General features: G+C 74.2%; 51 protein-coding genes. 15 read left to right on the forward strand and 36 right to left on the reverse strand.

Going from position 1 to position 56290, the window contains the following annotated elements:
- Positions 1-518: 518 nt before the first annotated feature.
- The 5 genes from ACIG47_RS11925 (at position 519) to ACIG47_RS11945 (ending at position 5196) form a co-directional block, all read left to right on the forward strand.
- On the forward strand, positions 519-1073 hold the full coding sequence (locus ACIG47_RS11925; RefSeq protein ID WP_397430983.1) for a hypothetical protein: 555 nt from the start codon (positions 519-521) through the stop codon (positions 1071-1073).
- 69 nt (positions 1074-1142) lie between these two features.
- Complete coding sequence (locus ACIG47_RS11930; RefSeq protein WP_397411058.1) at positions 1143-2189, forward strand: FecCD family ABC transporter permease; 1047 nt, start codon at positions 1143-1145, stop codon at positions 2187-2189.
- Entirely contained in the window at positions 2189-3226 is a 1038-nt protein-coding gene (locus ACIG47_RS11935) for a FecCD family ABC transporter permease (protein ID WP_397430984.1), read from the forward strand. Before ACIG47_RS11930 ends, ACIG47_RS11935 begins: the two co-directional genes overlap by 1 nt.
- Positions 3223-4017, forward strand: coding sequence for an ABC transporter ATP-binding protein (locus tag ACIG47_RS11940; RefSeq protein WP_397430985.1), 795 nt, complete (start codon positions 3223-3225; stop codon positions 4015-4017). The genes ACIG47_RS11935 and ACIG47_RS11940 overlap by 4 nt, the downstream gene beginning before the upstream one ends.
- 129 nt (positions 4018-4146) lie before the next feature.
- The gene (locus ACIG47_RS11945; protein ID WP_397430986.1) at positions 4147-5196 is read left to right on the forward strand and encodes an ABC transporter substrate-binding protein; all 1050 of its coding nucleotides are present in this window, start codon (positions 4147-4149) and stop codon (positions 5194-5196) included.
- Between the two features lie 30 nt (positions 5197-5226).
- On the opposite strand, the gene ACIG47_RS11950 is transcribed toward ACIG47_RS11945, so the two are convergent.
- The 18 genes from ACIG47_RS11950 to ACIG47_RS12035 all read right to left on the reverse strand — a co-directional run bounded on the left by ACIG47_RS11950 (position 5227) and on the right by ACIG47_RS12035 (position 22822).
- Positions 5227-6012 (reverse strand): isoprenyl transferase, encoded by a 786-nt coding sequence (locus ACIG47_RS11950; RefSeq protein WP_397411066.1) that lies wholly within the window; start codon positions 6010-6012, stop codon positions 5227-5229.
- Positions 6012-6758 (reverse strand): DNA repair protein RecO, encoded by a 747-nt coding sequence (gene recO / locus ACIG47_RS11955; protein WP_397411068.1) that lies wholly within the window; start codon positions 6756-6758, stop codon positions 6012-6014. Before recO ends, ACIG47_RS11950 begins: the two co-directional genes overlap by 1 nt.
- Before the next feature lie 54 nt (positions 6759-6812).
- Positions 6813-7442 (reverse strand): hypothetical protein, encoded by a 630-nt coding sequence (locus ACIG47_RS11960; protein WP_397430987.1) that lies wholly within the window; start codon positions 7440-7442, stop codon positions 6813-6815.
- Between the two features lie 86 nt (positions 7443-7528).
- Positions 7529-8155 (reverse strand): cytochrome d ubiquinol oxidase subunit II, encoded by a 627-nt coding sequence (locus tag ACIG47_RS11965; RefSeq protein ID WP_397430988.1) that lies wholly within the window; start codon positions 8153-8155, stop codon positions 7529-7531.
- A gap of 89 nt (positions 8156-8244) precedes the next feature.
- Positions 8245-8760 (reverse strand): nucleoside deaminase, encoded by a 516-nt coding sequence (locus ACIG47_RS11970; RefSeq protein ID WP_397411074.1) that lies wholly within the window; start codon positions 8758-8760, stop codon positions 8245-8247.
- 68 nt (positions 8761-8828) lie between these two features.
- Entirely contained in the window at positions 8829-11570 is a 2742-nt protein-coding gene (locus ACIG47_RS11975) for a molybdopterin-dependent oxidoreductase (RefSeq protein ID WP_397430989.1), read from the reverse strand.
- 223 nt (positions 11571-11793) lie between these two features.
- On the reverse strand, positions 11794-12717 hold the full coding sequence (locus tag ACIG47_RS11980) for an FAD binding domain-containing protein (RefSeq protein WP_397430990.1): 924 nt from the start codon (positions 12715-12717) through the stop codon (positions 11794-11796).
- A gap of 4 nt (positions 12718-12721) precedes the next feature.
- Positions 12722-13555 (reverse strand): MurR/RpiR family transcriptional regulator, encoded by an 834-nt coding sequence (locus ACIG47_RS11985; RefSeq protein WP_397411081.1) that lies wholly within the window; start codon positions 13553-13555, stop codon positions 12722-12724.
- Positions 13552-14850: a Zn-dependent hydrolase gene (locus ACIG47_RS11990; protein ID WP_397430991.1), complete on the reverse strand. Its 1299-nt coding sequence runs from the start codon at positions 14848-14850 to the stop codon at positions 13552-13554. Before ACIG47_RS11990 ends, ACIG47_RS11985 begins: the two co-directional genes overlap by 4 nt.
- Positions 14847-16067: a pyridoxal-phosphate-dependent aminotransferase family protein gene (locus tag ACIG47_RS11995; RefSeq protein WP_397430992.1), complete on the reverse strand. Its 1221-nt coding sequence runs from the start codon at positions 16065-16067 to the stop codon at positions 14847-14849. The genes ACIG47_RS11990 and ACIG47_RS11995 overlap by 4 nt, the downstream gene beginning before the upstream one ends.
- Entirely contained in the window at positions 16064-17467 is a 1404-nt protein-coding gene (gene allB / locus ACIG47_RS12000) for an allantoinase AllB (protein ID WP_397430993.1), read from the reverse strand. Before allB ends, ACIG47_RS11995 begins: the two co-directional genes overlap by 4 nt.
- Positions 17464-18369: a factor-independent urate hydroxylase gene (gene pucL / locus ACIG47_RS12005; RefSeq protein ID WP_397430994.1), complete on the reverse strand. Its 906-nt coding sequence runs from the start codon at positions 18367-18369 to the stop codon at positions 17464-17466. The genes allB and pucL overlap by 4 nt, the downstream gene beginning before the upstream one ends.
- Entirely contained in the window at positions 18370-18711 is a 342-nt protein-coding gene (locus tag ACIG47_RS12010) for a hydroxyisourate hydrolase (RefSeq protein WP_397430995.1), read from the reverse strand.
- Positions 18708-19238, reverse strand: a complete 531-nt coding sequence (gene uraD, locus ACIG47_RS12015) for a 2-oxo-4-hydroxy-4-carboxy-5-ureidoimidazoline decarboxylase (RefSeq protein WP_397430997.1) — start codon at positions 19236-19238, stop codon at positions 18708-18710. Before uraD ends, ACIG47_RS12010 begins: the two co-directional genes overlap by 4 nt.
- Before the next feature lie 91 nt (positions 19239-19329).
- On the reverse strand, positions 19330-19794 hold the full coding sequence (locus ACIG47_RS12020) for a DUF4383 domain-containing protein (protein WP_397430999.1): 465 nt from the start codon (positions 19792-19794) through the stop codon (positions 19330-19332).
- A gap of 84 nt (positions 19795-19878) precedes the next feature.
- Complete coding sequence (locus ACIG47_RS12025) at positions 19879-21021, reverse strand: amidase family protein (protein ID WP_397431000.1); 1143 nt, start codon at positions 21019-21021, stop codon at positions 19879-19881.
- A 41-nt stretch (positions 21022-21062) separates the two neighbouring features.
- Complete coding sequence (locus ACIG47_RS12030; RefSeq protein ID WP_397431001.1) at positions 21063-22184, reverse strand: acetamidase/formamidase family protein; 1122 nt, start codon at positions 22182-22184, stop codon at positions 21063-21065.
- A 47-nt stretch (positions 22185-22231) separates the two neighbouring features.
- Positions 22232-22822 carry a TetR/AcrR family transcriptional regulator gene (locus tag ACIG47_RS12035; protein WP_397431003.1) on the reverse strand — a complete coding sequence of 197 codons (591 nt, stop codon included), beginning with the start codon at positions 22820-22822 and terminating at the stop codon, positions 22232-22234.
- A gap of 79 nt (positions 22823-22901) precedes the next feature.
- On the opposite strand from ACIG47_RS12035, the gene ACIG47_RS12040 reads away from it, so the two are divergent.
- Positions 22902-23888, forward strand: a complete 987-nt coding sequence (locus ACIG47_RS12040; RefSeq protein WP_397431004.1) for a DMT family transporter — start codon at positions 22902-22904, stop codon at positions 23886-23888.
- Here ACIG47_RS12040 and ACIG47_RS12045 read toward each other — a convergent pair.
- Both ACIG47_RS12045 and ACIG47_RS12050 read right to left on the reverse strand, forming a co-directional pair.
- Positions 23845-24630 (reverse strand): DUF3626 domain-containing protein, encoded by a 786-nt coding sequence (locus tag ACIG47_RS12045; protein ID WP_397431005.1) that lies wholly within the window; start codon positions 24628-24630, stop codon positions 23845-23847. The two genes, ACIG47_RS12040 and ACIG47_RS12045, sit on opposite strands and share 44 nt — an antisense overlap.
- Positions 24631-24724: 94 nt before the next feature.
- Positions 24725-25696 carry a hypothetical protein gene (locus ACIG47_RS12050; RefSeq protein WP_397431006.1) on the reverse strand — a complete coding sequence of 324 codons (972 nt, stop codon included), beginning with the start codon at positions 25694-25696 and terminating at the stop codon, positions 24725-24727.
- 112 nt (positions 25697-25808) lie between these two features.
- Here ACIG47_RS12050 and ACIG47_RS12055 point away from each other — a divergent pair, with 112 nt between their 5' ends.
- The gene (locus tag ACIG47_RS12055) at positions 25809-27383 is read left to right on the forward strand and encodes a serine/threonine-protein kinase (protein WP_397431007.1); all 1575 of its coding nucleotides are present in this window, start codon (positions 25809-25811) and stop codon (positions 27381-27383) included.
- 80 nt (positions 27384-27463) lie between these two features.
- Here the strand turns inward: ACIG47_RS12055 and leuA are convergent, their stop codons facing one another.
- Both leuA and ACIG47_RS12065 read right to left on the reverse strand, forming a co-directional pair.
- Complete coding sequence (leuA, locus tag ACIG47_RS12060) at positions 27464-29293, reverse strand: 2-isopropylmalate synthase (RefSeq protein ID WP_397431008.1); 1830 nt, start codon at positions 29291-29293, stop codon at positions 27464-27466.
- Positions 29294-29563: 270 nt separating this feature from the next.
- The gene (locus ACIG47_RS12065; protein ID WP_397431009.1) at positions 29564-31747 is read right to left on the reverse strand and encodes a hypothetical protein; all 2184 of its coding nucleotides are present in this window, start codon (positions 31745-31747) and stop codon (positions 29564-29566) included.
- A gap of 217 nt (positions 31748-31964) precedes the next feature.
- Here ACIG47_RS12065 and ACIG47_RS12070 point away from each other — a divergent pair, with 217 nt between their 5' ends.
- The gene (locus ACIG47_RS12070; RefSeq protein ID WP_397431010.1) at positions 31965-32732 is read left to right on the forward strand and encodes a 4'-phosphopantetheinyl transferase family protein; all 768 of its coding nucleotides are present in this window, start codon (positions 31965-31967) and stop codon (positions 32730-32732) included.
- Positions 32733-32816: 84 nt separating this feature from the next.
- On the opposite strand, the gene ACIG47_RS12075 is transcribed toward ACIG47_RS12070, so the two are convergent.
- Entirely contained in the window at positions 32817-34382 is a 1566-nt protein-coding gene (locus ACIG47_RS12075) for an alpha/beta hydrolase family protein (protein WP_397431011.1), read from the reverse strand.
- Between the two features lie 53 nt (positions 34383-34435).
- Positions 34436-35041, reverse strand: a complete 606-nt coding sequence (locus ACIG47_RS12080; protein ID WP_397431013.1) for a PadR family transcriptional regulator — start codon at positions 35039-35041, stop codon at positions 34436-34438.
- A gap of 72 nt (positions 35042-35113) precedes the next feature.
- On the opposite strand from ACIG47_RS12080, the gene ACIG47_RS12085 reads away from it, so the two are divergent.
- Positions 35114-36316 carry an FAD-dependent monooxygenase gene (locus tag ACIG47_RS12085; protein ID WP_397431014.1) on the forward strand — a complete coding sequence of 401 codons (1203 nt, stop codon included), beginning with the start codon at positions 35114-35116 and terminating at the stop codon, positions 36314-36316.
- Positions 36317-36368: 52 nt separating this feature from the next.
- Here ACIG47_RS12085 and ACIG47_RS12090 read toward each other — a convergent pair whose 3' ends face one another.
- From ACIG47_RS12090 to ACIG47_RS12125, 8 genes are all read right to left on the reverse strand, one after another.
- Positions 36369-37130 carry a crotonase/enoyl-CoA hydratase family protein gene (locus tag ACIG47_RS12090; RefSeq protein ID WP_397431015.1) on the reverse strand — a complete coding sequence of 254 codons (762 nt, stop codon included), beginning with the start codon at positions 37128-37130 and terminating at the stop codon, positions 36369-36371.
- The gene (locus ACIG47_RS12095; RefSeq protein ID WP_397431017.1) at positions 37127-38653 is read right to left on the reverse strand and encodes an AMP-binding protein; all 1527 of its coding nucleotides are present in this window, start codon (positions 38651-38653) and stop codon (positions 37127-37129) included. The genes ACIG47_RS12090 and ACIG47_RS12095 overlap by 4 nt, the downstream gene beginning before the upstream one ends.
- A gap of 102 nt (positions 38654-38755) precedes the next feature.
- Positions 38756-40030, reverse strand: a complete 1275-nt coding sequence (locus tag ACIG47_RS12100) for a cytochrome P450 (protein WP_397431018.1) — start codon at positions 40028-40030, stop codon at positions 38756-38758.
- Positions 40031-40109: 79 nt separating this feature from the next.
- Positions 40110-41078, reverse strand: coding sequence for a GTPase Era (gene era / locus ACIG47_RS12105; protein WP_397411128.1), 969 nt, complete (start codon positions 41076-41078; stop codon positions 40110-40112).
- Positions 41075-42460, reverse strand: coding sequence for a hemolysin family protein (locus tag ACIG47_RS12110; RefSeq protein ID WP_397431020.1), 1386 nt, complete (start codon positions 42458-42460; stop codon positions 41075-41077). Before ACIG47_RS12110 ends, era begins: the two co-directional genes overlap by 4 nt.
- 5 nt (positions 42461-42465) lie before the next feature.
- Entirely contained in the window at positions 42466-42918 is a 453-nt protein-coding gene (ybeY, locus tag ACIG47_RS12115) for an rRNA maturation RNase YbeY (protein WP_397411132.1), read from the reverse strand.
- Positions 42915-43970 (reverse strand): PhoH family protein, encoded by a 1056-nt coding sequence (locus ACIG47_RS12120; RefSeq protein ID WP_397411134.1) that lies wholly within the window; start codon positions 43968-43970, stop codon positions 42915-42917. Before ACIG47_RS12120 ends, ybeY begins: the two co-directional genes overlap by 4 nt.
- A gap of 118 nt (positions 43971-44088) precedes the next feature.
- Complete coding sequence (locus ACIG47_RS12125; RefSeq protein ID WP_397411136.1) at positions 44089-44439, reverse strand: histidine triad nucleotide-binding protein; 351 nt, start codon at positions 44437-44439, stop codon at positions 44089-44091.
- A gap of 246 nt (positions 44440-44685) precedes the next feature.
- Between ACIG47_RS12125 and ACIG47_RS12130 the strand changes: the two genes are divergently transcribed.
- Positions 44686-46164 carry a helix-hairpin-helix domain-containing protein gene (locus tag ACIG47_RS12130; RefSeq protein ID WP_397431021.1) on the forward strand — a complete coding sequence of 493 codons (1479 nt, stop codon included), beginning with the start codon at positions 44686-44688 and terminating at the stop codon, positions 46162-46164.
- On the forward strand, positions 46161-47036 hold the full coding sequence (locus ACIG47_RS12135; RefSeq protein WP_397431023.1) for an OmpA family protein: 876 nt from the start codon (positions 46161-46163) through the stop codon (positions 47034-47036). The genes ACIG47_RS12130 and ACIG47_RS12135 overlap by 4 nt, the downstream gene beginning before the upstream one ends.
- A 49-nt stretch (positions 47037-47085) precedes the next feature.
- On the opposite strand, the gene ACIG47_RS12140 is transcribed toward ACIG47_RS12135, so the two are convergent.
- Genes ACIG47_RS12140 through hrcA form a run of 3 tightly spaced genes read right to left on the reverse strand, consistent with a single transcriptional unit; the run spans position 47086 to position 50043 of the window.
- On the reverse strand, positions 47086-47853 hold the full coding sequence (locus ACIG47_RS12140) for a 16S rRNA (uracil(1498)-N(3))-methyltransferase (protein WP_397411142.1): 768 nt from the start codon (positions 47851-47853) through the stop codon (positions 47086-47088).
- Between the two features lie 10 nt (positions 47854-47863).
- Positions 47864-48985, reverse strand: a complete 1122-nt coding sequence (gene dnaJ, locus ACIG47_RS12145) for a molecular chaperone DnaJ (RefSeq protein ID WP_397411144.1) — start codon at positions 48983-48985, stop codon at positions 47864-47866.
- Positions 48986-49023: 38 nt separating this feature from the next.
- The gene (hrcA, locus tag ACIG47_RS12150) at positions 49024-50043 is read right to left on the reverse strand and encodes a heat-inducible transcriptional repressor HrcA (protein WP_397411146.1); all 1020 of its coding nucleotides are present in this window, start codon (positions 50041-50043) and stop codon (positions 49024-49026) included.
- A 602-nt stretch (positions 50044-50645) separates the two neighbouring features.
- Between hrcA and ACIG47_RS12155 the strand changes: the two genes are divergently transcribed.
- The 4 genes from ACIG47_RS12155 (at position 50646) to ACIG47_RS12170 (ending at position 55264) form a co-directional block, all read left to right on the forward strand.
- The gene (locus tag ACIG47_RS12155) at positions 50646-50831 is read left to right on the forward strand and encodes a hypothetical protein (protein WP_397411148.1); all 186 of its coding nucleotides are present in this window, start codon (positions 50646-50648) and stop codon (positions 50829-50831) included.
- Positions 50832-50938: 107 nt separating this feature from the next.
- Positions 50939-53803, forward strand: coding sequence for an ATP-binding protein (locus ACIG47_RS12160; protein WP_397431024.1), 2865 nt, complete (start codon positions 50939-50941; stop codon positions 53801-53803).
- A gap of 81 nt (positions 53804-53884) precedes the next feature.
- Positions 53885-54748 (forward strand): DUF3097 domain-containing protein, encoded by an 864-nt coding sequence (locus ACIG47_RS12165; protein WP_397411152.1) that lies wholly within the window; start codon positions 53885-53887, stop codon positions 54746-54748.
- A 24-nt stretch (positions 54749-54772) separates the two neighbouring features.
- Entirely contained in the window at positions 54773-55264 is a 492-nt protein-coding gene (locus ACIG47_RS12170; protein WP_397431025.1) for a DUF4870 domain-containing protein, read from the forward strand.
- A 75-nt stretch (positions 55265-55339) separates the two neighbouring features.
- On the opposite strand, the gene ACIG47_RS12175 is transcribed toward ACIG47_RS12170, so the two are convergent.
- Entirely contained in the window at positions 55340-56254 is a 915-nt protein-coding gene (locus tag ACIG47_RS12175; RefSeq protein ID WP_397431026.1) for a hypothetical protein, read from the reverse strand.
- Between the last annotated feature and the right edge of the window lie 36 nt (positions 56255-56290).

A 56290-nucleotide genomic window follows, 5' to 3' on the forward strand; every position in this document is an offset into this window, starting at 1 on the left:
CGAGACACCCTCGGCCCGGACAGATATACCTGCGCGAGGGTGGGTTGCGCTGAGTAGACATCGTCTACACACAGCAACTCACCTCCGCGGGGCAGGGCAGGGCAGGGCCGGGCGTGGGCGGGGCAGGGCCCGGCGTGGGCAGGCGGAGCGGGCGAGGCGGGGGCGAGGAGACACCCTCGGCCCGGACAGATATACCTGCGCGAGGGTGGGTTGCGCTGAGTAGACATCGTCTACACACAGCAACTCACCTCCGCGGGGCAGGTTCTCCCGAGCGGGTGCCTGCGCGAGGGGGACCCCTGCGCAAGGGAGGATGCCCGCGCAAGGGAGGATGCCCGCGCGAGGGTGCATTGCGCCTGGCAGCAGCCCGTGCCCGCGGGGCAGGTTCTCCACAGCTGTGACCTGCCGGTTCACCCGGGTGAAGGCCGGCCGTTCTGGATCACGTCCGCCGCGTCGCGGGCTCTGGAACTACGAAGGCGCCGCGTCGCGGTGCCCCGAGTCCGAAGAGGTCCGACCACCACATGATCCGCCGAAGCATCCTCGCCCTGGGTAGCGCCCTCGCGCTCGCCCTGACGGCATCCGCACCCGCGTACGCGGGATCCGCGCAGCCCACGGCCGCCTACGACACCAACGTCACCGCCGACGCCAAGCCCGAGCCGATCGCCAAGAACAGGACGCTCACCGTCACGGGCAGCCTGAAGTACAAGCGCAGCGGCACCTGGCGCCCGATGTCCGCTCGGGCGGTGACCATCCACTTCGACCCGTCGGGCACCGCCGGGTCCCGGAAGGTCGCGACCGTCCGGACGAACAGCAACGGCGTCTACACCTACCGGACCACCGCGACGCGCTCCGGGAAGTGGATCGTCCGCTACCAGCCCCAGGTGAGCACCTACCAGCCGGACGTCGCGTCCGACGCCGTCTGCGTCTACTCCGCCGGTCGCTGGCAGTGCCCCGTGTCGCCCACCAACCCCGACCTCGACTGCGCGGACATCGGCCGGACGGTCTGGGTCGGCACCAACGACTACCACGACCTCGACCGGGACAACGACGGTTGGGGCTGCGACTCCTACTCCTGACCGCACCCGGCGTCCTGCCCCCCCGCGAGCGTGTGCCGAGCACCCCTGGCACTGTGGAATGCTTAGGCAATGCTTACCTCACCCGCGCCCGCATCCGCGGGACGCCGTGAGGGTGCGGAAGCCGTCGCTCACCGCGCCCGGCGACGGACGCTCGCGGTACTCACGGCCCTGGTCGCCCTGGCGCTCGTCGTCCTCGCGAGCCTCGCGCTCGGCGTGCGCGACATCGCGCCGGTCGAGGTCTGGCGGGCCCTGACCGCGCCGGTGCCCGGCTTCGTGGACCACGACGTGGTCCTCGACCAGCGGCTGCCGCGCACGATCGTGGGCCTGGCGGCCGGGGTCGCGCTCGGGACGGCGGGCACCCTCATCCAGGGGGTCACCCGGAACCCGATCGCCGACCCCGGTCTGCTTGGCCTCAACTCGGGCGCGTCGCTCGCGGTGGTGTGCGCGGTGTGGATCTTCGGCGTCACGTCGCCGATCGGCTACGTGTGGTTCGCCTTCCTCGGCGCCGCCGCCGCGGCGGCGATCGTGTTCTCGGTGGGACGCGGCCAGCCGGTGCGTCTCGCGCTGGTGGGCGCCGCGGTGACCGCGCTCATCACGCCGCTCATCACCCTCGTCCTGCTGCGCGACCAGCAGGCGTTCAACCTGTACCGGTTCTGGTCGGTCGGCTCCCTCACGGGGCGCGGCCTGGACACCGTGGCCTGGCTGTGGCCGTTCGTCGTGGTCGGCGTGATCCTGGCGGCCGCGCTCGCCCACCGGCTCAACATGCTGGCCTTGGGCGACGACGTCGCCACGGCGCTGGGTCAGCGCGTCGGGACCACCCGCGCGTTCGCCGCGGTCGCGATCGTGCTGCTGGCCGGTACGGCGACGTCGCTCGCCGGGCCGATCGCGCTGGTCGGCCTCGTCGTGCCGCACGCGGCGCGGCGCCTGGTGGGCACCGACTACCGGTGGATCATGGCGATCGGCGCGCTCCTGGGCCCGGTCATGCTGCTCGCGGCCGACGTGCTGGGCCGGCTCGTGCTGCCCCGCTCCGAGCTGGAGGCAGGCGTGGTCGCCGCGCTCCTGGGCGCCCCCGTCCTGATCGCCGTCGCGCGCGGCCGCAACGTGGCGGGTGCCTGATGGCCACGGTCAACGACCTGCGCACCGTCCTCGCCGGGCTGCGCACCGCACGCCGTCGTCGCCAGGTCCTCGTCGTGGCCGGGATGGTCCTCGTGGTGCTCGTCGCCGCGACCGGCGCCCTTCTCATGGGTGCCGCCGGGCTCACGCCGGGCCAGGCCATCGCCGGTGCCGTGGGCCTCGGCGACAGGGGCGACGTCTTCATCGTGCAGATGCTGCGCCTGCCGCGCATCGAGGCGGCGATCGTCGTCGGTGCGGCGTTCGGCCTGGCGGGTGCGCTGTTCCAGGCGACGCTGCGCAACCCGCTCGCCTCCCCCGACATCCTGGGCATCTCCACGGGCGCGAGCCTCGGGGCGGTGACCGGCATGCTGGTGCTGGGCCTGAGCGGCGTGGCGCTGTCCGGCCTCGCCTTCACGGGTGCGGGCGCCATCGCTCTGCTGATCTGGCTGCTCGCGTGGCGCAAGGGCCTGCACTCGATCCGGTTCGTGCTGGTCGGCGTGGGGCTGGCGTACCTGTGCGCCTCCCTCATCGCCTGGGCCATGGCACGCTCGCAGGAGCACGAGGCGGCGGCCGTGCTGACCTGGACCGTCGGCTCCGTGTCCGACATCCGCGGGGAACAGCTCGGGCTCGTGGCGGCCGGCACGCTCGTGCTGTGCGTGGCGGTCGCGGTCGTCGCCCGGACGCAGGGGCCGCTCGCCCTGGGCGACGACAACGCACGAGCGCTCGGCGTGCACGTCGACGCGGCGCGCATCGGCGCGCTGCTGCTCGCCGTCGCGCTCGTCGCGCTCGCGACGAGCGCCGGTGGCCCCATCGCCTTCGTCGCACTCGTCGCCCCCGCCATCGCCCGCCGGCTGGTGAACGACGGCGGCGCCGCCCTGGTCGCGTCCGCCGCGACCGGCGCGGCCCTGACCCTGGTCGCCGACGTCGTCGGGCAGCACGGGCTGCTCGGCGTGGCCGCCCCCGTGGGCATCGTCACGGGGCTGGTGGGCGCCCCCTACCTGCTGTGGCTGCTCGCCACGACCGAGAAGAGGAGCCGATGACCAACCTGCGCGCCGAGGGCGTCAGCCTGGGCTACGACGGCCGACAAGTCATCGAGGGCCTCGACCTCACGCTGCCCGACGGCAAGATCACCGCCGTCGTCGGGCCGAACGCCTGCGGCAAGTCCACGCTGCTGCGCGGCCTGGCGCGCCTGCACCCGCTCGACGGCGGGCGCGTCACGCTCGACGGCGCCGACATCACGGCGATGCCCCGCAAGGAGCTGGCCCGCAAGGTCGGCATGCTGCCGCAGTCGTCCATCGCGCCCGACGGCGTCCGCGTCGCCGAGCTGGTCGCCCGCGGCCGCTACCCGCACCAGGGCTGGTTCGGCCGCCACTCCTCCGACGACGACGCCGTGGTCGGCACCGCGCTGGAGTCGACCGGGGTCGCGGAGCTCGCCGACCGGCCGGTCGCGGAGCTGTCCGGCGGGCAGCGCCAGCGCGTCTGGATCGCGATGGTGCTGGCGCAGCAGACGGACATCGTGCTGCTCGACGAGCCGACGACGTTCCTGGACGTGCGCCACCAGCTCGACCTGCTGGACCTGCTCACGGAGCTGAACCGGGACCGCGGCACCACCGTGGCCATGGTGCTGCACGAGCTCAACCTCGCCGCCCGCTACGCCGACCATCTGGTCGTGATGTCGGCCGGGCGGATCGTCGCGGAGGGCGCGCCGTCCGACGTGCTCACGCAGGAGGTCGTCGACGAGGCGTTCGGGCTGCGCGCCCAGGTGGTGCCCGATCCGGTGGCGGGTTCGCCCCTCGTGGTGCCCGTGGGCCGGTTCCACTCGGGGGTCTGACACCGGCCCGTGGTCTTCCTCACCCGATTCCCGACTAATTTCGCAACATCGTCGTGACCAAATCTGGTTAGGGTTACCTCATCTCGACCGGCGCCCGCCGGTCGTCCCACTGAACATCCGGGAGTTACCGTGCGCCCTCGCCGTTCCCTCGCGGCGGCCGTCGGCCTTGTCGCCGCGTCCGCCCTCGCCCTGTCGGGCTGCGCGTCCGAAGCACCGGCCGCGGACGACGCGACGCCGTCGGCCGACGCCTCCGGTGCGACCGACGAGTTCCCGCTGACCATCGAGCACGCCCTCGGCGAGACGACGATCGAGGAGGCGCCGGTGCGCGTCGCCACGTGGGGCTGGGGCTCCACGGAGGCCGCGATCGCGGCGGGCGTCTACCCGGTCGCCGTCGCCGAGCAGACCTGGACCGTCGGCGAGGGCAACCTGCTGCCGTGGGTCGAGGAGGCCTACGACGAGGCGGGCGTCGAGCACCCCACCGTGCTGACCGACGCCGAGGCCGGCGCCACCGTGCCCTACGAGGAGTTCGCGGCCGCCGAGCCCGACGTCATCATCGCCACCTACTCAGGGCTGACGCAGGAGCAGTACGACCTGCTCAGCGAGATCGCCCCGACGGTCGCCTACCCGGAGACACCCTGGCAGACGCCGTGGGACGAGATCATCACCGCCACCGACGACGCCCTGGGCCGCAGCGCCGCGGGCGAGGCCAAGGTCGAGGAGATCAACACCTACCTGGCCGAGCAGGCCGAGGCGCACCCGGAGTTCGAGGGCAAGACGGTCGCCGCGATCGTCGACTCGGCCGCCGAGGGCCTCGTCTACGTCTACCGCGCCGCCGACCCGCGTGCCGGCTTCCTGGAGGGTCTCGGCTTCGAGACCGCCCCGGCCGTGGAGGAGCTCGCCCCCGACGACGGCGAGTTCTTCTACACGCTCTCGTACGAGGAGCTCGACAAGCTCGAGTCGGACGTCGTGGTCGCCTACACGTACACCGAGGAGGAGGCCGCGGCGCTCCCCGACAAGAAGGAGCTCCAGGCCATGCCCGCCGTCAAGAACGGCATGGTGGTGCAGCAGGTCGGCACCGTCGCGGTCTCGGCGGTCTCGCCCCCGACCGCGCTCTCGGTCCAGTACCCGGAGGGCATGCCCAAGCTGATCGACGCCCTGTCGGAAACCCTGGACAAGTGACCACCGCGCCGAAGTGGAACGGTGACCGTTCTACTTCGGCGCAGGTGCGTCCAGGGCCCCGCCGTAGCGGCGGTCGCGCTTCGCGTACTCCTCGACCGCGTGCCAGAGGTGCCGGCGGTCGACGTCGGGCCACGGCTCGTCCAGGAAGACCATCTCGGCGTACGCCGCCTGCCACAGCATGAAGTTCGACGTGCGCTGCTCCCCCGAGGACCGCAGGAACAGGTCCACGTCGGGCACGTCGGGCAGGTAGAGGTACTTCTGCACCGTCTTCTCGGAGATCCGCCTCGGGTCCAGCTTTCCGGCCGCGGCGTCCCGCGCCATGGCCGCGGCCGCGTCGGCCAGCTCGGCCCGGCTGCCGTAGTTGACGCACATCGTCAGGGTGCAGCGGTCGTTGTCCTTGGTGCGCTCCTCGGCCTCCAGGAGCACGTCGATCACGGACTTCCACAGCTTGGGACGGCGGCCCGCCCAGCGGATCCGCACCCCCCAGGAGGCCATGACGTCGCACTGGCGCCGCATCACGTCCTGCGTGAAGTTCATCAGGAAGCGCACCTCCTCGGGCGAGCGCTTCCAGTTCTCCGTGCTGAACGCGTAGGCCGAGATGTACTCGACGCCCACCTCGACGGCCCCGGCCACGACGTCGAGCAGCGAGTTCTCCCCCGCCTTGTGGCCCTCGATGCGCGGCAGGCCACGGGCGTTGGCCCACCGGCCGTTGCCGTCCATCACGACGGCCACGTGCCGCGGCAGGAACTCCCGGGGGATCCGCGGAGCCTGCTCGCCGGACGGGTGCGGGTACGGCGCCACGAGCTGACGGGCCATCAGCGTTCCACCATCTTCAACGATCGCAACGTTCTCTCCAGGTAGTACTGGCCATAGGCGGCGACGATCCCGCTCGCCTCCTTGCGGTGCCGCGCGTCGGACGCGTCGGCGGTCGCCCAGTCGCCCGCGAGCAGCGAGGACAGCAGGGCAAAGGTCTCGGGCGCCGGGGCCGTCGAGCCCGGCGGGCGGCAGCGCGGGCAGACGGCGCCGCCCTGCGCCACGTTGAACGCGTGGTGCGGGCCGGGCTCGCCGCAGCGCGCGCAGTCCTCGAACGACGGCGCCCAGCCCGCCACCGCGAGCGCGCGCAGCAGGTAGGAGTCGAGCACGAGGCCGGCGTCGTGGTGCCGCTCCGACAGGGCGCGCAGCCCGCCGGCGAGCAGCCAGTACTGCTGCACCGCGGGTTCGTGCTCCTGCGCGACGAGCCGGTCGGCGGCCTCCAGCATCACGGTGCCCGCCGTGTACAGGGCGTAGTCCTCGCAGATGCGGCGGGCGTACGCGCCGATGGTCTCGACCTGGGTCACGGTGTCGAGCCCCATGCCCGGCCGCGGGCTGCGGCCGGTGTGGAGCTGCACGTCGACCCCCATGAACGGCTCCAGCCGGGCCCCGAACTTGGACGACGTGCGCCGCACGCCCTTGCCCACGCCACGCACCTTGCCGTGCTCGCGCGTCAGGAACGTGACGATGCGGTCCGCCTCGCCCAGCTTCTGGGTGCGCAGCACGATCGCGTCGTCTCGGTACAGGGGCACGGAGCCATTCTGCCCCCAGTCACCGACACTCCGGGACGACGGCGCCGCACGGGCTCACCGCTCGACGAACCGGGTGCCGTCCGGGGTCAGCTCCGGCTCCCACACGAACCGGTGGATCACGTGCTTCTCCAGGACCCAGCGCACCACCAGGGCGACGGTGCCCCAGATCACGAAGAGCAGGAGCGTCTGCAGAAAGTTGACGCTGATCTTGTCGAACCCGGTGAGCGCCAGCGTGGGCACGAGGAACATCAGGCCGAGAAACGCGGGCAGGAGCTGGATGCCCACCCACTGGATCACCGACAGCATGTCGATCCGCCGCTCGGCCACCACGCCGTGGAAGTCCATCACGTTGACCACGTGGTCGGCACGCCACTTGGCCACGTGCCGGGCGACCGTCCACTGCGCGTCACGGGCGTCGAGCGCCGAGCTCCCCGTGGGCAGCCAGATGCCGAGGACCTGGTGGATCTCGGCCGGCGTGAGGTAGCCCTTGTCGAGGATGGTCAGGCTGTGGACCGGCGGCTGGCGCGTGTTGGTCGGCAGCACCAGGGCGGCCAGGAACAGCAGGATGCCGCCGGTGCCGAGCAGCCCCACGAGCGCGTCCGGCAGCCACGGCAGCAGGAGGGTCGCGGCGGCGAACGCCAGGGCACCGAGGAGCGCGCAGATGATGCGGTTCTTCATGGTCATGATGCGCAGGATTTTACCGGCAACTCGCCGCACTTCAGGGCGATAAGTCCGGTTCGTAACCGATCCGCGCTCGACCTGCCGGAGGTCTACCCACCGCCGAACCGGGACCAGGCCGCCACCGCCGTGCCGACCACCGGGGCCGCGATCATCACGGCGGTCACGATCACCGGCAGCGGTGTGGTGCGCCGCAGCCGCCACACGACGACGGCGTCCCCGTGCAGCCGCGTCACCACCACCGCCACGACCGCCAGGCCCAGGGCCGCCAGCCCGTTGCCCCACGCCACGCCGAGCAGGGCACCCCAGCTCCCGGCGAGCACGATGCTCGCCACCACCAGGACCGCCTCCCAGACGTCGTGCCAGACCTGCCCGGGCCGGCGGCCGCGCAGCCAGAGGACGGCGTCGCGCACCACGCACGACCCCGCGAGCGCCACCACCAGGGGGTAGGCCACGCGCATCAGGTCCGACGCGGCCTGCGGGAACGCGAGGACCAGCACCAGCGCCGCGGCCACGAGCGACGCCTCGCCGGGCAGCCGGAGCGGCCCGACGGCGGCCAGCACCGCGCTCCGCCGGGCGGGTGCGCGCCGTCGGTCGCTGCCGTCCTTGCCGCGTTCACGCAGCAGGGTGGCGCCGACGCCCTGGACGGCGCCGTCGAGCACGACCCATGCAACCAGCAGGACCGTCAGCAGGACACCCCAGACCGCGGCAGTGCTCATCCGGTGCCCAGCAGGCCGGCAGGTTCCGTGACGTCCACACCGGAAAGCCTACGTAGCAGGACAAGCCGCTGCGACAGGATCGGTCCGCGTCAGTAGGGGGTGCGGGCCGCGTGGGCGCGCCAGATCTCGAAGGGTTCGCCCGCGCGGGCGATCCGGCGGTTCAGGACCGGGTTGGGCCAGGTCGAGCGGTCGCGGGCGAGCAGGTCGTAGAACTCCCGGTCGTCGAAGCCGGCCCGCTCGGCGTCGTGCCGGTCCGCGGCGAACACGACACGGTCCACGCGGGCCCAGAGCGCCGCCGACAGGCACAGCGGGCACGGCTCGCACGAGGCGTAGAGCGTGGTCCCGGCCAGGGAGAACGTGTCCAGGGCCCGGCAGGCGGCGCGGATCGCGACGACCTCGGCGTGGGCCGTCGGGTCCAGGTCGCGCGTCACGCGGTTGCCGCCGGCGGCCACCTCGGCACCGGCGCGCACGACGACGGCCCCGAAGGGGCCACCGCCGTCGGCCACGTTGCGGCCGGCGACCTCGACCGCGCGCAGGAGCCAGGCCTCGTCGTCGTGCACGGGTGCGCCGGACGGGGCGCCGGACGTCTCCAGGGGGCTGCTCACCCTTCGATGCTCGCACCGTCGGATTTCAATTGCGTTCCCAGCAGGTCTCCCCGACGAAACACCTGTTTCTACCCGGGGTCGGTGCGCAGCAGCTCCCACAGCCGGTCCCGCTGCATCGGCAGGTCCCGCGGGCGTACCCCCGTGGCGTCCGCGACGGCGCTCGCGAGCGCCGGGGCCACGGGGTTGTACGGCGCCTCGCTCATCGACTTGGCGCCACGCGGCCCGAGGCGGTCGTAGGTGTCGGCGAACAGGACCTCCGTCTCGGGCACGTCGGCGACCTGGGGCGCCCGGTAGTGCCGCAGGGTGCGCGTCACGACGACGCCGTCACGCACCACCATCCGCTCGGTCAGCGCCGACCCGAGCGCCTGCGCCACACCGCCCTCGATCTGCCCGCGGAGCTGTTGCGGGTTGATCACCGCCCCGGCGTCGGCCGCGTGCACCGACCGCAGGATCCGGACCTCCCCGGTCTCGCGATGCACCGCGACCCGGAACCCGTGCACGTTGAACGCCACGGACCGCGGCGACCCGTCGTGCGTGGCCTCCCCGAACGTCCCGGCGAGCTGAGTGCTGGACGTTCGCCCTGTCGAATCGTCCCCGGAGGGCGAATATCCCGCACTCGACAGGGTGGTGGACAGGTGGGCGGCGGCGCGGTGGACCGCCAGGGCAGCCACCACCGAGCCCGTGGAGCCGAAGGCGCCCGTGTCGTAGCCCGCGGTGGCCGTGTCCGACGGGCGGACCCGCACCCGGGACACCGGCACGCCGAGCTCCGTGGCGGCGACCTGCGCGTGCACGGTGGTGGTGCCGTTGCCGAACTCCGCGGTGCCGACGTCGACCACGAAGGTGCCGTCGGCCTCCAGCGTGACCCGGGCGTGCGTGCGGTGGCCACGCGGCGGGATGGTGGCGATCATCGCGAGGGCGACGCCGCGGCCCTCGACCCACCCGGCGCCGGTCGGCGGCGTGTCGCCGGGCCGGGACAGGGCCTCCTCGACGAGGTCGAGGCACTGGTCGAGCCCGTAGGAGCCGTACTCCAGGTCGCCGTCCACGAGCTGGCCGACGACGAACGCGTCGCCCGGGCGGACCACGTTCCGCCGCCGCATCTCGAACGGGTCGACGCCGAGCCGCGCGGCCAGCTCGTCCATCGCCCCCTCGATGGCGAACTGCACCTGGCCCAGCCCGTACCCCCGGAACGCCCCGGACGGCACGTTGTTCGTGTACACGGACTCGGCGTCCACGCGCTTGGCCGGCGCGCGGTACACGGCCATCGACTCGTGCACGCCGTGGAACAGGACGCCGGGGGCGTGGTTGCCGTAGGCGCCGGTGTCGGCGAGCACGTCGATCGCGAGCGCCGTCAGGGTGCCGTCCGCCGCCGCCCCGGCACGCACGGTGACCCGGAACGGGTGGCGGCACGGTACGACGGTGAACTGCTGCTCGCGCGTGAGCTCCCACTGCACGGGGTGCCCGGTGCGCAGGGCGGCGAGGGCCACGACGTCCTCGACGAGCAGCTCCTGCTTGCCGCCGAACCCGCCGCCGACGCGCCCCGCCACCACGCGGACGCGGTCCGTCGGGAGGTCCAGGAGGCGGGCGAGCTCGTCACGCACGAGGAACGGCACCTGGGTGGAGGTGCGCACGTGCAGCACGTCGCCGTCCGGCCCCGGTTCGGGCCAGGCGCGCGCCCCGTGGGTCTCCAGCGCCACGTGGTTGACCCGTTCGGTGGTCCAGGTCCCGGTCACGGTGGCGGCCGACGCCGCGAGCGCCGCCTCGACGCCGTCGTGCCCGGGTTCGGCGTACTCCTCGTGGATCTGCGCCACGACGTTCCGGCCGGCGTCCGCGACGCGGTGCTCGTGCGGCGTCCGGTCCGGGTGCAGCAGGGGCGCGCCGGGCCGCCGGGCGTCCTCGGGGTCGAAGACGGCGGGCAGCACCTCGTACTCGGCCTCCACCAGGGCGAGCGCCTCGCGCGCCTGCCGCGGCGTCTCGGCGACGGCGACCGCGACGCGCTGCCCGGTGAACCGCAGCACGGGGTCGAGGATGCGTGTGTCGTCGGGGTCGTCGAGACGGTTCTCGTGCCGGGCCGTGGAGTACGGCGTGGCGGGTACGTCGTGGTGAGTGAGCACCAGCTGCACCCCGGGTGCACGCCGGGCAGCGGTCGCGTCGATGCGCGTGATCCGGGCGTGCGGGTGCGGGCTGCCGAGCACGGCCACGTGCAGCAGGCCCGGCGGCTCGGGCTCGTCCAGCGTGTACGGTTCGCGGCCGCTCACGACCCGCGTGGCGGCCGGTGCGACGACGGCGCGGCCGAACGCCTGGCCCGGCTCGGCCACCTCGGTGTTCACGCGGCCGGCGAGGGCGTCCCGGATCGAGCGGTACCCCGTGCACCGGCAGAGGTTGCCCTTGAGGTGCTCGGCGAGCGCGGCGGGGCTCGGGGCGGCGGGCGCGTGTCCGGTGCGTTCCTGGGCCAGCTCCGGCGTCCCCGCGACCGTGCAGACCATGCCGGCCGTGCAGAACCCGCACTGGAACCCGGCCGCCTCGACGAAGGCGCGCTGCACGGGGTGCAGGTGCTCGTCGTCCGCGGCGGGATCACCGCCCGGCCCGAACCGGCCCAGGCCCGCGGCGGTCACCACCTCGGCGTCCGCGGCCCGGTGCGCCGGGACCAGGCAGGACTGCACGGGGGCGCCGTCGAGCAGCACGGTGCAGGCGCCGCAGTCGCCCGCGTCGCACCCCTTCTTCACGGCGGTGGCCCCTTGCTCCCGCAGATAGGTGCGCAGGCACTGGCCGGGGCGGGGTTCGGCCGTGACGTCGGTGCCGTCGAGCCTCATGCGGCGGCCCTCGTGCGAGCCCGGGAGCGCCTCCGGGAGATGCCGTCCCGCGCAGGTGGGTTGCAGGGAGTAGACATTGTCGACGCACAGCAACGCACCTGCGCGGCGTACACGCGCCGGCGGCCGACCGCACCAGCCACGCCGGCCATCCCGGCCACACCAACCACGCCGGCCACGCCGGCCACACAGACCTCCGGGCGTCCGACGCCGTCTCCACGGGTGCTCATGTCGGGTCTCCCAGGTCGTCGAGCACCTCGTGTGCGAGCCGCCGGGTCATCGCCGCGCGCCATGCGCGGCTCCCGTGCGTGTCCTCGTACCAGCCGCCCCCGCCGGCGAGGCCGTCCGGGACGCCCGAGGCGGCTGGGGCGGGCAGGGCGGTCGGGACGGTCGGGACGGTCGGGACGGTCGGGACGGTCGGGACGGTCGGGACGGCCAGGTCGATCGCGTCGATCCAGCGGTCCAGCGCCGCGTGGTCGCGGACGGCGCGGCCGAGCGGCCTGCCCACCGACCCGGTCAGGGTGATCCACGTGCCGTCCGCGCCGGACCGGCCGGTCACCATGGCGGCCGTACGACCGGTCGGTGTCAGGGACGCGCGCCGGACCGCCGTGCGCTGCCGGAGCACGGCCGCGGGGACCAGCACCTCGCGGAGCACCTCACCACGCGACAGCGCGACGACGCCGGCCCCGGTGACCAGGTCGGCGACGGGTACCTCGCGCGCACCGCCGTCCGGCGTCCACACGACCGCCCGGGCGGCGAGCGCCGCGAACAGCCCCGCCATCGACCCCGCGGGCAGGCCGAGCGCCAGGTTGCCGCCCACGGTCGCCGTGCGGGCCACCTTGGCCGAGAGCGTCAGCGCCGCCACGCACGGCGCCACGATCCCGAGCGCACGGTACGGCCCGGGCACCCCGAGCCCGCCGGGCCCCGCCAGCAGCTCCTCCAGTGTGCACGTGCCGGCCACGCGCAGTCCCGCCCCGTCCACCGACCACGGCTCCCAGCCCAGGCCGGTGAGGTCCACGAGCCCCGTCACCCCGGGCGGGACGGGCTCCGAGTAGAGGTAGGTGCCCCCGCCCAGGAACGTCTCGCCGGGCCGCAGCACGCAGTCCGCGCGGCTCCGGGCCACGCGCACGGTGTCCACGTCGAGGTCCATGCGGTCAGCCCTCGTCGATCTCGCGCAGCAGCGCGTACCGGGCGTCGATCGCGTCGACACGGCTGCCGGCGCCGTCGAGCAGCTCGTGCACGCGGTCCGAGAGGGCGGCCACGACACTCACGGGCGCCACCATCGAGTCGAAAGCGCCCCGCGTGGTGATGGGGCACTCGATCCACCAGGTCACGACGCCGGACAGGTGGCGCAGGCTGGAGTCGGCGAGCAGGAGCACGCGGACGCCGTCGGCCAGCAGGGACTCGACCATCTCGGCCACCCGGAAGGCGTGGCGCCGGATCGAGACCACCACGACGACGTCCTGCGGGCCCAGCCCGACGAGGTCGTCGGCCAGGGACTGGCCGGGCGCGGGCGCCAGGTGCACCCGCCCGCGCACCTGGACCAGGTTGCGCCTCAGCTGGGTGGCCGGCCCCAGGGAGCCCCGGCGGCCGACGACCACCACGTCGCCCGCCGTCGCGAGCGCCGCGGCGATGTCGTCGAGCACGCCCTCGTCGAGCAGGGTGTACGCCTTCTGGAGGTTCTTGATCTCCTGCTCCAGCCGCTCGCGCAGGCCGGGCGGCGGTTCGACGGCGATCGGCAGGCCTCGCCCGCGACGGGCGCGCAGGTGGGCCCGCAGCCCCTCGAAGTCGTCGTAGCCGAGCTTGCGGAACAGGCGGCTCATCGTCGCCTTCGACACCCCGGCGAGGGTGGCGAGCTCCGTGGCGCGGTAGGTGCCGAGGTCACCGAGGTGGTCCAGGAGGGCGTCGGCGGCCCGGCGCTCCTGCGGGGACAGCTCGCGGTAGGCGCTGGCCACGCGCTCCTCCAGCGGCGTGGCGACGGACGTCATCGGGCCTCCTGGTGGGCGAGCGCGAGGACGGCCTGCGTGCAGGCGTCGAGCGCCACCTCGACGTCCGCGAGCTCGACGTGCTCGTCGGGGTGGTGGCTGATCCCGTCCCGGCAGCGCACGAACAGCATGCCGACGCCGGTCACGGCGGCCATCGCCATGCCGTCGTGACCCGCGGGGCTCCACAGGCCGGGGACCCTGGCGGACGCCGCACCGTCCGACGGCGTCCCGGGCAGTGCCGGGTCCAGCCCGGGCACGGCGGCCGCGATCCCGCTGGCGACCGCCGCCGACAGGCGGCTGTCGCAGGTGGTCGACGGGGCCCGGTGGGTCTCGGTGTGCTCGAACGTCACGCGCCGCTCTCGCGCGATCTCCTGCCCGGCGGCCACGATCCGCTCCCACAGGGCGTCCCGGTCGGCGTCGGTGCGGCCGCGCAGGTCCAGGGTGAGCTCGGCCCGGCCGGGGATGACGTTGACGGCACCGGGCTGCACGTGCAGGTCGCCCACGGTGGCGAGGCAGCCGGCCGCGACCGCGAGCTCCTCGATCCGGGTGACGAGGTGCGCGGCGGCGACCAGCGCGTCCCGGCGCCGGGCGAACGGGGTACCGCCCGCGTGCCTGGCCTCGCCGGTGACGGTGAGCACGAACCGCCGCGCCCCCGCGATCGTGGTGACGTACGCGAGCGGCAGATCCAGCGACTCCAGCACGGGACCCTGTTCGATGTGCGTCTCCAGGTACCCGACCAGGTCCTGCGGACGGCGGGCGGCGTCGCCCACGCGGCCCGGGTCCAGGCCGAACCGGGTGAAGGCCTCGCGCAGGGTCACGCCGTCGGCGTCGGTCTGGTCCCACCAGGCCGCGTCCCACTGGCCGGAGGCCGCACAGCTGCCCAGCAGCGCCTTGCCGAACCGCGTGCCCTCCTCGTCCGAGAACCCCACGACCTCCAGGGCGAACGGCAGCACCGTGTGGCGCAGCCGGTGCGCGACGGCGATGGCGAGCACCACGCCGAGCATGCCGTCGTACCGCCCGGCGTCGGGCACGGTGTCGAGGTGGGAGCCGAGCACGAGCGCGGGCTCGCCCGGGGTGGCGGGACGCTGGGGCGGACCGGCGGCGGCGCGGCGGCCCCAGAGGTTCCCGGCGGCGTCGGTCTCGGTGTCGAGGCCGGCCTCGCGCATCCAGGCGGCGACCACCGTGTTGGCGGCGGAGTGCTCGGGCGACAGGTAGACGCGTTCCAGGGCGTCCTCCCGTGCGGAGTACCGGGTCAGGTCGTCGCACCGGTCCAGCACCCAGGCCGCGGTGCCGGTCATCGGGCGGCCTCGTACTCGGCCAGGGCCGCCGTCACCCCGCCGCCGGGCGGGGTCGCGACGCCGGCGCGGCGCAGCTCGTGCTCCAGCGCCGCCAGGGTGGTCAGGACGGCGTCGCGCCGGGCGTTGAAACCCATCGTGCCGATGCGCCAGACCACGCCGTGCAGCGGCCCGAACGAGGTGCCGATCTCGATGCCGAAGTCGTCCAGGAGGGCGCCGCGCACGGCGTCGCCGTCCACGCCGTCGGGGATGCGCACGGCCACCACGTTGTGCATCTTGTGCCCGACGTCGCCGAACACCTCCAGGCCGAGCCCCCGCACGCCCGCGAGCATCGCGGCGCCGTGCCGGGCGTGCCGGGCGACGGCGGCCGCCATGCCCTCGTCGGTCAGCACCCGGGCGCACTCGCGCGCCGCGTACAGCATCGACGTGGCCTCGGTGTGGTGGTTGAGCCGGCGCGGGCCCCAGTAGTCCATGATCTGCGCCAGGTCGAGGTAGTTCGACACGATCGGGCTGCCGTGCGGCGCCACGTCGTGGTCGGTGCGGATCCCCGCCTCGACGTGCTTGCGGCGGTCGATGGCGGCCACGGCGGCGGGCGAGAGCGTCACGGGCGCGCTGCCCGACGGCCCGCCCAGGCACTTCTGCAGCCCGGCGGTCGCGGCGTCGACACCCCACTCGTCGGTGTGGAACGGGTTGCCGCCGAGCGTGGCGGTGGCGTCCACGTACAGCAGCGCGTCGTGATCGCGGGCGATGCGGCCCAGCTCCGCCAGCGGCTGGGCCATGGTCGTGGAGGTGTCCCCGTGCACGACGGCGACCACGCGCGGCCGCACGCGGCGCACGGCCTCCTCGATCTGCCCCGGGTCGAAGACCGTGCCCCACTCCGTCTCGATCGTGTGCACCTCGGCCCCGGCGCGGGCACCGATCTCCGCGAGCAGGTGCCCGAACCGGCCGAACACCGGCACGAGCACGCGGTCGCCGGGTTCCAGCAGGGAGACGAGCGCCGCCTCGATCCCGGCCCGCGAGGTGCCGTCCACGAGGAACGTCTGCTCGTTCGCGGTGTCCCAGACGGTGCGCCACAGCGCCATGGCCTCGGTCATCGTGTCGGTCATGAAGGGGTCGAACTGCCCCACGAGCGGCGCGGCCATGGCGCGCAGCACGCGCGGGTCGGCGTCGACGGGCCCGGGCCCCATGAGCAGCCGGGCGGGTGGGTGGATCTGGGTCATGCGGGCCTCCTGACCAGCCGCCCCGGCGTGGGCCGGAGCGCGGTGACGCCGCCCCGGACCGTCCGGGCGTCGTACGGCGTGACCTTGTTCTTGTGGGCCAGGTCGGCCGCGCGGAACGTCGTGGTGGCGTCCGGGTCGTAGACGACCAGGTCGGCCGCGGCGCCCTCGGCGATCACGCCCTTCGGCCGCGGCCCCCGGTCCAGGCCCACCAGCGCGGCGGTGTGCGCGGTGGTCCAGCGGGAGACGTCGGCCAGCGGCACGCCCCGGCGCCGGGCGGCGTCGGCCAGGACGAGGAAGCCGGGCTGGAGCCCCGCCACGCCGCCCCACGCGGCCTGGAGGTCCGCCTCGCCCGGGGCCGCGCCCCGGTACTTCTCCTCGGCCGTCGCCGGCGAGTGGTCGCTGACCACGCAGTCCAGGATCCCCTCGCGCAGCCCGTCCCACAGGGCGTCCTGGTTGCCGCGGTCACGGATCGGCGGGCAGCACTTGTACGCGGAGTCGCCGTCGGGCACGTCCTCCGCGGCGAGCGTCAGGTAGTGGTGGCACGTCTCCGCCGTCACGGGCAGGCCCTCCGCCTTGGCCTCGGCCAGCAGGTCGAGCACCTTCGCCGAGGACACGTGCAGCACGTGCGTGCGCGTGCCGGTCTCCCGGACGGCGTCGAGCAGCGTACGGACCGCGGCGGTCTCGGCCTCGTCCGGACGGGACAGCAGGAAGTCCGCGTAGGCGCGCGACGGCGCGTGCGGCGCCGCGGCGAGCACCGCCGGGTCCTCGGCGTGCACCACCAGCAGGCCGCCGAACCAGGCGATCCGGCCCATCGCGTCGAGCAGCTCCTGCGGCCCGAGCGGCGGGAACTCCGGCACGCCCGAGTCGGCGAGGAAGCACTTGAACCCCAGCACGCCGGCGTCCCACAGCGGCTCCAGGTGGTCGGCGTTGCCGGGTACCGCACCGCCCCAGAACGCGACGTCGCAGTGCAGCTCGCCCCGGGCGCGGACGGCCTCCGCGGCGGCACGCTTGATCTCCAGCGCCTCGACCGTGGTGGTGGCGGGGATCGAGTTGAGCGGCATGTCCACGATGGTGGTGACGCCGCCGAGGCGCGCGGCGCGGGTCGCGGAGGCGAAGCCCTCCCACGCGGTGCGGCCCGGCTCGTTGACGTGCACGTGCGTGTCCACCACGCCGGGCAGCAGCACCCGGTCGCCCAGCACGACCACCTCGGGCGGGGGCTCCGGGGTGCCGCCGAGCACCTCGCCGCCCAGCAGGTCGTCGGCGGGGCGCAGCACGGCGTCCGGGTCGGACGTGCCCCACCACACCTGGTCGATCCGGTCGCCCTCGATCCGCAGCACGGCCGGGCGCAGCTCGCCCTCGACCAGCACCTGCTCCGAGGCGACCACCACGCTCCCGCTCACAGCAGCCCCCCGACGCTCGACCACGCGGGGTGCTCCCCGTCGTCCTGCGACCGCTGCACCGTGGCCTCGATCAGCCCGTACGGCCGGTCCGCGGCGAAGAACACCTCGCCCGGGTTGTCCAGGCCGAACGGCTCCAGGTCCACGAGGAAGTGGTGGTTGTTGGGGCAGGACAGCCGGATCTCGGCGATGTCCGGGTAGGCCTCCAGCACGGCCCGGCCCATGGCGAACACCGTCTGCTGCAGGGCCAGGGAGTGCACCCGGGCGAAGGTCTCCAGCAGGATCGTGCGCACCGCCGCGAACCGCTCGTCGTACTGCGCGGGCGTGGCGGTGCCGGTGAACGAGGGCGCGTAGCGCCACCAGGCCGTGACGTCGGTCGCGAGGATCCGGTCGTCGGTCTCGGGCAGCGTGGTGTAGCGGTCGCGCGGGAAGCCGGAGAACTCCGAGCCCGTGGACTTGAGCACCGTCGCGTCCCGCAGCCCGGCCAGCACGGTCAGGCCGTCGGGGTCGGCGTGCACGAGCGCCGTGCGCCGCTCGGCCCCGCCCCGCACGAACGCGTGGTCGTGCCCGTCGGGGCCGTCCGCGATCCGCTCCCAGCCGTGCTGCTCGGCGAGCCAGCGCCCGCCGGTCACCTGCGGCTCCGCCAGGAAGTGCCGCGCCAGCCGCAGCAGGAACGTCTCGGGCGAGCCCACGCCGTCGCGCGCGAACGCGTACATCGTGTTCTTCTGCGTGTCCGTGGCGATGACGCCGGTGTTGTCGCCGGACTCGTGCGTGGCCCGGAAGTCGCCGCGGAGCTGGGCGGTGAGGGTCAGGTCGGTGAGGCGGTGCCGCGCCGTGTCACGGTCCACCCGGACCAGCCGCACCTCCGCCTTGCCGTACTGGTTGGGCCCCAGGACTATCGACATTCAGCTCCCTCGGTAGGTGGTGTAGGCGAACGGGCTCAGCAGCAGGGCCACGTGGGTGTGGTCGGGCCCGAGCACGACGTCGAGCACCACCTGCCCGAAGAACGTCTCCCGGCCTTGTGCCGCGAACCAGTCGCCGGCGGCGAAGGTCAGGACGTGCCGGCCCGGGGCGACCTCGCCCCAGGCGATGCGGCCGTCGGCGTCGGTGACGGCGTGGCGGGCGGCGGGCGGTGCGCCGTCGTCCGCGGGGGCACCGGGCCCGGACGCCGGGAGGAGCGTCACCGCGAGGCCGGCGGCGGGCAGACCGCGGGCGGCGTCGAGCACGTGGGACGAGGCTGTCGTCATCGGTCCGCCCCGTCGGGCTCGGCCGCAGGGTCCGGCTCGTCCGGCTCGACGAGCGCCTCCAGCCGCAGCAGCGCGATCTGGCGGAGCTGCTCGGCGGTCACGAGCGCCTCGGTGGCGGGGTCGTTGGCCAGGCGCTCGGTCAGGTTGGCGAGGATCTCCTCGGCGGTGCGCCCGGCGGCCCGGACCAGGAAGACCCGGCCGAACCGCTCCTCGTAGGCCACGTTGCCCGCGGTGATCCGCGCGGCCGTGGCCTCGGCCGCGGCGGGCTGCTCGCCCCGGGACAGGCGCGCCTCGACGCTGTCGCCCGTGGCCCGCTCGCCGATCCGCGGGTGGTGCGCGAGGGCGGCGTCCACGTCGTCGCCGGTCCAGTCGGCGGCGGCCCGCATCGCGTGCAGCAGCAGGGAGTCACGGCAGCGGTAGGGCCGGCCGGCCACGACGTCGTCCACCCACGCGCCGATGTCGGCGCACGGGCGGACTGCCGACGCCGCCTCGGCGGTCGGCAGGGCGTTGAAGGTCGCGAGGTCCACGGGACAAACCTAGTTTCAAACTGTCCCCCGCGATGAGACGCGCGTTTCAGCGAGGTAAATCTTCGCCCGCCCGTGGACCCCGCGGCTCACCTCACCTGACGTCGCGCGGCAGCGTCTCCGTGGTGCCCGGCTGCTCGACGGCCCGTGCCCGCGCGGGCCAGACCGCGATGAGCAGGCCGGCCAGCGCGCTCAGGCCGTGCAGCCAGTTGTCGGCGGTGTTGATGTTGAGAAAGTTGATCTCCGGGTTGCCGACGGCGAACAGGCCGTAGACGAAGGCGGCGCCGTACCCGACCAGGAGGAGCCAGCCGAAGGTGCGGGCGCCGCCCGAGGTGCCCCAGAGGCTGATGCCCAGGAGCCCGATGACCAGGTGCACGATGTTGTGCAGCGGGTTGATCGCGAAGCCCAGCAGCGTCTGGCCGTGGTCGTGCTCGGCGAAGCCGCTGAAGCCGGTCACGAGGAATCCCGCGATGCCGACCAGCAGGTAGACCACGCCGATCACGAGGGCGAGCCACTGGTGGGTACCGCGGGCCTGTCGAGAAGCGGTGGAGTGGGTCATGATCCTTCTCCCGTCCGGTGCTGTCCCCTCCACCGTCACGCCGGACGGCGCCACTCGCACGCCGGCGCCCCCGGGTGCGGCGGGCTATCCCGCCAGCCGTGCCGCCAGGTGCAGCAGCGACCGGTCGGAACCCGCCGGGCCCACGAGGCACGCGCCGGCCGGGAGACCGCTCGCCGTCGCCACGGGCACCGACACCGCGGGCAGGCCACCGATCCCCGCGACGCAGGTCAGCAGCATCGTGGCCGCGCGGGCCGCCTCGGCCTCCTGCGGCCGGGGCGCGACCGACGCCGCCGACGGCAGCACCAGCACCCGCTCCCCCAGCCGCTCCCGGATCAGCTCCCGGGCGCGCGCGACGTCGGCCCGGGCCGCGACGGCCTCGTCCGCCCCCACGGACCGTGCCCGCTCGAACCGGGCCCTGACCGCGGGCCCGAGGGTGTCCATCCGGTCGGCGAGCCACGCACCGTGCACGACCCACGCCTCCGCCGCCTGAAGGGTCTGGAACGCGGCGAGCCAGCCGGGCTCGGGCGCCCAGTCGACGGCCACGGCCCCGGCGTCCGCGGCGCGCTGCCCGACGGCGTCGCGCACCTCGGGCGCGGCGAGCCCGAGCAGGGCGTCGCTCGTCACGAGCGCGGCCGGACCGGGCAGCGGGGCCGCGTCGTCGGGCAGCAGCACCTGGCCCACCCGCGTCAGCGTGCCGGCGTCGCGGGCGAGCCAGCCCACCGTGTCGAAGGTGGGCGCGAGCGGCAGCAGGCCGCCGTCGGCCACGGCGCCGTGCGTCGGCCGGACGCCCCACAGCCCCTGGTAGGCGGCCGGCACGCGCACCGAGCCGCCCGTGTCGGTGCCGAGCGCGACGCTCGCCTCGCCGGCCGCGACCGCCGTCGCGGGGCCCGACGTCGAGCCACCGCTGATCCGGCCCGGCGCGCGCGGGTTGGGCGGCGTCCCGTAGTGCGCGTTGGCGCCGGTCAGCGAGTACGCGAACTCCTCGGTCCGGGCGATGCCGGCCAGCGCCGCCCCGGCGTCCAGGAGCCGGCCCACGGCGTCGGCGTGCCGCTCCTGGACCGGGGCGGCCGCGAGCCACGCGGGGTTCCCGGCGCCGATCCGCTGCCCGGCGACGGCGAACAGGTCCTTGACCGCGACGGTCTCGCCGTCGAGCAGGCCGGGGCCGGTGGGGCGGACCAGCGGCCCGGGCTCGGGGCGGACACGCCACACGCGGGGATCGAGGGTCATGCGCACATGCTGCCAGGCCGCCGACGCCGCGGGCGCCGCGCCTACCCCGGGAAGTCCGCCTTGCGGATCCGCGCGTGGACGCCCTTGACCACGTCGACCACCTGCGAGATGTCGAAGTCCGTCGCCGCGGACAGGTACGCGTAGGCGTGCGCCGGCGACATCCCGTACCGCACGCCCAGCAGCGCGATCGCGGCGCGCACGCAGTTCTGCACCGCCACGTCGAGGTCGGCGTCCAGCCCCGTGGGGACCAGGTGGTCGGCGGTCTCGGCGAGCGGCCCGGCCAGCTCCCCGAAGGCGGCGACGGCGTCCGATGCCGGGATCAGGTCGAACGCGAGCCGCACCCGCAGCGAGGCCTCGAACGCCGTCAGGGCCACCTCGCCGTCGCCCTGCGCGAAGTGCGGGTCACCCACGTAGGCGAGCGCGCCCGCGACCTGCACCGGCAGGTACAGCGTGGACCCGGCACCCAGCAGGTTGATGTCGAGGTTGCCGCCGAACGGCCCGGGCGGCACCGAGTGCGGCCGCTCGTCGCCGGCCGCGGCCACGCCCATGATGCCGAGGAACGGGTGCAGGTCGAAGCCGACCCGGGCGTCGGAACCCTCCGCGAGCGGGATCGAGCCGCGCCCCGCGCCGTCCGCCCAGGTGTCCACCTGCGCGAAGACGCTCACGACGTCGGCCCCGCCGGCCGGGAGCTCGTCCGGCAGGGAGCCGCGGCCGTGCCGGTTGGAGATCACGCCGTACGGCACCCGCGGCTCGGTCGACAGCACCCGGATCGCCAGCAGGTCGCCCGGCCGGGCACCGTGCACCTCGACCGGCCCGGTCACCACGTGGCCGCCGTGCGCACCGGGCACCCCGGGCAGGCCCGGGGTGCGGTCGCCGAGCCGGGAGCGGCGGGCCGTGGCCAGCTCGACGGCGTCGGCCAGCACGGCGTCCTCGGGCACGCCGCGCTCCGCGAAGTACGCGAGCGGATCCCCGCCCTGGTCCTCCAGGACACCCTCGTGGGACAGGGTGTCGACCACCACCTCCTGGCCGGGGTCCACCGCGAGCACGGCGGTGTCGGCGGCGCAGGGCAGGCGGCCCCAGTACGCCGTCTCCACGGAGGTGGGCAGGTAGGCGGCCCGGTCGGTGAGGGCGGTGCCGGGCTGGAGGATGGTCTGCTGGTGCACGGGGCGACTGTAGCCGCCTCGCCCGGGCGGGAGGTCGGACCGGCTCGTCAGGCCGGCGGGGCGAGCAGCGCCCGGGCCGCCTCGCGCGCGGTGACGAACGCGTCGGGCTGCGCCCGGGTCGTGTGCGCGACCATCGCCCCCTCGTAGAGCAGGTGCACCTGGGCGCCGAGGCGCTCCGCGCCGGGATGGCCGGCCTGCCGCAGCAGGTCGGTGAACACGCCGAGCATGTACTGCTTGTCGGCGAGGACCACTGCGTTGCCCGGGTGGTCGATGCCGCCGATCTCGGCGTGCGCGTTGACGAACGCGCAACCCCGCGTGTTGTCCTGCGCCCACTCCTCGGAGATCTCCAGCGCGGCGAGCACCTGTTCCGCGCCCGGCCGGGCCCCGGCAGCGACCCGCGCAGCGAGGCGCTCGCCGAACCACGCGTTCCACCGTTCCCGGCGCCGGGTGAGATAGGCCGCCACCAGCTCGTCCTTGGAGCCGAACCGGTCGTAGAGCGTCTTCTTGGTGACCCCGGCCTCGTCCGCGATGAGGTCCACGCCGACGCCGCGGATGCCGCGCTCGTAGAACAGCCGGCTCGCGGTGGCGAGGATCCGCTCGCCCGCCGCGGTGTGCGGGTTGGGGCTGCGTCGTGGCATCGGGGCCTCCCTCGTCATCCTGCCCGGGCGTCGGCCGGTGCACTGCGAGTATACCGACCTGTATGGTTACCTGGATCGTATGAGACAGAGCCTCCTGCACCGCCTCGCCCCTGGCCTGCTCGTCGTGCTGTGGAGCTCCGGGTTCGTGGGCGCCACCTTCGCCGCCCCGACGGCGCCCGCCACCACGACCCTCCTGTGGCGCTACGTCGTCGCGGCACCGCTCATGGTGGCGGTCGTGCTGGTCCTGCGGCGCCGGTACGGGATCCGCTACCTGCGCCGCGAGGCCGCGCTGGGTCTCCTCGGCCAGGCCGGGTACCTGTACGGCGTGTTCCGTGCCGTCGAGGAGGGGCTACCCGCCGGCACCGCCGCCCTGCTCGCGTCCCTGCAGCCCGCGCTGGTCGCCGTCGCCCTGGCCGGGCTGCGGCGTGGCTCGGGGTCCGGGCCCGCCGGCGGGCGCCGCCAGGCGGTGGGCCTCGCCGTCGGGTTCGTGGGCGTCGCGCTGGCCGTCGGGCCGGGCTCCGTGGCCGGGACCGGTGCGGCGGGGGCCCTCTGGGCGCTCGGCGGCATGCTGTCGCTCTCGACCGCGACGCTGCTCGGCAGCCTGTGGCCGGCACCCGGTCCGCCGCAGGAGAGACGGTACGACGTGCTCGACTCGCTGACCGTGCAGAGCACGGCCGCCCTCGCGGCGTTCACCGTGGTGGCCTTCGCCGGCGGGCAGGCCGCACCGCCCGCAGACCCGGTCTTCTGGCTCGCGGTCGCCTGGCTCGTGTGCCTGGCGTTCCTGGGCGGCTACGGCATGTACCTCTACGTGCAGCGCACGCGGGGTCCGGTCGCGGTGAGCACGTGGCTGTACCTCACCCCGGCGGTGTCGGCCGCGTGGGCCTGGGCCATGTTCGGCGAGGAGCTGCCGCTGCTCACGGTGGCGGGGTTCGCCGTCAGCCTGGCCGGCGTGCTGCTGACCCGGCCGGCACGGCAGGCGCCGGAGGAGCCGGCAGACGAGGTGCGCCGCCCGCCGGCCGCCGCTACCGCCCGCCCCAGCGCGCCAGGTGGTGCCACACCTTCTTGAGGTCCTGGGGGTCGTGCTCGTCGGTCCGCACGGCCTCGCCCACCACGCGGGCGTCCAGGCGGCCGTCGGTTGTGTGACCGGCGGCCACCTTGCGCGCCACCTCCACGATCGCCGGGCCCCGGAACTCCGGGCGGCGGGCCAGCTCGTCCACGTGCAGCCGGAACCCGTGGTGCCACTCGACGGCGACGCCCAGCCGGCCGGCTGCCTCCGCGACCGGGGTGTCCCGGTAGCAGGGGTCCAGCACCAGCGCCTCGACGTCGTCGGCCAGCGTGACCGGGCCGTGCACCTGGGCCTCGACGTAGTCGTCGAGCACGTCGTGCGTGCCGAGCGCGGTGTCGGCGTCCGCCAGTGCCACCAGCGGGGCCGGGTCGCTCGCGGCGAAGTGCTCGGGGTCGAAGACGGAGTCCGGGTAGCAGAACGTGGTGCGCTCCAGCACGTGCGGGCGCAGCCGCAGGTGGGCCGACCCGAAGCGAACCGCGCCGCCCGCGGCCCGGTCCCGGTGGTTCAGCGCGCCGTAGCGCGGGCGCTCGTGCGGCGGCACGGCGTCGTACCGGCCGTCGAACATGCGCTGCTCCCAGCGCCACCGGTCGCCGCCCTCGTGGGCCGTGAGACCGCCGTTGCTGGTGCCGGTCTCGAACTGGGAGCGCCAGACGCCGTCGTGCGCGAGCCGCTCGACGAGGGTCTCGCTCCCGTCGGCGACCAGCCGGTCGGGGTGAAAGTTGATCGTGACCAGCCAGTTCATGGCCTGAGAGTAACCCGGGCAGGCACGTGCGGACCGCAGGAAAAAGGTCCGCCCCGACCGGACGGCCGGGGCGGACCTGTCGGCCAGGACGGTGTCAGTCCTGGACCTCGAGCATCCGGCGCCGCGCGCGGATCATCGCCGCGCCCGCGGCCGTGAGGCCGAGCGCCACCGCGGCGGCACCCGCGGCCTGGGCCCCGGTCTCGGCCAGCGCACCCGGCGCCTGGGCCTCGCCGTCGGCGCCGATGGGCGCCAGCGGGTCGATCCCGCTGCCGGATCCGGTGCCGTCGCCGTTGCCGATCGGGACGATGCCGGAACCGTCGTCCGAGCCCGCGCCCGAGCCGCCGTCCGAACCGCCGTCACCGGAACCGTCGTCGCCACCGCCGCCACCGGGGTTCTCGCCCCCCGGGTTGTTCGCGTAGGAGGGGCTCTCCAGCAGGTCGTCGACGACGCCGTCGGGGCCGCCCACGCCGCCGATCACACCCGGCACGTCACCGCTGCCGAGGTTCTCGCCGATCGAGCCCAGGTCGTCGATGATCTCGGCGGGCAGGTTGTCGGTCACGCCCTGCTCGGGGCCGTCGGCACCGAGCACGTCGTCGACGGCGCCGTCCTCCCCCGCCACCGCGGTGAGCGCGCCGGTGACGCCACCCACGACGTCCTCGACCGGACCGCCCGCGTTCGGCGCGGCGTCGCTCGTGACGGCCGGCGTCGTGGCCTCGCCGCTGCCGCCGCCTGTGACGCCCTTGACCACGTCGTCGACCGCGCCGTCCTTGCCGGCCACCGAGTCCACCACGCCGGTCACGCCCTGGACGGTGTCGTCGACGGCGCCGTCCTCCTTGGTGACCTGGCCGACGGTGTCCGTCACCTGGGTCAGCGTGGTGTCCACCACGCCGTCCTCACCGACCACCGCGTCGACGGTGTCCGTGAGGAGCCCGCCGAGGCCGCCCTGTGACTGCTCGACCTTCGGCGACGTCTCGTCGGCCGCGGCCGCGGACATCGTGCCCGCGACCAGCAGGCCGCCCGCGACGATCGCGGACGGCAGCGCCCGGCTCACGAACTTCCTCTTCATGTGTCCCCCTGTATCTGGTAGTTCTGAAATCTGGCGCTCTCCTCGACGCAGATTCCGATCCACAGTGACGGAAATGTCGGGTGAATTCAAGGATATCGGGTATGTTTCCCCCATGATCGTGCCAGGCTCAGGGGCAGCCCCGCAGATCCACCCGCTCGACCCGAACGATCCGCAGGAGCTGGGCGGTTACCAGCTTCTCGGCCGCATCGGCGCGGGCGGAATGGGAGTGGTCTACCTCGCAGAAACCCGTACCGGACGAAAGCTCGCCGTCAAGGCCATCCTCAAGGAGTACGTGCAGGACCCGGAGTTCCGTACCCGGTTCCGCCGGGAGGCCGCCGCGGCGATGAAGGTGCGCGGCCGGTTCCTCGCCACCCTGATCGACGCCGATCCGGACGGCGACCAGCCCTGGCTCGCGGTCGAGTACGTCGAGGGCCCGTCGCTGACCGCCGTCGTCCAGGCGAACGGTCCCCTGCCCGAGGCCGACGTGCGGCGCGTGCTCGCCGGCGTAGCCGAAGCCCTGCGGTCCGTGCACCAGGCCGGCATCGTGCACCGCGACCTCAAGCCGTCGAACATCCTGATCGGCCAGGACGGGCCGTTCGTCATCGACTTCGGCATCGCCCAGGCGTCGGACTCGACGTCGCTCACGCGCACCGGGCTCAAGGTCGGCACGCCGTCGTTCATGGCGCCCGAGCAGGTGCGCGGGAGCGTGTCCTCACCGGCCGCGGACATCTGGGCGCTGGGCGCGGTCGCGCTCTACGCCGCGACCGGGCAGCGCGCCTTCGGCGAGGGCGACACCACCGTCGTCTACTACCGCGTGGTGCACGAGGACCCGGACCTCAGCACCTGCCCCGCCTGGCTCCTGCCGCTGGTCCGGGCCTGCCTCGCGAAGGACCCCGAGGAGCGGCCCGGCGTGCAGGAGGTGCTCGACTTCGTCAACGAGATCCCCGCCGGGTTCCGCGCGGCGACCACCAAGATCACGGCGGGCCCCGACGTCGTACCTCTCGACGACGACGCGACCACCCTGCGCGACGACGACGCGACCGTGCTCAAGGCCGAGGTCGCGGAGCCCGCCCCGGAGCCCACGCCGGAGCCGGGGGCATCCCGCCGCCGGCTGCTGTCCCGGCCCATCACCTGGATCGCCGCGGCGGCCGGTGTGCTGGTGGTCGGGGCGGGAGCCACGGCGCTCGCCCTCGGCTGGCCCTCGGGCGTCCCGGAGGGCGGCCCGACGACGGCGTCCGCGCCGGCGTCGGCCTCCCCCTCGGCGTCGGCCGTGATCGACGAGTGCCTGGTGGGCACCTGGCGGCTGGACGAGCTGACCGCCCAGGTCCGGCTCGGCGAGGACACGGTCGAGGCCACGGGCTTCGAGGGCCGGGTCACGGAGTTCCAGCCGGACGGGACGGAGCTGGTGCACTACGACGACGCCGAGCCGCTGCGCGCCCCGACCTCGGCGGGCGAGTACACGGAGACGTGGACCGGTACGGCCACCTACCCGATCCGGACCGAGGGAGACGTCCTGACGACCACGGGGGTCGACCACAGCGACGTCACGGTGGTCAAGGCGATCGGTGACGAGAGCCGCGAGTACCAGCCGAGCGGCGGCACCCCGCAGCTCGACTACACCTGCGACGACACGACCTACACGGAGACGGCCACGGGCTACGAGGCCACCTACACCCGCCTCGACTGACCCGAGCCCGTTGAGTGCTGGATATTCGCCCTTCTTCGCGTGCCAGAAGGGCGAATATCCAGCATTCAGCGGTTACCGGGTCAGGAGGACGTGCGTTCCGCGCGGTTGACCGCCGACACGATGGCCTTCAGCGACGACAGCGTGATCGACGGGTCGATGCCCACGCCCCACAGGACGTCGTCGCCCACCGCGCACTCGACGTAGGCCGCCGCGCTGGCGTCGCCGCCCTCGGACAGGGCGTGCTCGGTGTAGTCCAGCACCCGTACGTCCACGCCCACCTGCGCGATCGCGTTGACGAAGGCGTCGATGGGGCCGTTGCCCGAACCGGTCAGGGTCAGCTCCTGACCACGGTCGGTCACGTCCACCTCGAGGGTGTCCTGCTCGCCCTCGGCCGACACGGCACGGGTGCCGCGCAGCGTGAGCCGCCCCCAGTGCTCCAGGCCGGACTCCGCGCCGTCCTCGACCGGCAGGTACTCGTCGGTGAAGATGCGCCAGATGTCCTCGCCGGTCACCTCGGTGCCCTGCTCGTCGGTCACCTTCTGCACGGCGTGCGAGAACTCGATCTGCAGCCGACGCGGCAGGTCCAGGTTGTGCTCGCTCTTGAGCAGGTAGGACACGCCGCCCTTGCCGGACTGCGAGTTCACGCGGATCACGGCCTCGTAGGACCGCCCGACGTCGCGCGGGTCGATCGGCAGGTACGGCACGCCCCAGTCCAGGTCGTCGACACCGACGCCGGCGGCCTCGGCGCGCCCCGCCATGTGCTCGAAGCCCTTCTTGATGGCGTCCTGGTGCGAACCCGAGAACGCCGTGAACACCAGGTCGCCCACGTAGGGGTGCCGCTCGTGGACCGGCATCTGGTTGCAGTGCTCGACCGTGCGGCGGATGCCGTCGATGTCGCTGAAGTCGATCTGCGGGTCGATGCCCTGCGAGAACAGGTTCATGCCCAGGGTCACCAGGTCGACGTTGCCCGTGCGCTCACCGTTGCCGAACAGACAGCCCTCGATGCGGTCGGCGCCGGCCAGGTAGCCCAGCTCGGCGGCGGCCACGGCCGTGCCCCGGTCGTTGTGCGGGTGCAGCGACAGGATCACGTTCTCACGATGGGCGAGGTGCCGGCTCATCCACTCGATGGAGTCCGCGTACACGTTGGGCGTGGCCATCTCGACGGTCGCGGGCAGGTTGATGATGACCTTGCGCTCCGGCGTCGGCTCGAAGACCTCGATGACCTCGTTGCAGATGCGGACGGCGAACTCCAGCTCGGTGCCCGTGTAGGACTCCGGGGAGTACTCGTAGTAGATCCGCGTGCCGGGGACGGTCTCCTCCAGCTTGCGGCACAGCTTGGCGCCGTCGAGCGCGATGTCCACGATGCCGTCCTGGTCGGAGCGGAAGACCACCTCCCGCTGCAGCACCGACGTCGAGTTGTACAGGTGCACGATCGCCTGCTTGGCGCCGGCGATGGCCTCGTAGGTGCGCTCGATCAGGTGGGCGCGCGACTGGGTCAGCACCTGGATCACCACGTCGTCGGGGATCCGGTTCTCGTCGATCAGCTTGCGCACGAAGTCGTAGTCGGTCTGGCTGGCCGACGGGAACCCGACCTCGATCTCCTTGTAGCCCATCTGGACCAGGAGCTCGAACATGCGCAGCTTGCGCTCCGCGTCCATCGGCTCGATGAGGGCCTGGTTGCCGTCCCGCAGGTCGACGGCGCACCAGCGCGGCGCCTTCTCGATGCGCTTGGCGGGCCAGGTGCGGTCCGGGAGGTCGACGCGGATCTGCTCATGGAACGGGCGGTACTTCTGGATCGGCATACCCGACGTCTGCTGCGGGTTGTCCTCGATGATCCCGCCTGCGGTGCCGTGCACCGCGGTCTCGTGAACTCCGCCGGGGGTGGTGGCGGTGATGCTGTTCTCCATCATGTGTCCTTCGCTCGGTGAGGTTGGCCGGCACACCAAGCCTCCGCGACGAGGGACCGGCCTGTCTAGGCCTCGTCGCGGCAGCGAAGGAGAAGGATCACCGTGAGACGCACGCCGTCACTCTACCCCTGTCGGCCGCCGTCCCCGCCACCCGGCCCACGATCCGGACCCCCGCCCCACGACGCCGCCGAGACCTGGTGGTGCCGCCGAGACCCGGTGGCGTACGGCCAGGTCTCGGCGGCACCACCAGGTCTCGGCGGGCTCGGGGCGGAGTCAGCGGCGGGTGCGCAGGGCCGCGTCGACCTGCGGGTCGCCCAGGGCGCCCAGCCAGTCCAGCAGTGCCGGGTAGGTCGACGGGTTGGCCGCGACCTGCGGGCGCAGGTGCGGCGCCTCCTGCACGATCTTCGCCAGGTCCGCGAGCGGCGTCGCCGGGTCGAGCGCCACCGCGGCGGTCCACCGGCCACCCACCGGCGGCATGACGGCGGTGTGCCCGGCCCGCGCGCCCTGGTCCGCCTCGGGCCGCTGCGGCTGGCCGACGGACACCGGGCGCGTCACGTGCTCCTGCCCGTCGTCGCCGGCGGTCACGGCCTGCTGGCCCGTCACCGGGCGGATCCGCGCCGTCTGCTGACCGGAGGCCACGCGCTGGACGCGCGCCCCGGGCTGCGCCGCGGCCGGCTGACCGGACACCTCGCCCGGGCGCACCGGCGGCATGGTCGCGGTCTCGCCCACCGAGGCCGCGGGGGTGCCCGCCGCCGGGAGGTCCTCGACGGTGCGCATCGCACTGAGGGGCACCTCGCCCGACGCCGGTGCGGCGTCGGCCTCGGCGGTTCCCGGAGCGGTGGCGGCCTGTGCGCCGGCCGCCTGGGCGGGCGGCGTGGCGCGCTGGGCCGCGGCGGCACCGGCGACGGTGCGCACGGCACCGGTCGAGGTGACCCGGCGCGGCTCGGCCGGACGGCGCAGCTCGGGGGCGGACCGCACGGGCTCCTCCGGCAGCGTGGCCGGCGGCGCCTTGTCGCCCTTGGGCTGCTGCGGCGCCCACACGTACGCCTGGCTGCGGTCGACGTCCGCCGCCCCGCCGATGCCGACCGTCTGGAAGTGCTCGCGCACCGCCTTCGGCACCATCAGGGCCGACGCCGCGACGATCGGCAGGCCGAGCGCCATGAGCAGGTCGCCGAGGTTCACGCCCAGGCTCGCCCCGGACGTCGCGATGACGACCACGAGCCCGAGCACGCCCGCCACGCAGGCCGCGCCGACGGCGGGCACGTGACCCGTGCCGGGGTCGCGGCTCAGGGACCGGCGCGCGAACCACGCGATGGCCGCCACGACCACGCCGAGCACCAGGCGCACCACCAGCGTCACGCCGGCGCCCGACCCGATGAAGCCGGGGTCGATGAGCTGCACCAGCGCCGCGAGGGCGCTGCACGCCGCGAGCAGCACGATGACGTCGAACGCGCGGATCGCCACCCGCACCCAGACGCCGGCGGCGCGCTCGGTGCTGAGGTCCTCCTCGGCCTCGGGGTCGCGGCGCACGGCGGGCGTACCCGCGATGGCGGCGGCGAGCGGCAGGAGCACGAGGCCGAACCGGCTCGGGTCCGTGACGCCGGGGCGCATGGACTCCAGGCCGGTCAGCGCGTCGCCCGAGGTGAACACGAACAGCAGCGCCAGCACGAACCCGGCGGCCACCAGCACCAGCCGGGAGGGACGGTCGTGCCGCACGGTGCCGCCCACCAGGAGCCAGGCGAGGCCCAGCACCAGGACCAGCCAGACGGGTGCCAGCAGGCGGTCACCCAGGGTGGCGCCGTCGGCCAGCTCGGCGAACAGGGTCGACGCGACGGCGCCCGCGGCGATCAGCACGCCGACACCCGCCAGGCCGAACCGCCAGCCACGCAGCACCGCGCCGTCCTGCTCGACCGGGCCGAGCTCGCTGTCGCGCGGTGTGGCCGCGAGCGCCGCACCGGCCAGCGCGAGGCCCAGCCCGGTGCCGACGCCGGTGCCGGAGCTGACGTCGAAGACGAGGTGCAGCAGGCCGATCACGGCCAGCGGGAGCCCGGCGAGCAGGCGGGCCCGGCGGGTCGAGTGCACGGTCCAGGTCACGGGCAGCACGGCGAGGCGGGCCAGGTAGGGCAGGCTCAGCGAGGCGAGGGACAGCGCGACGGCGAGCACCACCTCGACGCGGTCGGCGGACCGGTCCTCGAGGTTCCACGGCAGCGCGAGCGACACGAGCAGGGCGATCGCGGCGATGGCGTCGCGCACGTAGTCGGCCACGGCGATGTTGTCGAAGGCGCCGGCGCCGGCGGGGCTCGCGGAGGTCGCGTCGGGCGATCCCTCGACGCCGGCCTCGGGCGAGAGCACCGCGACGTGCTCGTGGCCGAGGCGTTCGGTCGGTGCCCCGTTCGCGTCGGGTGCGGCGTCCGCCGAAGTTCTCTCGTCACGCTCGGAGGCGTGCTGGTCCATCATCCGTTCACTCCTCGATAACGCCGCTGGTCGAGACTGGGGAGGTGTGGCTGGCGGCGCGGGGTCCCCGATGTTTGTACCCGCTGGGTGCAGGCCCTGTCAGGCCGAACCGCGGCGAGTCCGGTCACACCTGCATTTCTGCGCACGTCCCTCACATTCACCCGTGCGCAGGACGTCACCGTCGGCGGCAGCCGATACGTCGAGGTCACAGGAGAACGCAGTGGACCCTTCTGCCGTACCGGCACCCCGCACCTGCGACGTCTGGCTGGTCCCGGTCCGACGTCGTGAGGCCTGGACGCGCCTGCTGACCGTACCGGATCGGGAGCACCTCGTGGGCCTGGACGAGCAGGCTGTGGACGTGCACCTGACGTCGCGGGCCGCCCAGCGGCTGATCCTGGCGCGGTATCTCCGGGTGCCGCCCGACGAGATCGTCGTGGACCGGGTCTGCGAACGCTGCGGTGACCCGCAGCACGGCCGCCCCTCCGTTCCCGGGGCGAGGCTGGAGTACTCGGTCTCGCACACGCGGTCGTGGGTGCTGGTGGCGGTCGTGGGCGACGGCCGGGTGGGCGCGGACCTGGACGCCCGGCCGGCGGACCACGACCTGGAGGACCTGGCGGCCGCCGCCCTGACGCCCGCGGAGCGCCGTGCGTGGCGCCGGCTGCCGGCGCGGGAGCGCGCGGACGCGCTCCTGGCGTCGTGGACGCGCAAGGAGGCGACAGCCAAGCTGACGGGCCACGGGCTGGCGATCCCGCTGCGCGACCTGGACGTGTCCGGCCCGCGCCCGACGCTGCTGACCAGCGACCCGTCGGCGCGGCTGCCCTACCCGCGCCCCTACCTGACGCACGTGCCCGCCCCGGCGGGGCACAGCGCGGCGCTGGCGACGACGACGCACGTGGACCAGGTGCGTCAGCTCCGCCTCCCGGACGCCCTGCCGGAGGTCGTGGCCCACCGCCTCCACGGTGCCGCGGCGGCGCCGGCTCGCTCCTGAGCCCGGTTCAGCGGGCCGTGGGCGACCGTCACCCGGGCGACGACGGGCGCTCCCGGCCTGCTGAACGGATGTCCAGGAGGAGGGTCAGATGCCGAGCTGGTAGACACCCCAGTAGGCCAGGGTGACCAGGAGCGCGGCCGCACCGAGCACGGTGAGCCAGAACCCGGTGCGGACGACGACGGCGCCGCCGCGCGGGGTCTCGTGGACCGAGAGGCGGCCCGGCGTGTCGGCCGCCACCGCGGTGACCAGCCGGCCCCGCAGGTCCCGGAGCCGGTTGACCAGGAGCGCCGCCGCGACCACCGTCGCGATGCCGAGCAGGCGCACGCCGATCCATCCACCCTGGACCACCAGCGCGTCCTTCTCGTAGTCGAGGGCGAGCCGGGCGACGGCGGCGAGGTAAGCGACCAGGCCGACGGTGGTGGCCGCGGCGCCGGCGCCGAGCCCCGTCAGCGGCCCGCGCAGGCCGGCGGCGAGGCGAGCACCCGGGCGACCCGGGCGACGCCGGGCGGCGCGGCCCGCGAGGGCGGCCCCGCCCAGGAGCAGGGGGCCGACCACGAGCAGCCCGCCGGCGGTGACCACCACCCCGACGAGCCAGTCGCCGTCGCCGTACCAGTGGGGCTGCGGCACGGCGGACGCGAGGTAGAGCTGCTCGGGCTGGGCGCCGGCGACCTGCGGCGGCGCGGACGCCGTCCCCGGCAGGCCGAGCACCCAGTCCGCGAGGTCGGCCGCGAAGTCCGGGTGCAGCACCAGGCCGTCGGGCGTCTCGACGTTGATGCCGTGGTTGGCGTGCGCGTAGAACCGCACGGTCACGTCGGGGGCGTCGGCCATGAGCTCCCGGGCGCCCTGCTCGAACGGCATCGAGGCGTCCTTGGTGCCGTACACGGCGAGGATCGGGTCCTCCTGCTCCGCGAGCCACGGCCGCACGTCGAAGTCCGCATACTCGAACCCGCCGCCCGGCAGCCGCATGCCGACGGCGCGCGGGATGGCGCGGAACACGCCGGCCGGCACGTCGGTGTTGCGCAGGTAGTTGTCGACGGCGTAGGCGGCCTGCTGCCGGGGCGGCACCACGGGCGCGGACACGAGGATCTGGAACGCGAGCCGGGGGTCGTCGACCATCATCACCGGCGACACCCAGGCCCCCTCCGACTCGGCGTACAGCCCCACGCGGTCGGGGTCGACGCCGGGCACGTCGCGCAGGTAGGCCACCGACCGCGCGTAGTCACGGGCCATGGCCTCGTAGTCGCGGTGCCGCGTCGTGTAGGTGTCGAGCCGCTTGTCGGGCACCAGCGTCGTGATCCCCGCGCTGGCCAGCGCGGTCGCGGCCAGCGTGAACGCGTCGGCGGCCTTGCCGGTGCCCGCGCCGTGCACGAACACGATGCCCGGGCGCCCGTCCGGTGCCCCGACGGGTTCGCGCAGCAGCCCGCCCACCTCGATCCCGGGGGCGAGCGCGACGACGACGGGCGACTCCCGCACCTCGTAGTCCCCCGGCTCGCCGGCGTCGGCCGAGGCGCCGCCGATCGCCGTCGACGTCGTGGCCGGCTGCAGGTGCTCCGTCACGGGCTGTGGCTCCCAGGCGGGGCCCGCGACGGCACCGGTCACGGCGAGCACGACGAGGAACGCGGCGGAGGTGGCGACTGTCCGGAAGAACACCTTCGGATGTTACGCCCGGCGGGCCGGTGGCTCGATCCGGCGGGCCCGGTGCGTCACTCGGGCGGCCGGGAGGCCAGCATCTCCTCGGTGTCCCAGGTCAGGGCGCCGGAGCGCAGGTCGTCGACCACACCGCGCACCCACGTCAGCTCGGCCCGCGTGACCGCGACGAGGTGCTCGTGCTCCAGCAGCAGCACGCGGGGCAGACCCCACTCGCGGCTCGTCCGCTCCTCGCGCTCCGCGACGTCCAGCGTGGCCGCCAGCGCCTCGGCCCGCTCGGCGAGCCGGCCGGCCACCAGGTCCGGGCCGGTGATCGCCACGACCGCCAGCACCGCCCGGAACTCGGGGAACTCCCGGGCGGGGGTGGCGAGGGCGGCGTCCATCCAGCGGTTCAGGGCGGCGCGGCCGTCGTCGGTCAGGGCGTAGACGATGCGGGCCGGGCCCGTGTCGGCGGCCAGCTTCTCGCGCACCTCGATGAGGCCGTCCCGCAGCAGCCGTTCGATCGCCTGGTAGACGCTGTTGCTGCGGGCCACGTTGACCACGTCGTCCTTGCGCCGCGTCTTGATCAGGCGCTGCATGCGGTAGGCGTGCATGGGTTCCTCGGCGAGCAGCGCCAGCAGCACCATCGCGAGCGGCGAACGCGGCCGCGAGTCCTGTGTCACGGCGCCCAGCCTAGGCGGGATCGCACGACGAGCATCTTGCCATTTTATGGTTACCCATTTTATGGTTTCCATATGAGAGCACTCGTCATTGGAGCGGGCATCACCGGGCCCGTGACCGCCATGGCCCTGCAGAAGGCAGGCATCGACGCGACGATCCACGAGGCGTACGAGCGCACGGCCGACGGCGTCGGCGCCTACCTCAACCTCGCCACCAACGGCCTGGCCGCCCTGCGCGTGCTCGGCATCGACCACCGGGACCTCGGCGGCTTCGACACCCCAGCGCTGGAGCTGCGCAACGCCTCGGGCCGGCGCCTGGCCCACCTCGCGATGAGCCGGGACGACGCCGCCGGCACGGTCAGCCAGACCGTCCGCCGGTCGGACCTCTACGTCCGGCTCCGTGACGAGACCGTGCGGCGCGGCATCCCGGTCGAGTACGGCAGGCGCCTGGTCGACGCCGTACCGCACCGGGGCGGCGTGCTCGCCACGTTCGCGGACGGCGGTACGGCCGAGGGCGACCTGCTCGTCGGCGCCGACGGCCTGCACTCCCGCACCCGCGCCGTCCTGGACCCGCACTGCCCGCCGCCGCGCTACACCGGGCTCCTGAACACGGGCGGCTATGCCTCCGGCGTCTCGGTGGACACGCCGGTGGGGCTGTTCACCATGATCTTCGGGCGGCGGGCGTTCTTCGCCTACGCGAACCGGGGCCCGGGCGACGTGTGGTGGTTCGCGAACGTGCCCCGCGCCCGCGCGGCGAGCGACGACGAGCTCGCGGCGTACACCCCGGACCGCTGGCGCGCCGAGCTGGAGCGCCTGTTCGCCGACGACGCCGGGCCCGCGCTGGAGATCATCGCCGCCACGCCGGAGATCATCGCGCCCTGGAACACCCTGGACCTGCCCACGGTGCCCGTCTGGCACCGCGGCCCGATCGGGCTGGTGGGCGACGCGGCGCACGGCATCTCACCGACGTCCGGCCAGGGTGCCTCGCTCGCGATCGAGGACGGCGTGCTGCTGGCCCGTCTCCTGCGCGACCACGGCGACCCGGCGGCGGCGTTCGCCGCGTTCGAGGCGGCCCGCCGGCGACGGGTCGAGAAGCTGATCGCCCAGGCGAAGCGCACGTCCAACCAGAAGATCCCGAACCCGCTGACCCGGCTGCTCCGCGACCGCCTGATCCTCCCGCTGGTCAGCCGCGCGGCAGCTCGCACCACCCACGACTGGGTCACCGACTACCGCATCGACTGGGACGCGCCGGCCGACCACCTCCCCGCCCGCCGTTGAGTGCTGGGTACTGGTTCGTTCCCGGCCGGGGAGACCAACGAACACCCAGCACTCACGCAAGGGTGCCGTGGCGGCCCGAGCCCGCGGCGAAGGCCGCCGCGCCCGCGTACGCGTCCGCCGCCAGGGAGCGGGCACCGTGGGTCCACTCCTGGGCCAGTGCGTCCGGCTCGGCCAGGCCCCACTGGTCCAGCACGGACGCGCGGTCCTCGCGCAGGCAGGTCTGCGGGAACGCCGCCAGCGACTCCGCCAGCTCCACGGCCGCCGCCAGCGCCTGACCTGCGGGCACCACCCGGTTGGCCAGGCCGATCCGCAGCGCCTCGTCGGCCTCGACCGCACGGCCGGTCAGGATCATGTCCATCGCGTGCGACTGCCCGACCAGCCGCGGCAGCCGCACGGTGCCGCCGTCGATCAGGGGCACGCCCCAGCGACGGCAGAAGACGCCGAAGACGGCGGTCTCGTCGGCGACGCGCAGGTCCGCCCAGGCGGCGAGCTCCAGCCCGCCCGCCACGGCGTGCCCGGACACGGCGGCGATCACCGGCTTGCTCAGCCGCAGCCGGGTGGGCCCCATCGGGCCGTCACCGTCCGGCGCCGCCCGGTTGCCGTCCGGCGTGCCCAGCGCCTTGAGGTCCGCGCCGGAGCAGAACGTGCCGCCCGTGCCGTACAGCACGGCGGCGGTGGCGGCGTCGTCGGCGTCGAAGGCGCGGAACGCGGCGGCGAGGGCGGCCGCCGTGGGGCCGTCGACGGCGTTGCGCCGCTCGGGGCGGTCGATGCCGATCAGGGTGACGCTGCCCTCGCGGGTGACCAGGACGCTCATCGGCGACCCTCCCACAGCGGCTCGCGCAGCGCGCGCCGCAGCACCTTGCCCACGGGCGAGAGCGGCACCGCGTCGACGGTCCGCACCGACTTGGGCACCTTGTAGCCCGCCAGCCGTTCCCGCACGGCGGCCTGGAGCGCGGCCTCGTCGACGGTCGCGCCGGGCGCGGGCACGACGAACGCGGTGACGGCCTCGACCCACGTGTCGTCGGGCGCGCCGACCACGACGGCCTGCGCCACGGACGGCTGGGCCAGCAGCACGTCCTCGACCTCGCGCGGGTAGACGTTGTAGCCGCCGGTGATGATCATGTCGCTGCGCCGGTCCACGAGGTACAGGTAGCCGCGCTCGTCGACGCGGGCCATGTCCCGGGTGCGCAGCCAGCCGTCGCCGGCGAACATCTCCGCGTTCAGCTCGGGGGCCGCGTGGTAGCCGGCCATGGTGAACGGTGCACGCACCCGGATCTCGCCGACGTCGCCCGGGGCCACGGGGACGCCGTCGTCGTCGGTCACCAGGATCTGGGCGTCCAGGGCGGGCTGGCCGCAGGAGCCGAGCAGCGAGGCGTCGCCGTGGTCCGCGGCGTCGAGCACCGTGAGGCACAGCGGCGCCTCGGTCTGGCCGTAGTACTGCGCGAACCGCGGGCCCCAGACGTCCATGGCCTCCTCGATCACCGGGCGCGGCATGGGGCTGGCGCCGTAGATCGCGGTGCGCAGCGAGGAGACGTCGGCGCGCTGGGCGACGCCGCTGCCGAGCAGCATGCCGATCATCGTGGGCACCAGGTTGATCTCCGTGGCGCGGTACCGGGCGACGGCGTCGACGTAGCCCTGCGGGTCGAAGCCGGGCAGCACCACCGACTCGCCGCCACGCAGCCAGTAGGGCAGCACGAAGGTGCCGCTGGCGTGGATCAGGCTCGCGGCGTGCAGCATCACCGAGTCGCGGGCGGGGCTGACCAGGTTGGTGAGGATGTTCGTGACGATCGCGGCGTAGCTGGCCTGCGTGTGCTCCACGGCCTTGAGCGTGCCCGTGGTGCCCGAGGTGTACAGCAGCAGGATCGGGTCCTGCGGGTGCGCCGGCAGGTTCGGGTCGGTGGTGGCGACCTCGTTCATCGCGACCAGCAGGTCCGCCCCGCCGACGGCGCCGGGCGCGCCCAGGCCGAGCGTGGCGACGCCGTGCGCCGCGGCGAGCTCGCCGGCCCGCTCGACCAGGGCCGCGTCGTGCACCAGGAGCCGGACGCCGGTCTCGTCGAGCATGCGGCCCTGCTCCGCCGCCGAGAGCCGGGCGTTCAGGGGCACTCGGGTGACACCCGCCTTGAGGCAGGCGAAGTCCATCGCGATGGACCACAGCCCGTTGCCCATCAGCAGCGCGACGCGCGACCCGGGCTCGGCGCCGTGGGCGTGCAGCACGCGCGCCATGGCGTTCGCCGCCTCGTCGACCTGCGTGTACGTGAGCGACTCGTCACCGAAGCGGACGGCGGTGCGCGGCCCGAACCGGGCGGCCCCGCGGCGGACCAGGTCGACGGTGAGCATGTTCTTCCTCCACGACAGATGTCCAGTTAGTACGTTTCGTGACCGTACTACCCGGTCCGCGCCAGGTGGAAGGGTGCGCCGACCATGTCACATCGCCGCAGGTCAGACCTCGTAGATCTCCGTGCCCGACGAACGTGCGCGCCGGTACCGCACCGGAAGCGCCTGCGGGTGCCGCACCCACGGCGACGGCACCCAGGCGAGCTCGTGGTCCTCGACCGCGAGCTCCAGGTCCAGCTCCGTGAGCAGCCGGTTGATCGCCACGCGGGCCACGATCCGGGCCTGCCGCGACGCCGGGCACCGGTGCGGGCCGACACCCCAGGCAAGGTGCGCCCGGTTGCCGACCTCGTCCCACATGTCGCCCGTGTGCACCAGGGGGTCCTGGTTCGCCGCGGCCACGGCCATGATCAGGGCGTCGCCCTTGCGGATCAGCTTCCCGTCCAGCTCCAGGTCCTGCATGGCGTACCGGGGCAGCGGCGGGTTCGCGGCGGGGGCCTCGCGCCAGAGCACCTCGTCCAGGGCGTCGTCGAGGGCGATGCGGCCGCCGGTCCAGCGCGCGGCGAACCGCTGGTCGGTGAGCAGGAGCCGCAGGGTCAGGGCGATCCAGGCGGTGAGGAACTCGCTCGCCGCGATGAGCGGCACCGACATCGAGTCGGCCACCTCGCGGTCGTCGTGGAAGCTCTTGTGCTGCACGAACGCGGCGGTCAGGTCGGTACCGCCCGACGCCCTCCGCTCCAGCACGTGGGCCATGAGGTTGCGCCCCATCCGGTCGCGCGCCTGCGCCGCCTCGCTCGTGTGGTCCATGATGTGCGCCGAGTCGGCCATCATCTGGTCGGCGGTCTCGGGGTCGAACCCGAACAGCGCCGTGACGGCCAGGAAGCCGACCTTCTTGGACCAGTCCTTGACAAGATCGGCCTCGCCGCTGTCCCCCAGGGCCTCGACCAGCCGCATGCTGACCTCCTCGACCTCGGCCACCACCGTCTTCTCGGGCAGCGCGGCCAGCCCGTCGTCCAGCGGCTCGCGCAGGCGGCGGCGCTTCTCGCCGTCGTGGTGGTAGGACGAGCTGCGCGGCTCGCGCGGCGAGATGCCCAGGAGGGCCGAGCGCTCGGACAGCAGGCCGTCGTAGTGCCAGCGCCAGTTGCGCGGGTCGCGGGAGAACTGCGCCTCGTTGCGGGCGATGTCGCAGATCTCGGCATGGCCCATCACGAGCCACGCCGGCACGCCCGGCTCCATGTCGACGGGCGCCACGACACCCCATCTCGCCCGGAGCACGTTGTAGATCTCCTGCGAGTCGGCACCACCCGTCGTCGCCGACAGGGGGGTGAGCCCGCTGAGGCTCGTGAGCTCGACGGGCGCCGTCCGGGCGGCCACTCTCTCCATGTGTGCTATCTCAGCACAGTGTCCGTATTGCCCGTAATCGTGGCTGCGATATCCGGGCTCCCAGGGGTGTCCGCCGAGGTCAGAACCCGAGGCGTCGCAGCTGTTTCGGGTCGCGCTGCCAGTCCTTGGCGACCTTCACGTGCAGGTCCAGGTAGACGCGCTGACCCAGCAGCCGCTCGATACCCTGGCGCGCTTCGGTGCCCACCTGCCGCAGCCGCGAGCCGCCGCGCCCGATGATGATGGCCTTCTGCGAGTCGCGCTCGACGAACAGGTTGACGCGCACGTCCAGGAGCGCCGGCCGGCCCTTGTCCGGGTCGCCCGAGCCCTCGCGCTCCACGATCTCCTCGACGACCACCGCGAGCGAGTGCGGCAGCTCGTCGCGCACACCCTCCAGGGCGGCCTCGCGCACGAGCTCGGCCACCATGACGGCCTCGGGCTCGTCGGTCAGCTCCCCGCCCGGGTACAGCTCGGGCCCCTCGGGCAGGTGGGAGACGAGCACCGACTCGAGCTCGTCGACCTGGTAGCCGTCCTTCGCGGACACGGGCACGATGTCGTCCCACTCACGGTCCACGGACCGTGCGAGCTGGTCGACGGCGACGAGGTGCTCCATGAGCTCGGCCCGGGGCACCAGGTCGGCCTTCGTGACGACGGCGACGACGGGTACCCGGCGCCGCCCCACCATGAGCTCGGCGAGCTGTGCCGCGATGTACCGGTCGCCGGGGCCCACCTTCTGGTCCGCGGGCAGGCAGAACGCGATGACGTCCACCTCGGACAGCGTGTCGCGCACGAGGTCGTTGAGCCGCTCGCCCAGCAGGGTGCGCGGGCGGTGCAGGCCCGGGGTGTCCACGAGCACGAGCTGCGCGTCGGGGCGGTGCACGATGCCGCGGATGGTGTGCCGCGTGGTCTGCGGCCGCGCGGACATGATCGCGACCTTCTGCCCCACCAGCGCGTTCGTCAGGGTGGACTTGCCGGCGTTGGGGCGCCCCACCAGGCAGGCGAACCCACTGCGGTGCACAGCGGTCTGATGCGCGGGGCTCTGGTCGCTCACGAGGTCACTTCTCTCTTCTGGTCGTGCTTCTGATCACGGTGGTCGTGCTGGTCGAGACCACCGTTGCTGTCGTCCGGCTCGCCCACCGGTTCCGTGCGGTGCACCAGGAGGGTCGAGATCTGCTTGCGCCGGCCCTCGACCCGCTCCGCGGCCAGGTGCACGCCGCCCACCTCGGCCGAGGACCCGGCCAGCGGCACCTTGCCCAGCGCCTTGGCGAGCAGGCCGCCCGCGGTGTCCACGTCGTCGTCGTCCAGGCGCAGGTCGAACAGGTCGCCGAGCTCGTCGACCGGCAGGCGGGCCGGCACCCGGTACGTGCCGTTGCCGAGGTCCTCGACCTCCTGGACCGGCACGGTGTCGTGCTCGTCGGTGAGCTCACCGACGACCTCCTCCAGGAGGTCCTCGATGGTCACCAGGCCGGCGACGCCGCCGTACTCGTCGACGACGAGCGCGATGTGGCTGGCCGAGGCCTGCATCTCGCGCAGCAGGTCGTCGATCGGCTTGGACTCGGGCACGAACACCGCGTCGCGCGCGACGTCGGCCGCGGGACGCCGGGACGGCTCCGGCGCGGCGCCGCCGTCGCCCACGGGCCAGTGCACCGCGGCCACCACGTCCTTGAGGTAGGCGACGCCCACGACGTCGTCCACCGACTCACCGATCACCGGGACCCGCGAGAAGCCGGACCGGAGGAACAGGCGCAGCACCCGGTCGAGCGACGTGTCGGCCGTGACGGTGACCATGTCGGTGCGGGGCACCATGACCTCGCGCGTGATGGTGCCGCCGAGCTCGATCACGGAGCGCAGCAGCTCCCGGTCCGACTCCTCGAACGCGCTGCTCTCCCCCACCCGGTCGGCGATGTCGCGCAGCTCGGCGTCCGTGGGGGGCGACGGGTCGTGCCGCGGCACCGACAGCCGGGTCAGCCATGCGACGGCCCGGGAGACGCCGGTCAGCGGCCCCACGAGGGCGACCAGCACGGCGACCGGCCGGCGGAAGCCGAGCGCACGCGGCGACACCCGCACGAAGATCACGCCGATGACGGCGCCGACCACCAGCGCGATGAGCATGACGGGCAGCTCGTTCGGCACCCCCTGGCCGGGGATCGCCTGCTGCACCAGCAGCGTCCCGGCCGCGATGGCCACGACCTCCGACATGACGCGCACGAGCGCGAAGGAGGCGACGATCGCCGTCGGGTCCACCACCAGGGCCTGGGCCCGCCGGATCCGCGCGGCGCGGTCCGGGTCGGGCGTCGGCCCGAGCTCCGCCTCGGCCAGCGCCTCCGTCAGGGAGGCGCGCGTGACGCGCAGCAGGGCGGCCTCACCGGCCGAGAGCATGCCGGCCAGCGAGAGGCCGACCAGCACGACGACGGTCAGGAGCAGGACGAGCACGCCGGTCACCGGGTGGCGAGGAAGGTCAGGAGAAGCTTGCGCTGGAGCGTGAACATCTCCTTCTCCTCCTCCGGCTCGGCGTGGTCGTAGCCGAGCAGGTGGAGGATGCCGTGCGTGGTCAGGAGCAGCAGCTCCTCGGTGGTGGAGTGGCCGGCGGCCTTGGCCTGGGTGACCGCGACCTCGGGGCACAGCACGATGTCGCCGAGGGTGCCGGCCGGGGTGACCTCGCCGTCCCGGCCGGGCCGCAGCTCGTCCATGGGGAAGGACAGGACGTCCGTGGGGCCAGGCTCGTCCATCCACTGCACGTGCAGGTCGGACATGACGGTGGTGTCGACGAAGATGATCGACAGCTCCGACTGCGGGTGCACCCGCATGGCGTCGAGCACGAACCGGCCGAGCGCGGCGAACTCCGCCTCGTCGACCTCGAACCCCGACTCGTTGTTGACCTCGATGCTCACCGGCGCTGCCTCTTGTTGCTCCCCGGACGGTGGTCCTGCGGCTGGCGGCCGGGGCGCTGCCCGCCCGCGACGACGTCCCACCGCGCGTACGCGTCGATGATGTCGCTGACCAGCCGGTGCCGCACCACGTCGGAGGACGTGAGGCGGCAGAACTCGACGTCGTCCACACCCAGCAGGATGTCCTCGACGACGCGCAGCCCCGACTGGGTGCCGCCCGGCAGGTCGACCTGCGTGGCGTCCCCGGTGATCACCATCTTGGAGCCGAAGCCCAGGCGGGTCAGGAACATCTTCATCTGCTCGGTCGAGGTGTTCTGCGCCTCGTCGAGCACGATGAACGAGTCGTTGAGCGACCGGCCGCGCATGTAGGCCAGCGGCGCCACCTCGATGGTGCCGGCCTCGATGAGCTTGGGCACCTGCTCGGGGTCGACCATGTCGTGCAGCGCGTCGTAGAGCGGGCGCAGGTACGGGTCGATCTTCTCCGACAGGGACCCGGGCAGGAACCCGAGCCGCTCCCCCGCCTCGACGGCGGGGCGCGTGAGGATGATCCGGTTGATCTGCTTGGCCTGCAGCGCCTGGACGGCCTTGGCCATGGCGAGGTAGGTCTTGCCGGTACCCGCGGGGCCGATGCCGAACGTGATGGTGTTGGAGTCGATGGCGTCGACGTACGCCTTCTGGCCGACCGTCTTGGGCCGGATGGTGCGGCCCCGGTTGGACAGGATGTTGAACGTGAGGACCTCGGCGGGCCGGGACGCGGACGCGTCGCTCAGCATCGCCACCGAGCGCTTCACGACCTCGGGGGTGAGCTGCGTGCCCGCCTCGACGACCTCGATCAGCTCGTCGAGCAGCTGGGTGACCAGGGCGACGTCGCCCGCCGGTCCGTTCACCGCTATCTCGTTGCCACGTGCGTGGACGTCGACGCCGGGGAAGCCCTCCTCGACGGCCCGCAGCACCGAGTCCCGGCTCCCGAGGAGCGCGACCGTCGGGATGTGGGCCGGGACGACGATCTTGTGCTCGATCCGGGTCTGTGACTGTGTGCTGGGCGTAGTGGTCATGAGCCGGCCCGCGGGGCCGATCCGCTCCTTCGTGCGGTAGGGATGACGACAGTCCTCATCCTATCGACCCGGCCGGGCTGCGCCACGGTCTTTCCACAGGCTTCGCCCCACCTGCCGGTCAGGCGAAGCCCGGCAGCTCCCCGCCGGCCAGCAGGTGGGCGTGCACGTGGAAGACCGTCTGCCCGGCCTTCGGTCCCGTGTTGAAGATCAGGCGGTACTGGCCGTCGGCCAGCTCGCTCGCGACACCGTCGGCCAGCGCGACCACGCCGGCCAGCCCCTCGGCGTCGGACGCCGCGAAGGCGGGCACGTCCGGGTAGTGCTCCCTCGGCACCACCAGCACGTGCACGGGCGCCTTGGGCGCGATGTCGCGGAAGGCGACGGCGGTGTCCGACGACGCCACGACGTCCGCCGGGATGTCCCCCGCCACGATCTTGCAGAAGAGGCAGTCGGGGCTGTCGGTGCTCGTCATGGTCGGCAGGCTACCGGCGGCCCCCGGGAGGCCGCGCCCGCAGGCGCCCGGCGGGCCGTCCGGCAGCCGTCGCCACGATTTTCCATACCGTTACATGGCTGGAAATGCCTGGGTGAAGGGGATGTGGGAGAGTTTGCCGCGTTCGATGGAGATTGGCGCAATGCGACCCATTTCGCCTGGGCCGGTCACGCCGGGTCGCGTCGTCGTCCGCACACCACACACCGCAGTAGTCACCTGGAGGTACGCGTGGGTTGGTTCATCGCCCAATCGCTCGCATTCATCGTCATCGCGGGTCTGATCGGTCTCGCGATCGGCATCTGGATCGGCTGGATCGTCTGGGGCCGTCGCGCCAAGGGCAAGCACATCGCCGAGAAGGCCGAGGCCACGCGTACCGCGAAGGCCACGGCGGAGGGGACGGAGGCCACGGGCACCGCGGCCGACAGCCCGGACGCAGCCGGCTCGGACGACGCGGGCCCGGTCAGCACGACCGACACCGAGACCGTGCGTGCGCTCGCGGTCGCCGCGACGACCGACGAGACGCCGGACGCCGGGACGAGCGCCGCCGGCGCCTCCGCCGCGGACGACGCCAACCGCCTGGACGGCGCGGACCACCCCGGCGCCGAGAACAGCGAGACCGGGGGCGACGACACCGGGGACGCCGACATCGAGGACGGCTCCGCCGGGGCCGACGTCGTGGCCGCGGCCGAGGCCGTGGCGCGCGAGGCTGCCGAGGCCGCCGCCGCTGCCGCCGCGGAGGCTCCGGCCGCCGCCGAGGACGCACCCGCGACCGCAGCCCCGCAGGACGACCTGCGCCGGATCGAGGGCATCGGTCCCAAGATCGCTGCCGCGCTCGCCGCCGCCGGCTACGGGACGTACGCGAGGATCGCGGGTGCCACCGAGGACGAGCTGCGCGAGGCCGTCGCGAGCCAGGGCATCAAGTTCGCCCCGTCGGCCAGCACGTGGGCCGACCAGGCGCAGTACCTGGTCGACGGCGACGAGGACGGCCTGCAGGAGTACCAGGACTACCTCGTCGGGGGCCAGGAACGTCGCGCCAAGTTCAACAAGGACGTCGACTACGCCGACGTCGACGAGATCGAGGGCGCCGAGGCCAAGGCCGCCGCCCTCGCCCAGGACGAGGCCGAGACGGCCGCCGCCGAGGCGGCAGCGGAGCAGACCACGCCGGAGCCCGAGCCCGAGCCCGAGCCCGAGCCGCAGGATCTGCGGCGCATCGAGGGCATCGGCCCGAAGATCGAGGCGGTCCTCAAGGCCGCCGGGTACACCACGTACGCCAAGATCGCCGGAGCGAGCGAGACCGAGCTGCGCGAGGCCCTCGCCACCGGCGGGATCACGTTCGCGCCTGCCGCGACGAGCTGGGCGGACCAGGCGCAGTACCTGGTCGACGGCGACGAGGACGGCCTGCAGGAGTACCAGGACTACCTCGTCGGGGGCCAGGAACGTCGCGCCAGGTTCAACGAGAACGTCGACTACGCCGACGTCGACGAGATCGAGGGCGCCGAGGCCAAGGCCGCCGCCCTCGCCCAGGACGAGGCCGAGACGGCGGCGGCGGAGGCCGGGGTTGAGGAGGCCGGGGTTGAGGAGGCCGGGGCTGAGGAGGCCGGGGCTGAGGCCGGGTCCACGAAGGCCGGGTCCACGAAGGCCGGGTCGAAGGCGACGGCCGCCGCCGAGGACGACGCCGAGCCCACGCAGTCCGGGGCGAAGGCATGAACCTGCGGACGGTCCTGCCGCCGGTCGTGGTGGTCGTCCTCGGGTTCGGTGCGCTCTCGGGCGTCCAGAACACGGGGTTCCGCGAGCAGATCGAGGCCACGCTGACCGAGAGCGCCGAGGAGGCGCTCGCGGCGGCGGGGCGTTCCGACGTGGCGGTCGAGCTCACGGGCCGGGACGCGGAGGTCACGGCCGCGACCGCCGTGGACGCGCTGGTGGCGGCCGAGATCGTCGGTGACGTGACCGGCGTCCGCACGGCGGCGGCGTACGGCCCGGGGGGCCTGGTGCCTCCCGGCTCCGGGACGACGCAGGCGCACGTGGCGGGTGAGGACGAGGAGACCGGGGAGACGCAGGCCGAGCCGACGGCGTCACCCGAGGCGACCGAGGCGACGTCCGACGACGGCACCGACGAGACCACGGACGACGAGAGCGACGACGAGACCAGCACGGACGACAGCACCGAGGAGAGCACGGACGACGAGACCGCCGAGCCCGACCGCGAGCCCACCCGCAAGGAGCGGGAACGGGCGCAGGAGGACCTCGTCGAGATCCCGAGCATCACGTTCGTCACGGACAGCGCGCGCCTGACCAAGGACGGCCGCCGGGTGGTGCGGGAGGCCGCCGAGGTGCTGGAGGAGCACCCCGAGGTCGAGGTGCGCATCGAGGGGCACACCGACTCGGTGGGCACCGAGGCGCACAACCAGCGGCTCAGCGAGCGGCGCGCGCAGGCGGTGCTGGACCGGCTCGTGGAGCTGGGCGTCGACGCGGACCGGCTGACGTCGAAGGGTTACGGCGAGTCCGACCCGCTGGTGGTCCCGAGAACGTTCGCGGACCTGGAGCAGAACCGCCGCGTGGAGTTCGTCGTCACCCGCTGACGCACCGGGCGCCGAGATCCGGTGGTGCGGCCACCGGGTCTCGGCGCCGTCAGGCCCAGCGGCCCAGGCGGGTGCTCAGCAGGGCGATCGCGACCGGGCCTGCCGTCGACGTGCGGAGCACGTGCGGGCCCAGGCGGGCCGTGACCGCCCCGGCCTCGGTGAGCTGTGCGACCTCGGCCTCCGAGATGCCGCCCTCGGGGCCGACCACCACGAGCAGCTCCCCGGCGTCGGGCAGCGGCACCGCCGCCAGCGCCGTGGTGGCCTCCTCGTGCAGCACGAGCACCGCGCCGCCCGCCGCCACGACCTCCCGCGCCCGGGCCGCGAGCTGCTTGGTGCTGAGCGCGGCGGCGACGTCGGGGATGCGCGACCGGCGCGCCTGCTTGGTCGCGGCGCGCACGGTGCTGACCCAGCGGGCCCGGGACTTCGCGGCCCGGTCCCCGCGCCACACGACGACGGACCGCTCGGCCTGCCAGGGCACGATCGCGTCGGCCCCCGTCTCGGTGGCGGCCTCGATCGCCATCTCGTCGCGGTCCCCCTTGGCGAGGGCCTGCACCAGCGTGACGACGACGGCGGGCGCCGGCTCGACGTCGACGTCCTCGACCCGGAGGTGCACCTGCGCGCCGTCCACGGACTCGACGACGGTGCGCAGGCGCACCCCGGCGCCGTCGACCACGTCGATCCGCTCGCCCGGGCCGCGACGCTGGACCACGCCGGCGTGCCGGCCCTCCGCGCCGTCGAGCACGTAGACCGAGCCGGCGGCGTACCCCGACAGCGGGTGCGCGACGGACGCCTCCGCGAGAAAGACCGGTGCGCTCATGGGCCGGCGGTCAGCGGCCGCTGAGCTTGTCGCGCAGGCGCGAGAACACGCCGCCGTGCACCGTGGCGAGCCGCGGCTCGGGCCGCTCCTCGCCACGCAGCGTCGCGAGCTGCTGGAGCAGCGCCGTCTGCTCCTCGTCCAGGCCCGTGGGCACGTGGACCTCGATGTGCACGTTGAGGTCTCCGCGCCCGGTGGAGTGCAGGTGCCCCACGCCGAGGCCCTTGAGCGTCACCACCTGGCCCGGCTGCGTGCCCGGGCGCAGGTCGATCTCCTGGAGCCCGTCCAGGGTGTCCAGCTCGAGCACGGTGCCGAGCGCGGCCGCCGTCATCGGCACCTGGAGGGTGCAGTGCAGCTCGTCGCCGCGGCGCACGAACGTGTCGTGCGCCCGCTCGCGGATCTCGACGTACAGGTCGCCGGCGGGGCCGCCACCCGGGCCCACCTCGCCCTGCGCGGAGAGCTTGATGCGGGTGCCGGTGTCCACGCCGGCGGGCACGTTGACGGCGATGGTGCGGCGCGAGCGCACGCGCCCCTCGCCGGCGCAGTCGGTGCAGGGCTCGGGGATGACGGTGCCGAAGCCGCCGCACGCGGAGCACGGCTGGTTGGTCATGACCTGGCCGAGGAACGAGCGCGCCACGCGCTGCACCGAACCGCGGCCGTGGCAGACGTCGCAGGTGCGGGCATGCGTACCCGGCCGCGCGCCGTCGCCGCCACAGGTGTTGCACACCACGGCGGTGTCCACCTGGATCTCGCGCTTGGCGCCGAAGACGGCCTCGCCGAGCTCGATGTCGAGCCGGACCAGCGCGTCGTTGCCGCGGCGGGCGCGCGGGACCGGCCCCGAGGGCTGCCCGCCGCCGAAGAACGTCTCGAAGATGTCCTGGAAGCCGAACCCGGCCCCGAACCCGCCGCCGGCGCCCCCACCGGGGGCGGTCGGGTCCACGCCCATGTCGTACTGCTGGCGCTTGTCCGGGTTGGAGAGCACCTCGTAGGCGCGCGCGACGTCCTTGAACCGGTCCTCGCCCGCCTCGCCCGCCACGTCCGGGTGCAGCTCGCGGGCCAGCTTGCGGTATGCCTTCTTGATCTGCTCGGGCGAGGCGTCGCGCGGGACACCGAGGATCTCGTAGTAGTCGGTCACAGGTCTCTCTTTGTGAGGAGGTTTGTGGAAGGGGTGTGTCAGCCGGGCAGAACTCGCGACAGGTAGCGCGCGACGGCGCGCACCGCGGCGATGGTGCCCGGGTAGTCCATGCGGGTGGGGCCGATCGAGCTCAGGATCGCGACGCTGTCGCCGTCGGACGAGCCGTAGCCTGACGTGACCACGGAGGTCTCCGACAGTCCGGCGAGCCGGTTCTCGTGGCCGATGCTGACGGCCACGCCGGCCTCGTCGGACATGTCGGTGAGGAGACCGAGCAGGACGACCTGCTCCTCGAGCGCCTCGAGCACGGGGCGCAGGCCCTGCTCGAACCGCATGCCGGAACGCGCCAGGTTCGCCTGACCCGTGAGCACGATGCGTTCCTCGCTCTCCTCGGCGAGCGCCGCCGTGACGACCTCGGCCACCGCGGTGGCCAGCGCCCGGTGCTCGTCCGGCATCGCCTCGGTGAGCCGCGCGAAGGCGCTGCCGATCTCCGTGAGGCGGTGGCCGGCGGCCGCGGCGTTGAAGCGGGCGCGCAGCTCGCCGAGCGTCCCGTCGTCCAGGGTGACCGGCACGTCGAGGAAACGCTGCTCCACCCGCCCCGTGTCGGTGATGACGACCACGAGGAGGCGCCCCTCGGCCGTGGGCACGAGCTCCAGGTGCCGCAGCCCGGACCGGCGCAGCGACGGGTACTGCACGACGGCGACGTGCCCCGTGAGCTGGGCGATGAGCCGCCCGGCGCGTGCCACGACGTCGTCCAGGTCGACCGCCTCGGACAGGAAGGTCTCGATGGCGCGCTTCTGCGGCTGGGTCAGCGGCCGCACCTCGGCGAGCTGGTCCACGAAGAGGCGGTAGCCCTTGTCGGTCGGGATGCGCCCGGCCGACGTGTGCGGCTGCGCGATGAGCCCGGCCTCCTCCAGGGCGGCCATGTCGTTGCGCACCGTCGCCGGGGAGACGCCGAGCTTGTGCCGCTCGGTGAGGATGCGCGAACCGACGGGCTCCCGTGTGCGGACATAGTCCTCCACGATCGCCCGCAGGACATCGAGCCTGCGTTCCTCGCTCATCGCGCTCACCTCCGTCCAGTAGAACGTCCAGGACCTGCACCCGGGTTCCTGCCCGCTCTCCAGCACTCTCAACGACCGAGTGCCAATCCTACGCGGCATGCGCCAGCGGCCAAGTCCCCGACCCGCTGTCGGCTCTCCGCGTACACAGTGCCCGCACACTCCGGCGCGCGAACGACGGGAGCGCACGGGCTCCCTCGTTCGGTCATCTGCAACACTCTCGCCCGCAAGATCGGTCGGTTGCCCCGAGATCGGTCGGTCGGCGGACCGATCTCGGGGCAACCGACCGATCATCCCCGTGCGCTCGGCGCAACCGACCGAAGTTCGGGCAGCTGCGGGTACGCGGATCCGCTCAGGTGCGCAGCGCGCCCCCGAGGCTGCTCGGGCGCAGCGCGCCCCAGAGACTGCTCGGGCGCAGCGCGCCCCCGAGGCTGCTCGGGCGCAGGGCGCTGCCCACCGTCTAGGGCGATGCCTTAGGCACCACCGATCCGTCCGCGGGAACCGGCACCGAAGATGCGGCGACCACCCGATCCGCGGGCACCACCTCAGCGACGAGTCTGGGACCACTGCCGGCGCGGGGCCGGCAGGGACCAGGAGGCACCACCATGTTCGGCTTTTCCGAGTACACCGACTACCGCCGCCACGAGCAGGACGTCGACCGCCGCGCCGAGCAGGCCCGGGTCGCCCGCGAGCAGCGGGACGCCGCCCGCCGCCAGGACGCCGAGCGGCGCGCCGCCGAGCGGACCGCACGCGCCGGCCGCCGCGGTCCGGCCCGCGCCCGGGTCGCCTGACCCGGCGCGGGCCGGGGCGACGGTTGAGCCCGCCCATGACGGCAGACCTCACCAGGACGGCGACCAGCGCCGGCCGGACCACCGGACCGGCATGGGACGATGAGCCCATGCCGGTCCCTCGCGCGCGCCTGGTGGGCCGAGCCCGCGAGCTCGGCACGCTCACCGCCGCACTCGACGACGTCCGCGGCGGCGCCGGCCGCACCGTCGTGATCGCCGGCGAGGCGGGCATCGGCAAGACCCGCCTGCTCGACGAGCTCGCCGCGCGCGCCGACGGCGTCACCCTCCTCACCGGGCAGTGCGCCGACGAGGGATCCGGCCCCCTGCCCTACGCGGCCCTCGCCGGCCTGCTGCACGCCCTCGTCCGGACCCAGGGCCCCGAGGCCGTCGTGGCTGCGGCCGGACCGGCGGCCGGCGCCCTGTCCCCGGTGGCGCCCCAGCTCGTCGCCCCCGGCTCCGGCGCCGGAGCCGACCGCCTCCCCGAGGTCCTCACGAACCTGCTCGCCGGGCTCGCCGCCGAACGCCCCGTCGTCGTGGTCATGGAGGACCTGCACTGGTCCGACGACATCACCCGCGCCGTCGCCCTCCGCCTCGCCCGTACCGCACCGCCCGGCCTGCTCCTGCTGCTCACCTACCGCAGCGACGACGTCGGACGCGCGCACCCCCTGCGCACCGTCATGGCCGAGCTCGACCGGGCCCGCCTCACGACCCGCCTCGACCTGCCCCGCCTGGGCGAGCCCGAGATCCGCGAGATGGCCCAGGACCTGCTCGACGCCGGCCTCGACGCCACCTCGATCGCCGACCTGGCGGACCGCAGCGAGGGCGTCCCCTTCTACGTCGAGGAGCTGGTCGGCTTCCTCGGCACCGACCTGCCCGACTCCCTGCGCGACATCCTGCTGCTGCGCTACTGGAACCTGAGCCGCGCGGCCCAGGCCCTGTGCCGCGTGGTCGCGGCCGCCGGACCCCGCGTCTGGTACGACGTGCTCGACGACGTCCTGGCCGACCCCTCGACGGCATCCGGACCACGCGTCGTCCCCGACGGCGCCGAGCCCGAGGAAGCGGTCCGCGAGGCGGTCGAGGCACAGGTGCTGGTGGTCACCGACGTCGGGTACGCATTCCGGCACGCGCTGGTGCAGGAGGCCGTGTACGCCGAGCTGCTGCCCGGCGAGCGGCGCCGGCTGCACGCCGCCTACGCCCGGGCGCTGGAGCAAGCCCTGGTCCGGCGCGCCCGGTCGGTCGCGAAGCTGTCCCGCATCGCCGACCACTGGTGGCGCGCCGGGATGCTCGACAGGGCGCTCGCGGCGGCCGTCGAGGGCCACCGGGCCGCGGTGGACGGCGCGGCGTCGTCCACCGCGGTCGCCCTGGGTGAGCGCGCCCTGGAGCTCTGGGACCAGGTGCCCGACGCCGAGGCCGTGGCCGGCCTGCCGCGTCATGAGCTGCTCCGCACGGTCGCCGAGTCGCTGCGCGGGGCCACCCGGACCACCCGGGCCCTGGCCGTGGCGCACGAGGCGGTCGACGAGTGGCCCGCCGACGACCCGGCGGGGCTGGCCCGCATGCTCTCCGACGCGGCGCTCATCGCGGGCCACGCCGGCTCGGACGAGGGGCCCGAGCTGGTCGAACGGGCCCTGGCCCTCGTCGAACCGGGCCGGGACGACGCGGTGCGCGGGCTGCTCCTGATGCTGCGGGCGCGCCGCGAGATGCTCGTCGGCCGCCCCCGGGAGGCGATCGAGGCCGCGACGGCCGCCTACGACGCCGGCCGCGCGATCGGCAGCGCCGAGGTCGTGTCCGTCGCGCTGAACCTGCGGGGCGTGAGCCGAGTGCAGCTCGGCGACCCCGGCGGCCACGCCGAGATCGAGGCCGGCCGCGAGGCGGCCGGGGACATCTGGCACGGCCTGAGCCGGTACTACGTCAACGGGTCGGACGCCTGGCTCGTCGTGGGCGACTGGGCCCGGGCTGCCGCGATCGCCGAGGAGGGGATGAGCGCCGCCCGCCGGTACGGCTCGTCCGACTCGACCCGGATCATGATCGAGGGGAACCTCGCCGAGGCACAGATCGGGCGCGGCGACTGGGCCGAGGCCGCCGCCTGGTACGAGCGCGTCGTCCCGCCGATCCACGACAGCGTGTACTCCGTCTACCTCAGCGAGCGCCGGGTCTGGCTCATGACGTGGCAGGGACGCGTGGAGCAGGCGCAGGCCGAGGCGCGCCGCCGGGCCACGAGCTGGGAGCGCTTCGGGCACCTGGAGGAGCAGATCAGGTCACGCACCAGCGGGACGCTGGCGGAGCTCGCGCTGCTGCGCGACGAGCCCGCCGAGGCCCTGGAGCGCATGTCGGTCGTGGTGGCCCCGGACCACGTGCGCCTGCCGGCCTACGACCTGCCGCAGCTCGCCGTGGCCGCGCAGGCGATCGCACGCCTGCGCGCGGCCGGGCAGGACGTGGACGACGCCCCCTACCGCGCCGCCCGTGACGAGTGCGCGCACTGGCCGACCTTCCCGCTGTGGTCGGCGCTGTTCGAGGCGGAGCTCGGCACCGGCCCGTGGACCGCTGTGGCCGACCTGCCGAGCCCCGGGCCCGTGCACCTGCGCGCCTACGCGCTGTGCCGCGAGGGCGCGCGGCTGCTGGAGGTCGGGGACCGGGGCGGAGCCCGGTCGACGCTGGGGTCGGCCGTCGCGGAGGCGGAGAAGATCGGGGCGGGGCTGATCGTCCGGCGGGCGCAGGGCCTGCTCGACCGGGCTGGGCTGACCGGCCCGGCCGAGGAGCGCACCGCGCCTGCCGAGGGGCCGGGCACCGGCCTCGGCGCGCTCACCGCACGCGAGCAGCAGGTCCTCGATCTGGTGGCCGAGGGCCTGACCAACGCCCAGATCGCCGGGCGGCTGTTCATCTCGGCCAAGACGGCCTCGGTCCACGTCTCGGCGATCCTGCGCAAGCTGTCCGTGGCGACACGCACGGAGGCCGCCCTCCTGGCCCGCCGTCGGTGAGTGCCGGACGTTCGTCCCGATGACACTCCGAACGGCGCGAACATCCAGCACTCGGCCGGGGGGCCGATCTACGCTCACCTCGTGTCCGACGAACGGTATGGGTCCGATGTGCTGTCTCCCCAGTTCCCCGGTGCGCAGCGGGGGCGGCGGCCCACGTCGCAGCCGACGCCCGCGGAGATCGGGCTCGTGGTCGAGGAGGTCCAGACCGGCTGGGTCGGCGCCGTCGTCCGGGTCGAGAAGTCGGGCGGCATGCACGTGGTGGTCCTGGAGGACCGCCGGGGCCGGACCCGCACCTTCCCGCTCGGCCCGGGGTTCTGGGTGGAGGGCAAGCCGGTGGTGCTGACCGCGCCCGTCGTGCAGCGCGCGCCCGCGAAGCCCGCGCGCACCGCCTCCGGGTCGGTGGCCGTGCACGGTGCGCGCGCCCGCGTGGCCCGGGGCAGCCGCATCTGGGTCGAGGGCAGGCACGACGCCGAGCTGGTGGAGAAGGTCTGGGGCGACGACCTGCGCATCGAGGGCGTCGTCGTCGAGATGCTCGACGGCGTGGACCACCTCGCCGAGCGGCTCGCCGAGTTCGGGCCCGACGCCGACCGCAAGGTCGGCGTGCTCGTGGACCACCTGGTGCCGGGGTCGAAGGAGCAGCGGCTGGCGGACGAGGCCCTGCGGGGCGTCCCCGCCGGGACGGTGCTGGTGCTCGGTCACCCGTACGTCGACGTGTGGCAGGCGGTGCGCGCGCAGCGGCTCGGGCTGGAGCGCTGGCCGGTGATCGAGCGCGGCACGGAGTGGAAGCTCGGCATCCTGCGCTCCCTCGGCTGGCCCGCCGCGACGCAGGCCGACGTCGCCCGGGGCTGGCAGCGCATCCTCGGCACGGTGCGCGACTACCGGGACCTCGACCCGGCCCTGCTCGGACGAGTCGAAGAACTTATCGATTTCGTGACCACCTCGTAAGCCGCAGCCTCTACGGTGGGGGCCATGTCCGAGAACCCACAGCAGCCGCAGCCGCCCCAGCAGCCCGGCCAGCCGTCTCAGCCGCAGCCGGGCCCCGCCTACGGGACACCGCAGCCCGGCTCCTCCCCGTACCAGGGTCAGCCCCAGCCCGGCCCCGCCTACGGCAACGGTCCGTACCAGCCGCAGCCGCTCACGCCGTCGGACGAGCGCATGTGGGCCATCTTCGCCCAGGTGGGCCCGTTCCTCGTCGCCTTCATCGCGCCGCTGGTGATCTGGCTCGTGCTCAAGGACCGGAGCCGGTTCGTGGAGCAGGAGGCCAAGGAGTCGCTGAACTTCCAGATCACCGTGATCATCGCGCACATCGCGGCCGCGATCATCTCCGCCGTCACGTTCGGGATCGGCGCGATCGTCTACCTCGCGTTCATCGCCGTGGTCGTGTTCCAGATCCTGGCGGCCGTCGCGAACGGCCGTGGTGAGCCGTACCGCTACCCGGTGAACATCCGCTTCATCAAGTGAACGTGCGACGACGCCCCCTGCCACCGGCGGACCGGTGGCAGGGGGCGTCGTCGTCCCCGGGCGGAGCGCCTGCCGTCAGGCGGCGACGGGGCCGCCGGTCAGGCGGCGGAACGCGAAGGCGAGCGCCAGGGTGGCCAGCGGGATCGTGACGAACAGGCCGAGACCGCACAGCAGTGCGCCCACGATGTTGATGCCGAAGAGCGCGAGCTCCAGCAGGAACACGGCCCCGAAGTTCTTGCCCACCAAGCGGAACGAGCCGGTGAAGGCCTCCCACGCGTTGAGGTTGCGGTCCACCACGTTGTGGTAGGTGAACACGGCGAAGATCGCCACGGCGATGAGGCCGAGACCGCACAGCAGGAGGCCCACGAAGCTGGCCGCCAGCAGCAGCAGCGCCGCCAGGATGACCATCCCGAGGTTGTTCACCCGGAAGAGGGCGCCCCAGGTCGCCTTCTCGCCGCCGGCCTCACGCAGCGCCGCGTTGATGCCCAGCGCGCTGAGCACCGAGGTGATCAGCGAGCCGATGAGCTGGAGCAGCGAGCTGCCCGCCGACACCCCCGCGCCCGCCTGGGCGCTGATGTCGCCGCGCATCACGGCCTCGTTGATCTCCTGGTAGTCGCCGAACGAGCCCGAGCTGAAGATCGCGCCCACCACGAACGTGAGCAGCACGAAGAGCACCCAGAACAGCCAGTTGCCCGTGAACCGGCGCCAGCCGAAGCTCAGGGCCTCCCCCACGGAGAACGGGCCGGACGGCTGCGTCCCGTAGGTTCCGCCCGGACCGCCGTACGCGGGCGGCTGGGTCGGGCCGCCGTAGGCCGGGGGCTGCGTGGGCCCGCTCGGGGGCTGCTGCGCGGGGCCGTCGTACGGCGAGGGCGAGGCACCTGCGGGCGGGGGCGTGGCGCCGCCCGACGGCGGCTGGGCGGGGCCGCCCTCGGGCGGCGTCGGGCCGCCCGGCTGGGGCTCGTACGGGTTCTGCGGCGTGTTCTCGGTCATAGGGGCTCCCCTTGGTGGTCAGTGATCCGACCCCAC

Origin of the sequence: Promicromonospora sp. NPDC052451 (genome assembly GCF_044547525.1) — a bacterium.
In the GTDB taxonomy this organism is placed as follows: Bacteria; Actinomycetota; Actinomycetes; order Actinomycetales; family Cellulomonadaceae; genus Promicromonospora.

Bases quoted from the DNA above. Each gene is read 5' to 3' on its own strand.
- ACIG47_RS11925 (WP_397430983.1), top strand. From the start codon at position 519: ATGATCCGCCGAAGCATCCTCGCCCTGGGTAGCGCCCTCGCGCTCGCC.
- ACIG47_RS11930 (WP_397411058.1), top strand. From the start codon at position 1,143: ATGCTTACCTCACCCGCGCCCGCATCCGCGGGACGCCGTGAGGGTGCG.
- ACIG47_RS11935 (WP_397430984.1), top strand. From the start codon at position 2,189: ATGGCCACGGTCAACGACCTGCGCACCGTCCTCGCCGGGCTGCGCACC.
- ACIG47_RS11940 (WP_397430985.1), top strand. From the start codon at position 3,223: ATGACCAACCTGCGCGCCGAGGGCGTCAGCCTGGGCTACGACGGCCGA.
- ACIG47_RS11950 (WP_397411066.1), bottom strand. From the start codon at position 6,012: ATGGCCCGTCAGCTCGTGGCGCCGTACCCGCACCCGTCCGGCGAGCAG.
- ACIG47_RS11960 (WP_397430987.1), bottom strand. From the start codon at position 7,442: ATGACCATGAAGAACCGCATCATCTGCGCGCTCCTCGGTGCCCTGGCG.
- ACIG47_RS11965 (WP_397430988.1), bottom strand. From the start codon at position 8,155: ATGAGCACTGCCGCGGTCTGGGGTGTCCTGCTGACGGTCCTGCTGGTT.
- ACIG47_RS11975 (WP_397430989.1), bottom strand. From the start codon at position 11,570: ATGAGGCTCGACGGCACCGACGTCACGGCCGAACCCCGCCCCGGCCAG.
- ACIG47_RS11980 (WP_397430990.1), bottom strand. From the start codon at position 12,717: ATGGACCTCGACGTGGACACCGTGCGCGTGGCCCGGAGCCGCGCGGAC.
- ACIG47_RS11985 (WP_397411081.1), bottom strand. From the start codon at position 13,555: ATGACGTCCGTCGCCACGCCGCTGGAGGAGCGCGTGGCCAGCGCCTAC.
- ACIG47_RS11990 (WP_397430991.1), bottom strand. From the start codon at position 14,850: ATGACCGGCACCGCGGCCTGGGTGCTGGACCGGTGCGACGACCTGACC.
- ACIG47_RS11995 (WP_397430992.1), bottom strand. From the start codon at position 16,067: ATGACCCAGATCCACCCACCCGCCCGGCTGCTCATGGGGCCCGGGCCC.
- pucL (WP_397430994.1), bottom strand. From the start codon at position 18,369: ATGTCGATAGTCCTGGGGCCCAACCAGTACGGCAAGGCGGAGGTGCGG.
- ACIG47_RS12010 (WP_397430995.1), bottom strand. From the start codon at position 18,711: ATGACGACAGCCTCGTCCCACGTGCTCGACGCCGCCCGCGGTCTGCCC.
- ACIG47_RS12020 (WP_397430999.1), bottom strand. From the start codon at position 19,794: ATGACCCACTCCACCGCTTCTCGACAGGCCCGCGGTACCCACCAGTGG.
- ACIG47_RS12025 (WP_397431000.1), bottom strand. From the start codon at position 21,021: ATGACCCTCGATCCCCGCGTGTGGCGTGTCCGCCCCGAGCCCGGGCCG.
- ACIG47_RS12035 (WP_397431003.1), bottom strand. From the start codon at position 22,822: ATGCCACGACGCAGCCCCAACCCGCACACCGCGGCGGGCGAGCGGATC.
- ACIG47_RS12040 (WP_397431004.1), top strand. From the start codon at position 22,902: ATGAGACAGAGCCTCCTGCACCGCCTCGCCCCTGGCCTGCTCGTCGTG.
- ACIG47_RS12045 (WP_397431005.1), bottom strand. From the start codon at position 24,630: ATGAACTGGCTGGTCACGATCAACTTTCACCCCGACCGGCTGGTCGCC.
- ACIG47_RS12050 (WP_397431006.1), bottom strand. From the start codon at position 25,696: ATGAAGAGGAAGTTCGTGAGCCGGGCGCTGCCGTCCGCGATCGTCGCG.
- ACIG47_RS12055 (WP_397431007.1), top strand. From the start codon at position 25,809: ATGATCGTGCCAGGCTCAGGGGCAGCCCCGCAGATCCACCCGCTCGAC.
- leuA (WP_397431008.1), bottom strand. From the start codon at position 29,293: ATGATGGAGAACAGCATCACCGCCACCACCCCCGGCGGAGTTCACGAG.
- ACIG47_RS12065 (WP_397431009.1), bottom strand. From the start codon at position 31,747: ATGATGGACCAGCACGCCTCCGAGCGTGACGAGAGAACTTCGGCGGAC.
- ACIG47_RS12085 (WP_397431014.1), top strand. From the start codon at position 35,114: ATGAGAGCACTCGTCATTGGAGCGGGCATCACCGGGCCCGTGACCGCC.
- ACIG47_RS12090 (WP_397431015.1), bottom strand. From the start codon at position 37,130: ATGAGCGTCCTGGTCACCCGCGAGGGCAGCGTCACCCTGATCGGCATC.
- ACIG47_RS12095 (WP_397431017.1), bottom strand. From the start codon at position 38,653: ATGCTCACCGTCGACCTGGTCCGCCGCGGGGCCGCCCGGTTCGGGCCG.
- ACIG47_RS12100 (WP_397431018.1), bottom strand. From the start codon at position 40,030: ATGGAGAGAGTGGCCGCCCGGACGGCGCCCGTCGAGCTCACGAGCCTC.
- ACIG47_RS12120 (WP_397411134.1), bottom strand. From the start codon at position 43,970: ATGACCACTACGCCCAGCACACAGTCACAGACCCGGATCGAGCACAAG.
- ACIG47_RS12125 (WP_397411136.1), bottom strand. From the start codon at position 44,439: ATGACGAGCACCGACAGCCCCGACTGCCTCTTCTGCAAGATCGTGGCG.
- ACIG47_RS12135 (WP_397431023.1), top strand. From the start codon at position 46,161: ATGAACCTGCGGACGGTCCTGCCGCCGGTCGTGGTGGTCGTCCTCGGG.
- ACIG47_RS12140 (WP_397411142.1), bottom strand. From the start codon at position 47,853: ATGAGCGCACCGGTCTTTCTCGCGGAGGCGTCCGTCGCGCACCCGCTG.
- hrcA (WP_397411146.1), bottom strand. From the start codon at position 50,043: ATGAGCGAGGAACGCAGGCTCGATGTCCTGCGGGCGATCGTGGAGGAC.
- ACIG47_RS12155 (WP_397411148.1), top strand. From the start codon at position 50,646: ATGTTCGGCTTTTCCGAGTACACCGACTACCGCCGCCACGAGCAGGAC.
- ACIG47_RS12160 (WP_397431024.1), top strand. From the start codon at position 50,939: ATGCCGGTCCCTCGCGCGCGCCTGGTGGGCCGAGCCCGCGAGCTCGGC.
- ACIG47_RS12170 (WP_397431025.1), top strand. From the start codon at position 54,773: ATGTCCGAGAACCCACAGCAGCCGCAGCCGCCCCAGCAGCCCGGCCAG.
- ACIG47_RS12175 (WP_397431026.1), bottom strand. From the start codon at position 56,254: ATGACCGAGAACACGCCGCAGAACCCGTACGAGCCCCAGCCGGGCGGC.